Annotated in this window: 59 protein-coding genes and 2 pseudogenes (2 of these 61 only partly in view); 32 read left to right on the top strand and 29 right to left on the bottom strand. The window is 68.5% G+C overall.

Annotated elements, in window-relative coordinates:
• From BKA15_RS01430 to BKA15_RS01420, 3 genes are all read right to left on the bottom strand, one after another.
• Positions 1 to 1018, bottom strand: the 5' portion of a protein-coding gene (locus BKA15_RS01430; RefSeq protein ID WP_102209900.1) for an ArdC-like ssDNA-binding domain-containing protein. Its footprint begins 80 nt before the window's first position; the window shows 1018 of its 1098 coding nt (coding positions 1-1018); the start codon lies at positions 1016 to 1018; the stop codon falls past the left edge of the window.
• A gap of 220 nt (positions 1019 to 1238) precedes the next feature.
• A complete protein-coding gene (locus tag BKA15_RS01425; protein ID WP_164498149.1) occupies positions 1239 to 2090 on the bottom strand; it encodes a helix-turn-helix domain-containing protein in 852 nt (283 codons plus the stop codon).
• Between the two features lie 208 nt (positions 2091 to 2298).
• Complete coding sequence (locus BKA15_RS01420; RefSeq protein WP_179747792.1) at positions 2299 to 2847, bottom strand: hypothetical protein; 549 nt, start codon at positions 2845 to 2847, stop codon at positions 2299 to 2301.
• Between the two features lie 299 nt (positions 2848 to 3146).
• Between BKA15_RS01420 and BKA15_RS36210 the strand changes: the two genes are divergently transcribed.
• The 5 genes from BKA15_RS36210 (at position 3147) to BKA15_RS01400 (ending at position 4738) form a co-directional block, all read left to right on the top strand.
• Positions 3147 to 3281, top strand: coding sequence for a hypothetical protein (locus tag BKA15_RS36210; RefSeq protein WP_257996725.1), 135 nt, complete (start codon positions 3147 to 3149; stop codon positions 3279 to 3281).
• Entirely contained in the window at positions 3274 to 3594 is a 321-nt protein-coding gene (locus tag BKA15_RS01415) for a hypothetical protein (protein WP_028850586.1), read from the top strand. Before BKA15_RS36210 ends, BKA15_RS01415 begins: the two co-directional genes overlap by 8 nt.
• A complete protein-coding gene (locus BKA15_RS01410) occupies positions 3581 to 3856 on the top strand; it encodes a metal-sensitive transcriptional regulator (protein ID WP_026529653.1) in 276 nt (91 codons plus the stop codon). The genes BKA15_RS01415 and BKA15_RS01410 overlap by 14 nt, the downstream gene beginning before the upstream one ends.
• Before the next feature lie 54 nt (positions 3857 to 3910).
• Positions 3911 to 4087, top strand: a complete 177-nt coding sequence (locus BKA15_RS01405) for a DUF8730 family Cys-rich protein (protein WP_164498150.1) — start codon at positions 3911 to 3913, stop codon at positions 4085 to 4087.
• Between the two features lie 117 nt (positions 4088 to 4204).
• On the top strand, positions 4205 to 4738 hold the full coding sequence (locus BKA15_RS01400; protein WP_202976240.1) for a class I SAM-dependent methyltransferase: 534 nt from the start codon (positions 4205 to 4207) through the stop codon (positions 4736 to 4738).
• A gap of 39 nt (positions 4739 to 4777) precedes the next feature.
• On the opposite strand, the gene BKA15_RS36205 is transcribed toward BKA15_RS01400, so the two are convergent.
• From BKA15_RS36205 to BKA15_RS01375, 6 genes are read right to left on the bottom strand one after another with little or no spacing between them, the layout of a single operon-like run.
• Positions 4778 to 5128 (bottom strand): aspartate/glutamate racemase family protein, encoded by a 351-nt coding sequence (locus BKA15_RS36205; protein WP_202976241.1) that lies wholly within the window; start codon positions 5126 to 5128, stop codon positions 4778 to 4780.
• Positions 5125 to 5481, bottom strand: a complete 357-nt coding sequence (locus BKA15_RS36200; protein ID WP_218871007.1) for an aspartate/glutamate racemase family protein — start codon at positions 5479 to 5481, stop codon at positions 5125 to 5127. The genes BKA15_RS36205 and BKA15_RS36200 overlap by 4 nt, the downstream gene beginning before the upstream one ends.
• A gap of 30 nt (positions 5482 to 5511) precedes the next feature.
• Positions 5512 to 5838 (bottom strand): hypothetical protein, encoded by a 327-nt coding sequence (locus tag BKA15_RS01390; RefSeq protein ID WP_179747791.1) that lies wholly within the window; start codon positions 5836 to 5838, stop codon positions 5512 to 5514.
• Between the two features lie 32 nt (positions 5839 to 5870).
• Positions 5871 to 6854 carry a M56 family metallopeptidase gene (locus BKA15_RS01385; protein WP_102209897.1) on the bottom strand — a complete coding sequence of 328 codons (984 nt, stop codon included), beginning with the start codon at positions 6852 to 6854 and terminating at the stop codon, positions 5871 to 5873.
• Positions 6851 to 7240, bottom strand: coding sequence for a BlaI/MecI/CopY family transcriptional regulator (locus BKA15_RS01380; RefSeq protein ID WP_036542093.1), 390 nt, complete (start codon positions 7238 to 7240; stop codon positions 6851 to 6853). The genes BKA15_RS01385 and BKA15_RS01380 overlap by 4 nt, the downstream gene beginning before the upstream one ends.
• Positions 7237 to 7827: a hypothetical protein gene (locus BKA15_RS01375; protein WP_051016936.1), complete on the bottom strand. Its 591-nt coding sequence runs from the start codon at positions 7825 to 7827 to the stop codon at positions 7237 to 7239. The genes BKA15_RS01380 and BKA15_RS01375 overlap by 4 nt, the downstream gene beginning before the upstream one ends.
• A gap of 92 nt (positions 7828 to 7919) precedes the next feature.
• Here BKA15_RS01375 and BKA15_RS01370 point away from each other — a divergent pair, with 92 nt between their 5' ends.
• From BKA15_RS01370 to lnt, 9 genes and pseudogenes are all read left to right on the top strand, one after another.
• A complete protein-coding gene (locus tag BKA15_RS01370; RefSeq protein WP_102209896.1) occupies positions 7920 to 8672 on the top strand; it encodes a DsbA family protein in 753 nt (250 codons plus the stop codon).
• Positions 8673 to 8678: 6 nt separating this feature from the next.
• Positions 8679 to 9548, top strand: a complete 870-nt coding sequence (locus BKA15_RS01365; RefSeq protein ID WP_102209895.1) for a cytochrome c biogenesis CcdA family protein — start codon at positions 8679 to 8681, stop codon at positions 9546 to 9548.
• 38 nt (positions 9549 to 9586) lie between these two features.
• Positions 9587 to 10789 carry a hypothetical protein gene (locus BKA15_RS01360; protein WP_179747790.1) on the top strand — a complete coding sequence of 401 codons (1203 nt, stop codon included), beginning with the start codon at positions 9587 to 9589 and terminating at the stop codon, positions 10787 to 10789.
• 71 nt (positions 10790 to 10860) lie between these two features.
• Complete coding sequence (locus tag BKA15_RS01355) at positions 10861 to 12270, top strand: MBL fold metallo-hydrolase (RefSeq protein WP_179747789.1); 1410 nt, start codon at positions 10861 to 10863, stop codon at positions 12268 to 12270.
• Positions 12271 to 12370: 100 nt separating this feature from the next.
• Positions 12371 to 12673, top strand: a pseudogene (locus BKA15_RS37180) (rhodanese-like domain-containing protein); the annotation flags it as partial.
• A gap of 64 nt (positions 12674 to 12737) precedes the next feature.
• Complete coding sequence (locus tag BKA15_RS34685; RefSeq protein ID WP_218871006.1) at positions 12738 to 12971, top strand: YgaP-like transmembrane domain; 234 nt, start codon at positions 12738 to 12740, stop codon at positions 12969 to 12971.
• Positions 12972 to 13092: 121 nt separating this feature from the next.
• Positions 13093 to 13986: a sulfite exporter TauE/SafE family protein gene (locus BKA15_RS01345; protein ID WP_036542721.1), complete on the top strand. Its 894-nt coding sequence runs from the start codon at positions 13093 to 13095 to the stop codon at positions 13984 to 13986.
• Between the two features lie 54 nt (positions 13987 to 14040).
• On the top strand, positions 14041 to 14406 hold the full coding sequence (gene trxA, locus BKA15_RS01340) for a thioredoxin (RefSeq protein ID WP_036542724.1): 366 nt from the start codon (positions 14041 to 14043) through the stop codon (positions 14404 to 14406).
• A 111-nt stretch (positions 14407 to 14517) separates the two neighbouring features.
• A complete protein-coding gene (gene lnt / locus BKA15_RS01335; RefSeq protein ID WP_218871005.1) occupies positions 14518 to 16131 on the top strand; it encodes an apolipoprotein N-acyltransferase in 1614 nt (537 codons plus the stop codon).
• Positions 16132 to 16295: 164 nt separating this feature from the next.
• On the opposite strand, the gene BKA15_RS01330 is transcribed toward lnt, so the two are convergent.
• The gene (locus tag BKA15_RS01330; RefSeq protein ID WP_174235354.1) at positions 16296 to 16763 is read right to left on the bottom strand and encodes a hypothetical protein; all 468 of its coding nucleotides are present in this window, start codon (positions 16761 to 16763) and stop codon (positions 16296 to 16298) included.
• Positions 16764 to 16857: 94 nt separating this feature from the next.
• Positions 16858 to 16992: pseudogene (locus tag BKA15_RS37175) on the bottom strand (DNA cytosine methyltransferase); the annotation flags it as partial.
• Between the two features lie 311 nt (positions 16993 to 17303).
• Here BKA15_RS37175 and mobF point away from each other — a divergent pair.
• Positions 17304 to 21065 carry a MobF family relaxase gene (mobF, locus tag BKA15_RS35175; protein WP_312878784.1) on the top strand — a complete coding sequence of 1254 codons (3762 nt, stop codon included), beginning with the start codon at positions 17304 to 17306 and terminating at the stop codon, positions 21063 to 21065.
• Between the two features lie 22 nt (positions 21066 to 21087).
• Here mobF and BKA15_RS01315 read toward each other — a convergent pair whose 3' ends face one another.
• Complete coding sequence (locus BKA15_RS01315) at positions 21088 to 21705, bottom strand: DNA-processing protein DprA (protein ID WP_338035369.1); 618 nt, start codon at positions 21703 to 21705, stop codon at positions 21088 to 21090.
• 171 nt (positions 21706 to 21876) lie between these two features.
• Here BKA15_RS01315 and BKA15_RS01310 point away from each other — a divergent pair, with 171 nt between their 5' ends.
• Genes BKA15_RS01310 through BKA15_RS01300 form a run of 3 tightly spaced genes read left to right on the top strand, consistent with a single transcriptional unit; the run spans position 21877 to position 25926 of the window.
• Entirely contained in the window at positions 21877 to 23001 is a 1125-nt protein-coding gene (locus tag BKA15_RS01310; protein WP_067023713.1) for a tyrosine-type recombinase/integrase, read from the top strand.
• Positions 22998 to 23354, top strand: a complete 357-nt coding sequence (locus BKA15_RS01305) for a helix-turn-helix domain-containing protein (RefSeq protein WP_067023716.1) — start codon at positions 22998 to 23000, stop codon at positions 23352 to 23354. The genes BKA15_RS01310 and BKA15_RS01305 overlap by 4 nt, the downstream gene beginning before the upstream one ends.
• On the top strand, positions 23347 to 25926 hold the full coding sequence (locus BKA15_RS01300; protein ID WP_067023718.1) for a site-specific integrase: 2580 nt from the start codon (positions 23347 to 23349) through the stop codon (positions 25924 to 25926). Before BKA15_RS01305 ends, BKA15_RS01300 begins: the two co-directional genes overlap by 8 nt.
• 36 nt (positions 25927 to 25962) lie before the next feature.
• Here BKA15_RS01300 and BKA15_RS01295 read toward each other — a convergent pair whose 3' ends face one another.
• Genes BKA15_RS01295 through cmtR form a run of 3 tightly spaced genes read right to left on the bottom strand, consistent with a single transcriptional unit; the run spans position 25963 to position 27334 of the window.
• Complete coding sequence (locus BKA15_RS01295; RefSeq protein ID WP_067023721.1) at positions 25963 to 26310, bottom strand: hypothetical protein; 348 nt, start codon at positions 26308 to 26310, stop codon at positions 25963 to 25965.
• Positions 26307 to 26978 (bottom strand): cation diffusion facilitator family transporter, encoded by a 672-nt coding sequence (locus BKA15_RS01290; protein WP_067023724.1) that lies wholly within the window; start codon positions 26976 to 26978, stop codon positions 26307 to 26309. The genes BKA15_RS01295 and BKA15_RS01290 overlap by 4 nt, the downstream gene beginning before the upstream one ends.
• Positions 26975 to 27334, bottom strand: coding sequence for a Cd(II)/Pb(II)-sensing metalloregulatory transcriptional regulator CmtR (gene cmtR / locus BKA15_RS01285; RefSeq protein ID WP_067023727.1), 360 nt, complete (start codon positions 27332 to 27334; stop codon positions 26975 to 26977). Before cmtR ends, BKA15_RS01290 begins: the two co-directional genes overlap by 4 nt.
• A 53-nt stretch (positions 27335 to 27387) precedes the next feature.
• Between cmtR and BKA15_RS01280 the strand changes: the two genes are divergently transcribed.
• Positions 27388 to 28344, top strand: a complete 957-nt coding sequence (locus BKA15_RS01280) for a bile acid:sodium symporter (protein ID WP_067023729.1) — start codon at positions 27388 to 27390, stop codon at positions 28342 to 28344.
• Between the two features lie 75 nt (positions 28345 to 28419).
• Here the strand turns inward: BKA15_RS01280 and BKA15_RS01275 are convergent, their stop codons facing one another.
• From BKA15_RS01275 to BKA15_RS01265, 3 genes are all read right to left on the bottom strand, one after another.
• Positions 28420 to 29445 carry a cation diffusion facilitator family transporter gene (locus BKA15_RS01275; protein ID WP_067023732.1) on the bottom strand — a complete coding sequence of 342 codons (1026 nt, stop codon included), beginning with the start codon at positions 29443 to 29445 and terminating at the stop codon, positions 28420 to 28422.
• The gene (locus BKA15_RS01270; protein ID WP_083990809.1) at positions 29442 to 29786 is read right to left on the bottom strand and encodes an ArsR/SmtB family transcription factor; all 345 of its coding nucleotides are present in this window, start codon (positions 29784 to 29786) and stop codon (positions 29442 to 29444) included. Before BKA15_RS01270 ends, BKA15_RS01275 begins: the two co-directional genes overlap by 4 nt.
• Positions 29787 to 29911: 125 nt before the next feature.
• Complete coding sequence (locus tag BKA15_RS01265; protein ID WP_179747788.1) at positions 29912 to 30301, bottom strand: hypothetical protein; 390 nt, start codon at positions 30299 to 30301, stop codon at positions 29912 to 29914.
• A 210-nt stretch (positions 30302 to 30511) separates the two neighbouring features.
• Between BKA15_RS01265 and BKA15_RS01260 the strand changes: the two genes are divergently transcribed.
• Together BKA15_RS01260 and BKA15_RS01255 are read left to right on the top strand one after the other, a co-directional pair.
• Positions 30512 to 30841 (top strand): hypothetical protein, encoded by a 330-nt coding sequence (locus BKA15_RS01260; protein ID WP_026529636.1) that lies wholly within the window; start codon positions 30512 to 30514, stop codon positions 30839 to 30841.
• A gap of 331 nt (positions 30842 to 31172) precedes the next feature.
• The gene (locus BKA15_RS01255; protein ID WP_102209892.1) at positions 31173 to 32081 is read left to right on the top strand and encodes a DNA adenine methylase; all 909 of its coding nucleotides are present in this window, start codon (positions 31173 to 31175) and stop codon (positions 32079 to 32081) included.
• Here BKA15_RS01255 and BKA15_RS01250 read toward each other — a convergent pair.
• On the bottom strand, positions 32032 to 33549 hold the full coding sequence (locus BKA15_RS01250) for a hypothetical protein (protein ID WP_026529634.1): 1518 nt from the start codon (positions 33547 to 33549) through the stop codon (positions 32032 to 32034). The genes BKA15_RS01255 and BKA15_RS01250 overlap by 50 nt on opposite strands.
• Before the next feature lie 521 nt (positions 33550 to 34070).
• Here BKA15_RS01250 and BKA15_RS01245 point away from each other — a divergent pair.
• Entirely contained in the window at positions 34071 to 35792 is a 1722-nt protein-coding gene (locus BKA15_RS01245) for an OLD family protein (RefSeq protein WP_051619731.1), read from the top strand.
• Positions 35789 to 37411 carry a UvrD-helicase domain-containing protein gene (locus BKA15_RS01240; protein ID WP_036542739.1) on the top strand — a complete coding sequence of 541 codons (1623 nt, stop codon included), beginning with the start codon at positions 35789 to 35791 and terminating at the stop codon, positions 37409 to 37411. The genes BKA15_RS01245 and BKA15_RS01240 overlap by 4 nt, the downstream gene beginning before the upstream one ends.
• Before the next feature lie 246 nt (positions 37412 to 37657).
• Here BKA15_RS01240 and BKA15_RS01235 read toward each other — a convergent pair whose 3' ends face one another.
• Positions 37658 to 38152: an NUDIX domain-containing protein gene (locus BKA15_RS01235; RefSeq protein WP_246322239.1), complete on the bottom strand. Its 495-nt coding sequence runs from the start codon at positions 38150 to 38152 to the stop codon at positions 37658 to 37660.
• A gap of 131 nt (positions 38153 to 38283) precedes the next feature.
• Between BKA15_RS01235 and BKA15_RS01230 the strand changes: the two genes are divergently transcribed.
• The 4 genes from BKA15_RS01230 to BKA15_RS01215 are packed head-to-tail and all read left to right on the top strand — an operon-like array spanning position 38284 to position 40364.
• Entirely contained in the window at positions 38284 to 38715 is a 432-nt protein-coding gene (locus BKA15_RS01230) for a hypothetical protein (RefSeq protein WP_179747787.1), read from the top strand.
• Positions 38716 to 38746: 31 nt separating this feature from the next.
• Positions 38747 to 39157 (top strand): NUDIX domain-containing protein, encoded by a 411-nt coding sequence (locus BKA15_RS01225; RefSeq protein ID WP_312878783.1) that lies wholly within the window; start codon positions 38747 to 38749, stop codon positions 39155 to 39157.
• Complete coding sequence (locus BKA15_RS01220) at positions 39154 to 39489, top strand: formyltransferase family protein (protein WP_179747786.1); 336 nt, start codon at positions 39154 to 39156, stop codon at positions 39487 to 39489. Before BKA15_RS01225 ends, BKA15_RS01220 begins: the two co-directional genes overlap by 4 nt.
• 56 nt (positions 39490 to 39545) lie before the next feature.
• Entirely contained in the window at positions 39546 to 40364 is an 819-nt protein-coding gene (locus tag BKA15_RS01215; RefSeq protein ID WP_179747785.1) for an AraC family transcriptional regulator, read from the top strand.
• On the opposite strand, the gene BKA15_RS01210 is transcribed toward BKA15_RS01215, so the two are convergent.
• On the bottom strand, positions 40350 to 41534 hold the full coding sequence (locus BKA15_RS01210) for an MFS transporter (RefSeq protein WP_218871003.1): 1185 nt from the start codon (positions 41532 to 41534) through the stop codon (positions 40350 to 40352). The genes BKA15_RS01215 and BKA15_RS01210 overlap by 15 nt on opposite strands.
• A 207-nt stretch (positions 41535 to 41741) precedes the next feature.
• Here BKA15_RS01210 and BKA15_RS01205 point away from each other — a divergent pair, with 207 nt between their 5' ends.
• Together BKA15_RS01205 and BKA15_RS01200 are read left to right on the top strand one after the other, a co-directional pair.
• Positions 41742 to 43319 carry an alkaline phosphatase D family protein gene (locus BKA15_RS01205; protein ID WP_179747784.1) on the top strand — a complete coding sequence of 526 codons (1578 nt, stop codon included), beginning with the start codon at positions 41742 to 41744 and terminating at the stop codon, positions 43317 to 43319.
• Positions 43319 to 44173, top strand: a complete 855-nt coding sequence (locus BKA15_RS01200; protein ID WP_179747783.1) for a hypothetical protein — start codon at positions 43319 to 43321, stop codon at positions 44171 to 44173. The genes BKA15_RS01205 and BKA15_RS01200 overlap by 1 nt, the downstream gene beginning before the upstream one ends.
• Here the strand turns inward: BKA15_RS01200 and BKA15_RS01195 are convergent, their stop codons facing one another.
• The 3 genes from BKA15_RS01195 to BKA15_RS35170 all read right to left on the bottom strand — a co-directional run bounded on the left by BKA15_RS01195 (position 44174) and on the right by BKA15_RS35170 (position 47952).
• Complete coding sequence (locus BKA15_RS01195; RefSeq protein WP_179747782.1) at positions 44174 to 45820, bottom strand: S9 family peptidase; 1647 nt, start codon at positions 45818 to 45820, stop codon at positions 44174 to 44176.
• A gap of 84 nt (positions 45821 to 45904) precedes the next feature.
• Complete coding sequence (locus tag BKA15_RS01190) at positions 45905 to 47449, bottom strand: flotillin family protein (RefSeq protein ID WP_179747781.1); 1545 nt, start codon at positions 47447 to 47449, stop codon at positions 45905 to 45907.
• 2 nt (positions 47450 to 47451) lie between these two features.
• Positions 47452 to 47952, bottom strand: coding sequence for an NfeD family protein (locus BKA15_RS35170; protein WP_179747780.1), 501 nt, complete (start codon positions 47950 to 47952; stop codon positions 47452 to 47454).
• Positions 47953 to 48106: 154 nt separating this feature from the next.
• Here BKA15_RS35170 and BKA15_RS01180 point away from each other — a divergent pair, with 154 nt between their 5' ends.
• Positions 48107 to 48790 (top strand): FadR/GntR family transcriptional regulator, encoded by a 684-nt coding sequence (locus tag BKA15_RS01180; protein ID WP_179747779.1) that lies wholly within the window; start codon positions 48107 to 48109, stop codon positions 48788 to 48790.
• Positions 48787 to 49596, top strand: a complete 810-nt coding sequence (locus BKA15_RS01175; RefSeq protein ID WP_179747778.1) for an ABC transporter ATP-binding protein — start codon at positions 48787 to 48789, stop codon at positions 49594 to 49596. Before BKA15_RS01180 ends, BKA15_RS01175 begins: the two co-directional genes overlap by 4 nt.
• A gap of 25 nt (positions 49597 to 49621) precedes the next feature.
• Here the strand turns inward: BKA15_RS01175 and BKA15_RS01170 are convergent, their stop codons facing one another.
• Complete coding sequence (locus BKA15_RS01170) at positions 49622 to 50530, bottom strand: TIR domain-containing protein (RefSeq protein ID WP_179747777.1); 909 nt, start codon at positions 50528 to 50530, stop codon at positions 49622 to 49624.
• 53 nt (positions 50531 to 50583) lie between these two features.
• On the opposite strand from BKA15_RS01170, the gene BKA15_RS01165 reads away from it, so the two are divergent.
• The gene (locus BKA15_RS01165) at positions 50584 to 51516 is read left to right on the top strand and encodes a phosphodiesterase (protein WP_179747776.1); all 933 of its coding nucleotides are present in this window, start codon (positions 50584 to 50586) and stop codon (positions 51514 to 51516) included.
• Between the two features lie 3 nt (positions 51517 to 51519).
• Here the strand turns inward: BKA15_RS01165 and BKA15_RS01160 are convergent, their stop codons facing one another.
• The 4 genes in view from BKA15_RS01160 to BKA15_RS01145 are tightly spaced (at most 49 nt apart) and all read right to left on the bottom strand, a layout consistent with a single transcriptional unit that may run on beyond the window.
• Entirely contained in the window at positions 51520 to 52206 is a 687-nt protein-coding gene (locus BKA15_RS01160; protein ID WP_179747775.1) for a DUF624 domain-containing protein, read from the bottom strand.
• A complete protein-coding gene (locus BKA15_RS01155; protein ID WP_179747774.1) occupies positions 52203 to 54557 on the bottom strand; it encodes a beta-xylosidase/alpha-l-arabinosidase in 2355 nt (784 codons plus the stop codon). Before BKA15_RS01155 ends, BKA15_RS01160 begins: the two co-directional genes overlap by 4 nt.
• A 49-nt stretch (positions 54558 to 54606) precedes the next feature.
• Positions 54607 to 55512, bottom strand: coding sequence for a carbohydrate ABC transporter permease (locus BKA15_RS01150; RefSeq protein ID WP_218871002.1), 906 nt, complete (start codon positions 55510 to 55512; stop codon positions 54607 to 54609).
• Positions 55509 to 55634, bottom strand: partial view of an ABC transporter permease gene (locus BKA15_RS01145; protein WP_179747773.1) — the 3' portion only. It continues 894 nt past the right edge of the window; only the last 126 of its 1020 coding nucleotides appear in the window; its start codon lies off the right edge, out of view — the gene reads right to left on this strand; the stop codon is at positions 55509 to 55511. Before BKA15_RS01145 ends, BKA15_RS01150 begins: the two co-directional genes overlap by 4 nt.

Here is a 55634-nt window from a genome sequence, read left to right as displayed (position 1 = left end):
CTGGCGTCTCCTGGGCCTGCGGCGTGTGCTCCGGGCCATCGACACGCAGGGACAGCGGGTTGCCGTTCCCGAGCTGTGTGGTGTCGAGCTTGTCGAGAATGTCGAATGCGGTGCTGCGCACCTGCTCGCCCGTGGCGCGGACCACCGCCACGGGGTCTTTCCCGTCCACGTTGCTCGCCCATCCGGCGACATACGGGATCGTGTAGTCGCTGGTGTCCATGCCGTGTGCGGCGGCGATCATCAACGCGACCGACTCCGCGCGTACCTCGCTGATTCCTCGATGCTCGCGGGCGTCGTCCCGCTGATTCGGGCCGTCCAGCCGGACGTGCGCCAGCTCGTGCGCGAGGGTCTTGACCTGCGCGGCCGGGTCCATGTCCGCGCAGACCATCACTTGCCGGGTCTCGAAGTGGATGCAGCCGTTCGCGCCCCGTTCGATGCGGTCGCGCGGCATCCGCAGCACCTCGAACCCCAGCGACTCCGCCTGCTCGGTCAGGCCCTCCCACAGCCCGGCCGGGGCTTCGCCTTCCAGCAGCCTCGGACGGGGCAGCTCGGGAAGCGGTGCGCCGTGCGTCCTCGACACGTCCCACACATAGGCCGGGACGACGCTGACGATCCGCCTGCGCACGACTTCGCCCGGTCGGGGCTTCTCCCACTTCCCGAGCCGCCGCCACGACGCCGGATCGCGCGGGGTCGCCGATGCGAACCTCGCCTTGACCGGACCGCGAATCCGATAGCCGCCGTCCTTCTCCGGCCAGCGGCCCATCTTCTGCCAGTCGTTGTACCCGGCAACCCAGGTCGGCGTCGGTGTCGGCACCCGGCCCTGTTCGTAGGCTTCGAGATGCTGCGCCCAGATCAACAGCGTGTTGTTGAACGAGCGGGTCCGGAACCTCGCGGCGAACTCGATCGCACGCCGCCAGTCATCGCCCGACACCAGTTCCTCGACCGAACGCACGATGCGTTCTTCCAGCGCATCGAGCGTCACTTGCCGCGCCGCCTGCTTGTCCTCGTTCGCAGCCATCGCCTGACCTCCCTCCGCCAGGGCCACTCCGAGTGGGAGCAACCGTGCGACCGCGAGGTACGCCGGGCGGATCAGGAAGACAAGACGGACGACGGAACAAGACTGGCGACCGTCAGCTCCGCGACGAACCCGACGAGTCTCTACCGGCCTACCGGATCGGAACTGGCCCTGGGGCCTGCGGCCACCGATCCCGCGGCTATCACCCGGACAGATGCGTCCTTCACCCGGCCACTTGCGTGGACGTCACCCGATGCATCGTCCGGTAGTCGCTGGGAGTAAGGCCGACGCCGCGGCGGAACTGGCGAGCGGCGAAGTCAGGATCGCTCCAGCCCACCTCCTGAGCGATCGCCGCAACAGAGCGGGACGTCGTGCGTAGAAGATGCGCCATCCGCTCGGCTCGCTGCATGGTCAGGTAAGCGATCGGTGACTTCCCGTACGCCTCAACGAAGATGCGGTTGACCTGTGACTTCGACAGATGTACTTCATCTGCCAAGTCCGACACGGACCAACGCCGCGCCGGGTCCGTCCGTAAGAGTTCAGCGACCTTGCGCGCTTCTGTGCGCAATGGCGCAAACCGACGAACACGAGGTAGGGAGGGTATCGCGGTCGCGCGCTGCGTCGGGGATGTACGGATCGGTGAGGTCTTGACAAAGGGAGTCACGACATGAGCGATGCTGAACCACAATGCCTGCATTCGATTGAAGTTCTCCGCGAATCGGCCATCGATACTGAGAGCAACCAGCTCATCGAGACGCGGCATCAGCATACCCGCTCGATCTTCGCCGATATGAAGTACCTGCGCAGGCTCGGCATACATAGTCTCGGCAAAGCACTGCGCGTCGAGGCGGTCCCGTAATATGCCGACGTGTTGCCAGAAAATCTGGTCAATCAAGTAGTCGGTGTCGAGATAGACCGTCGTCACAGTTGCACGACCCTCGGGCTCACCCCCAAGCAGTGTGTTGGCCCCCAGGAGAATCACGTCCCCAAACTTGACCAGCTTCTGCTTGAACTCGCTAAACAGGATAGCGCTTCCATCGCGAACGACGATGACCTGAACGCAGTCGTAGGCCAACGGCCCGACCGGCTGGACGATGATGCGGTTCCGGGCGAGGATGGGTGCGAAACCGCGGAGACTGCAGGACTCGTGTTGGTTCGACGCCGCGACCGATTCGGGCTCATCAACCGCATTCCTGGGATGGGATTCCTGACCACCTCTTTCGCGGGCACCAGACGGACCGCGCTGAGGACTGCGCGACGGGCGGGTCTCGACAATCCCGCGACTAATCGACCGGTTCGAGCCCAACGAACTTCATCCGGTCCTCGCCGTAGAAGCATGTCTGCAAGGCGAATGAACCGTCGAGGCCAAGTAGGTCATCGGTGGTCGCCCAGGTCTTTGGCGTGTGGCGGATATCAACCACTTGATACACCTGATCGCTACCCTCGACCTGCACCAGTTGGCCTATCTCCCAGGGGAGCAGGACGTCGCCTTGACAATTGTTGTGAGCTGCCCATACCGGCGGAACGCCCTCCCGCTCGTAGGAACTCATCTCCGTGAACGTTCCGTCGCAGCCGTCTAGTTCGTGCACGCCACCCGTGGCGCCCAAGTCCACGGTGGGCAGGTCTCCGAACGCGTCCTCCCGCGCGGCATGGATGCTTCCCGTGACCGCCGTCTTCACCGTCCCGTACACATACTCGACCCGCTCCGGCGCGGCGAGAAGGCCTACCAGCAGCGCCCCGCCAGCGAGGACGAGGACCGTCCCCGCCGCCGCGCTGAGGAACCCATGCCAGCGCCGCGGCGGTGGCTTACTCCGTCCGACTGTCTCCCGCATGCTCCGAACCCCGTTCCGCACGTTGACCAACCTCATGTTCGACTATCCATGATAGTTACTATCTAGCATAGTCGTATGGTTCAGCCTGTCTTCGCCGGCCGCCGTGGGGTAGCCGTCTCCCGCCCGGTTCGTGACCTCTGCGGCCCACGCGGTCCGAGAGGAGTGGGCTGCGCGAGGAGCGATCGGCGGGCGCTGCACAACCGTCCGGAGAGTCCGCTTGCCTCTGTCGCGGAGACCTCGTTCGCGACGCTGCGATGACAAGGTTGAGATCGCGATACCCCCGGGGGTATAGTGGAGTCATGGGCGCGACCGAGATCAGGCGAGAGAACCCGACCCGGGTGGTCGAGGAGAGCTCGGTGCCGATCCTGGGCTTTTGGGCCGACCACCCACTCGACGACGTTCCTGACAGTCAGAGGAGTTTCGCCTATGTCTGACCGACAGCTCACCTGCGCCCCGGCATGCCGCGCCGGCGTATGGGGGCGGCTGAGCCGTGGAGCCGTCGCCCTGATCGTCGGCGCGTTCGGTGCATCCATGCTGTCGACGGACCCGGCGATCGCGGTAGCCGCCGGCGTGATGGCCACCGTCATCGCGGTCATGGCGGTCACAGGAACATGCCCGACGAGCTGGCTCACCACTCGTCGGCAGCCTCAGACGCCGCAGCACACACTCGACATCCCCGATGCCCGGCAGCACGTCGACCTGACGAGCGCCCCCGTCCCGAACAGGAGTTCTCATGTCCACGAGTGACCCCGACGCCCAGCGCCGCATCCTCAACCGGCTCCGCCGCGCCCGCGGCCAGCTCAACGCCGTCATTGACGCGGTCGAAGGCGGCGGGTCGTGCCGGGAGGTGGTGACCCAGCTCGCGGCGGTCTCCTCGGCGCTTGACCGTGCCGGGTTCGCGATCATCTCCACCGCGATGAAGGACTGCATCGCCGACCCCGACGGCACCAACCGTGCCGACGACATCACCACCGAGGAGCTGGAGAAGCTGTTCCTCACGCTCGCCTGAACGAGCGATCCTCACGACCAACCGACAGACAGCCCTCGAAGGAAGAAGCAATCCATGTGCCGAGCTGTGACCTGTAAGACCTGCGGCAAGACCACCTGGGCCGGCTGCGGCCAGCACATCGCCGAGGTCAAGCGCACCGTGCCGGCGGGCCAGTGGTGCCCCGGACACGACAAGGAGAAGGAGAAGGCAGCCGCGACGAGCGGGTTCTTCGCCCGCCTGTTCGGACGATGACAGGCGCCACGCGCCACGACTCGCCCTCTCAGAATCCTCAGGAGTTCTGGGAGGGCCGCTACCGGGACGCCGAGCGCGTGTGGTCGGGCCGCCCCGAACCCTAGCCTGGTCAACGCTGTGCAGCACTTGGCTCCGGGGAAAGCGCTGGATCTGGGGTGCGGGGAGGGCGCCGATGCGATCTGGCTCGCCACCCAGGGCTGGCTCGTCACCGGCGTGGACATCTCCGCCACCGCTATCGCCCGCGCACGCCGCGAGGCTCAGCGTCAACAGGCCAGCGCGGCCACCCGGTTCGTCACTGCCGACCTGGCACGGTGGGAGCCGGACGACGGCCCCTACGATCTGATGACCGCCAGCTTCCTGCACTCGCCTGTCCCGCTCCCGCGCATCGCGATCCTGCAACGCGCAGCCACCACGGTGCGCGCCGGCGGTCACCTCGTGGTCCTCTCCCACGCCGCACTCCCACCCTGGGTCGACGCCGCGGATCATCCCGCGCACAGCTTTCCCAGCCCGGCACGACAGTTCGTGGAGCTGAACCTCAACGAGCACGACTGGCTCGTCCTGAGCATCCAGACGCACACCCGACACGCCACCGCCCCTTCCGGCGAGGCCGCCGAGCTGACCGACGGGGTACTTCTCCTCCAGCGCCGGTGACCGGCTCGTCCCGGCGCGGCGGACCCGCTGTGGGGCGGCTTAGCCGCGGGACATCGCGGTCTGGACGATGGCTTCGACGTGCAGCGTGGTCGAGTCAAGCAGCGGCAGTCCCGGCACGTCGTCGGGGCCGACCAAGAGGATGATCTCGGTGCATCCGAGCACGATCGCCTCGGCCCCGGCCGCGTGGAGGTCTGTCATGACCCGGATGTAGGTCTCCCGAGACTCAGGCCGGAACACGTGTCTGGTCAGCTCGTCGAAGATGATCTGATCGACCGTGGTCCGGTCGACGGGCTCCGGGGGCAGCACAGTGAAGCCCGCTCGCTCGAGTCTTCTCCGGTAGAAGTCCTGTTCCATCGTCGGCGCGGTGCCGAGCAGTCCCAGCCGGGTCACCCCGATGCGATGTCGGTCGCTGTGGTCGCGACCACATCGGCGATGTGCAGGAATGGGACGGTGATCGCCGCCTCGATGACGGGCGCGACTCGGTGCATCGTGTTGCTCCCGCAGGCGATGAAGTCCGCTCCCGCCCGCTGCAGGCCCCGGGCTTTGCCTGCCAGATACTGTCCGGCCTCATCCCAGGCTTCGGCGCGCACGCATCGTTCGATGACGCCGAAGTTCACGCAGGACAGCACCAGCTCGGCTCGCTCGTGCCCGCCACGCAGCTCGTTCACGCGGTCGTTGATCCGGCGGTAGTAGTCCACCATCGCGACGCTGCTCATCCCGTGCAGCAACCCGATGGTCCTCATCGGCGCTCCATCTGCCACCTTCTGGTCCGGTCAGATGCGGATGTAGGCGGCGTCGGCCAGTTGCGCATGGACGATCGCGGTGACCGCGGAGGGGACCGTGCCGACCTCGGGTCGCAACTCGCCGGGGTCGATGCCGCGCCGTCCGAGCCCGACGCTGCACGCGGCCACCTCGGTGTGCTCGGGCACCTGGACGGCATCGGTGCCGGTCAGGCCGGCCAGAGCCGGGCCGTTGACGATCACCCGCACCCGCACTCCCAGGCCGGCGGCTTGGAGTCCGGCGGCGGCGTCCAGCGCCCGTTGCACGTCGGCGGGGTCGTCGGCCACGTGCAGGATCACCTCACGAGTGTTCTCATTCATTGTTTGGTGTTCTCTCTTGGTTTCCGGCAGGGTCAGATGGTGCAGCCGGTGAGGGCGGCCGAGACGTAGGGCAGATGGACGAGGGCAGCAAGGGCGGTCATGCCGACCAGGTATGCGGCGATCGCGACGGCGGGCAGGGCGCCTGCCAGCCCGGCGCTGGGGTGGACGAGGTGGCGGATGCGTTCGGGACCGGCGGCGTGCAAGGCGACAGGGCAGGAGTGCTGCGGCATGGCGGGGTGGGTGCGTTCGCCGAGCTTGACCAGGGCGCTGACCAGCGCCGGGGTTCCTGCGTGACGGCGGGCCTGGTCGTCCGCGGCGATCTCCAGGTAGTGCGGCAGCGCGTCGGCGACAGCGCGGATCAGCGGCACCCACCGTAGGTAGGCGGCGATGCTGTCCACTAGCGCGGTGATGAGGTGGTGGCGTTGGTGCAGGTGGGCGTGCTCGTGGGCCAGCACGGCGGCCAGCTCGCCCGGCCCCAGCGCGCGCACCGCGCCGGTGGAGAGCACGATCCCGCCGTGACGGTCGGGGAAGGTAAGCGCGAACAGGTGCTCGGCGTCGACCAGTGCCACCTCGTGCCCGTGAAGGAGCTGCCGCCGCGCGCCGTGCAGCAGCGTGCGGGCGGCGTCCCGGGAGCGAGAGCTGCGCCGAACCATCTGGCGGGCAAGACCTGCTCCCAGAGCAAGGGCCAGCGCCACCGGCAGGGCGAGCAGCAGCACCGCGGGGATCAGGGTTTCGGTGGTGTCGGCGGAGAACGGGTTCGCGGCGGTGAGGCACCGTTGGCAGACCTCGGCCGCGCGTTCGGGCAGCAGCGCGGGGCCGGCTCCGGCCCAGGCCAGCACCGGGCCGATCGCCAGCAGCGTGACCAGCCAGACCCCGATGCCGCCGGCGACGACCACGATCGCCAAGCGCGGGACGCGCACCAGGGCGGGGGCAGCGTGCCGCAGCAACCACGGCCCGAACACCGCCAATGCCACCAGTCCGGTGCACAGAGCCATCGTGAGGATGCCCGCGGTCATGGCATGTCTCCCCGGTCGCGGCGTTCCAGGTAGTCGCGCAGCAGGTCCAGGTCGTTCTCGGGCATCGAGTCCACGAACTGCAGGATCGAGGCGGCCCGGTCGCGGCTAGCCTCCAGCACCTGCTCCATCAGCCCCGCGGCGTGCTCGTGCCTGGTGATCTTGGCGCCGTACCGGGTGGACCGGTTCTGCCTCGTGATGGTCACCAGGCGCTTGCGATCCAGGTTGGTGAGCACGGTCGCGATGGTGGTGTAGGCGGGGTCGGAGGGCAGGTGCTCGATCACTTCGCGCACGGTAGCCGGGCCGTGGTCCCACAGCACGTCCATCACCTGCGCTTCCAACGCACCCAGGCGCAGCAGGTCGCCGGAGCGCCCATCGGCGGCCTTCATCGCACAGCCGCCACCGGCTCGGGGCGGACCGGGCAAGCGACCTGCCCGCGTAGTCGCCACACCAGTGCGACGCCGGTCAGGATCAGCGCGCCGAGCGCGAGGAACGGCTGCACGGGGGTGAACCAGGTGATCGCTCCCGAGTACCCCAGCGCCAGCAGCGCCAGCTTGTTGCACACCGGGCACCCCACCGCGAACCACGCCAGGATGCCGCCGGCCATTCCCATCCGGCTGCTGCGCCGAGCCTGCGCCTCATCGGCCGCGTCGGTGGCGGCGCCGTCCTCGCTGACCGCATTCGCCTGCTGCTCGTCCGCGGCGGCGCGGTACGGGCGGATATACGTAGCGACCAGCATGCCCGACAGCACCGAGGTGACCAGCCACACCGGATAGTTCCACCACACCGGCGGGATGTCTCGACCGAACAGCGGGTTGGGGATCAGCACCGTCGCCACCCCGATCACCACCGCGACAACCGCCGAGGCAGCGATCGCGGCCAGCACCTGCCTGCCCGTCCACCCTCGAAGCGCCTGGACCGCCAACCGGAAGCTTTCGCCGATGCCCTGGCGGGATCGAGTCGTGGGAGAGGTCATGGAACCCATTCTGACACGACTCGACTACCACGCATAGTCGACTATCTGAGATAGTAGAGGTCGGTGCCCGCGACAGTGACAGGAGAATCCCTATGCCCACCGAGACCACGAACCGCCCGAAACCGTCGAACCGTTCGAGGTCGTCATGGGTCGTGCCGGTCGCCGTGTTGACCCTGGCTGCTGTCCTGATCGCCGTGATCGTGGCGGTGAACTGGAGTGGCACGACGGCCGAGGAGGGGGGCTCGCCGTCGGATAGCGGCGCGCCGACGGAGGTGCAGAACCCCGAGCAACCGGACCTGTCTGCGGCCGAGACCAGGGACGAGGCGGACCTGCTCGCGGCCGGGCCCGTGGATGCGCCGGTGGTGCTGGTGGTGTTCTCGGACTATCAGTGCCCGTTCTGCGCGCGGTGGAGCGAGCAGACACTGCCGTCGATGATGGAGCACGTCGACGCCGGGGATCTGCGGATCGAGTGGCGCGACATCAACGTGTTCGGTCCCGCGTCCGAGCGCGCAGCGCGGGCCTCGTACGCCGCCGCCCTCCAGGGGGCGCTCTGGGAGTACCACGACGCCCTGTTCGAGGACGGGGAGCGCAGGTCCGAGAGCGAGCTGAGCGAGGAAGCCCTCGTCGCCTTGGCGGGCGAACTCGGTTTGGACACCGAGCAGTTCGCCGCCGACCTGGGCTCGGAGGAGACGGCGCAGGTGATCGCCGCCAACCAGCAGTTCGGGTTCGACCTCGGCGCCACCTCCACCCCGATCTTCATCCTGGGCGGACAGCCGATCGTCGGGGCGCAGCCCACCGAGGTGTTCCAGGAAGCGTTCCAGAGCGCGCTCGACGCGGCGGAGTGAGGCGGCGTGGACATCGGACTGCTCGCCGCGTTCGCCGGCGGCACGCTCGCGCTGCTGAGCCCGTGCGCGGCGCTGCTGATGCCGGCGTTCTTCGCCTCCACGATCGGCAGCGGGCCCCGGCTGCTGCTGCACGGAGCCGTGTTCTACGTCGGCCTGCTGACCGTCCTGGTCCCCGTGGGGGTCGGAGCCGGCGCCCTGGGGACGCTGTTCGTGACTCACCGGCAGGCGATCGTGCTCGTCGCCTCGCTGGTCCTGGTCGTCCTCGGCGCGGCGCAGGCGCTCGGGTTCGGGTTCGACCCTGCCCGGCTGCTACCGGCCGGGGCAGACCTGCACGCGCAAGCGGCGTCCAAGACCGGACTCGTCAAGACGGTGCTGCTGGGCGCTGCCAGCGGCATCGCGGGATTCTGCGCTGGCCCGATCCTGGGCGCCGTGCTCACCCTGGCCGCCGCCCGCGGCGACACCCTCGCCGCCGGCGTCATGCTCGCCGTGTACGGCGCGGGCATGGTGCTGCCGCTGCTGCTGATCGCCGCGCTCTGGCAGCGCCTGGGCGCCCGTGGACGCCGGTTCCTGCGCGGGCGATCGTTCACCGTGCTGGGCCGGGAGCTGCACACCACCTCGGTGGTCACCGGGCTGCTGATCGTGGGCGTCGGGGTGCTGTTCTGGACCACCAACGGCCTGGTCGGGGCTCCCGAACTGGTTCCGCTCGACGCCCAGGCCTGGCTCCAGGAGAACACCGCGATCCTGGCGAACCCGATCCTGGACATCCTCGCCGTCGTCCTCATCGCCGGGATCGTGCTCGTGCTCTGGGCCAGACGCCGCCGTACCCACGCTCGCGCTGACGCCCAGGCGGGCGAGCACCGCGCGGAACAGTCATGACGCCGCGCCGGCGACGCTCCAGCCTTGCCCTCGCCGCCGTGGCCGCGCTGCTGGTGACCGGCTGCGGGGCATCCGAGCCCGAGCCCGTAAGAGACCCCTACTCGGTCGATGGGTCGCTACCCGTGGTGGACACCTCGGGCATGCGGCTGCCGACGCCGTTCGAGGAGCTGGAAGTCGTGGACCCCGGGTGGGACATCACTCCGCAGTACGCGGACGGGGTGTATCTGGCCGCCGGTGAACGCGACGGTGTGCTGGAGTTCACCGCCGTGGACGTCCACGGGGACGTGCTGTGGGCCGCGCAACGTCCAGCGAGCTGCACCGGGTTCGTCGTGACCACCGACGCGCACGGCCGAGCCCTCGCGATCCTGGGCGACCTCCAGACCACGGCCGACGCCCTGGCCGCGACGACTGCCACCGCCTACGACCTGACGACCGGGGAACGGGTCTGGGGTCCGGTCGAGGTGCCCGGCCCCTACCAAGGCCCCGGGCTGGTCTTCGCCGCACCTCCCGAAGGCTTCATGGGCGAGACCGGCCCACGCGTCGCGCTCGACCCCACCACCGGAGACGTCGCGGCCGACGAGTCGAGCCCCGAAGGTATCCGCATCATCGGCGAGTACCACGGCATCGTGCTGCTCACCCACGAGGACGCTCTGATCGCGCGCGACACGGCCGACGATCAGGAGCTCTGGCGCGTCCCCCTCGCCGAGCACGGCTGGACGGCGGCGTCCATCAGCGCGTCCCTGCGCCCTGCACCGGGAGACGGGCTCGCGCTCGTCGCCACCTCCGAGACCACCGGCGCGCTCCTCGACCTGGATCAGGGCAGCATCGTGAGCAGCACCGCCCGCGACGCCGCCGTAGACCCCACCACGGGGACCCTCGTCACCCTGGACGACACCGGCCTGCACGGCTATGACGCCGACGACCGACCACTGTGGTCCCTGCCTGTTGCTGCCGAGACCACCATCGCGGCGATCGGCGGCGTCTTCCTCTATCTGCGAGAGGACGGGGCGATCCGGGTCCACAACGTCCTCACCGGTGATGTCGCCCAAGCCTACGAACCCGACGGCCAAGGACCGATCATCGTGCCCACCCACATCACCATCAACGGCGCTGCACTCCTCCTCCAGGAACGACGGCACCTGGTGGCGACGATCGCTGAGTCCCCTCTGAACGAGTCCTCTCCGACGGCCAGCCACGCGGGCATGTCGATCGTGGGCGCTCGGGTCGCACACTCGACTTGAAATACCCCAGGGGGTATGAGACGGTAACAATACCCCCCAGGGTATCGATGGCATCGACGGAAGGATGAACAGTGCTTCTCGAACGCATCTACGACGAGGACCTGGCGCAGGCCGGGTACTTCATCGGCTGCCAGGCCAAGGGCGAGGCGGTGGTGATCGACGCGCGCCGCGACATCGCGGACTACCTGGCGCTCGCGGCCAAGCACGGCATGCGGATCGTCGCAGTGACCGAGACCCACATCCACGCTGACTACCTGTCCGGGACCCGCGAGCTGGCTGCGGCGGTCGGCGCCGAGGTCTACGTCTCCGGCGAGGGCGGCGCGGACTGGCAGTACGGGTTCGACGCCCGGCGTCTGTACGACCGCGACACGATCACGATCGGCAACATCACGATCCAGGCCCGGCACACGCCTGGTCACACTCCTGAGCACCTGGTGTTCCTGGTCACCGACGGCGCCTTCGCCAGCGAGCCCGGCTACCTCATCTCCGGCGACTTCGTGTTCGCCGGGGACCTGGGCCGCCCCGACCTGCTGGACGAGGCCGCGGGCGGGGTCGACACCCGCTTCGAGGGCGCGCGGCAACTGTTCACCAGCTTGCGTGAGGCGTTCCTGACCTTGCCGGATCACGTCCAGGTCCACCCGGGGCACGGCTCCGGCAGTGCGTGCGGCAAGGCGCTCGGCGCGCTGCCCTCGACCACGGTCGGCTACGAACGCGCGAACGCCTGGTGGTCGCGCCACCTGGCTGCCGACGACGAGCAGGGGTTCATCGAGGAGCTGCTCGACGGGCAGCCCGACGCGCACGCCTACTTCGCGAGGATGAAGAAGCAGAACCGCGAGGGTCCCGCCGTGCTGGGCGAGCGCGGCCCGGTGCCCGAGCTGGCCGTAGCGGAGGTGGCGCGGCGGCTGGAGGCCGACGAGATCACCTTCGTCGACACCCGCCCGCCGGCGCAGGCCCATCAGGGCACCGTTGCCGGCTCGCTCAACATCCCCGACGGCTCCAAGACCGCCACCTATGCCGCCTGGGCCTACGATCCCGAGGCCGACTCGCGTCCGCTGGTGCTGCTGGCCGAGGACCAGACCGCCGCCCAGGCGATCGCGGATCGGCTGCTGCGGGTCGGCATCGACCAGACCGCCGGCTACGTCACCACCATCGACGGGCTTCCCCGGTTCGTCCCGCCCCTCATCGAGCCGGCAGAGCTGGCAGGTTTCGATGCCGCGCTGCTGCTGGACGTGCGCCAGCGCGGCGAGTACGCCGCCGGGCACATCCCCGGCGCCACACAGCTCAGCGCCGCACGCGTCCTCTGGCACCAAGACGAGCTGCCGCGCTCCGGCACGATCGTGACCTATTGCCAGTCCGGGATGCGGAACACCGTCGCCGCGAGTGCCCTACGACGCGCCGGGCACGCCGTCGTCGAGCTCGACGGCAGCTATAACGCCTGGCGCGCATGGCAGGAGACCACCAGCGAGACCGCGCTGGCCTGACGCACAGCAGAACGATCGCATCCTCCGACGGGCGGTCGGCCCCAGCCCCTTCCATTCGCATCTCCGCTGCCCGCGGCCAGACCTGACGAGGAACCACCCCATGACCGATCCCTCCGCCGAGCTCCGAACGCTCACCGCCGAGGAGCTCGCCCAGTGGCGTCAGCTCCACGACGACCTCACGATCATCGACGTGCGGTCCCCGGCCGAGTTCGAGACCCTCCACATTCACGGCTCGTACAACGTCCCGCTGCCGCTGCTGACCGAACACGCCTCGGATCTGGCAGAGCGGCTCGGGCACCGCGCGGTACTCGTGTGCCAGTCCGGCAACCGCGCCACCCAGGCCCAGCAGCATCTCGCTGCCGCCGGCGTGCGGACGGCCAACGTGCTCACCGGCGGCGTGCCCGCCTTCGAGGCCGCTGGCGGCCAGGTGGTCCGCAGCGCAGCTCGCTGGGACATCGAGCGCCAGGGTGCGGTTCACGGCCGGGCTGATCGTCCTGGTGAGCCTGCTCGTGGCCGAGTTCCTCTGGCCGGAGTCCCGGTTCATCGCGTTCGCGCTCAGCGCCGGGCTCGTCGTCGCGGCGCTCACCGGCTCCTGCCTGATGGGCCGCATCCTCTCCCGCATGCCCTGGAACAAGGTCACGGCCAGCCCCACCGCACGGAGCGCGATCGCATCCATCCCGGTCGCGACCCAGGAACTGTGATGCCCTGGCGTGCTCCGACGTTCCGACGGCGTTCAACTGCAACGACCCCGCATCTAGGACCGGCATCGGCACGGTCGGCGTCACGACCCGCAGCACCAACCACGATGCCCGGTGAGCACGAGTGAGCGGCACCCTGATCCTCACCCTCGTGCTCGCCGTGGGTGTCGGGCTCGCGCTAGGGACGCTCGGCGGTGGCGGGTCGATCCTGACCGTCCCGCTGCTCACCTACATCGCGGGCATGCCCCCGAAAGAGGCCATCGCGGCCTCGCTGCTGATCGTCGGCGTGACCTCGTTGTCCAGCCTCGTCGTGCACGCCCGGCACCGTCGAGTCCGATGGCGCACCGGGCTCATCTTCGGAGCCGCTGGCATGGTGGGCGCCTTCGCCGGAGGACTCATCGGAGGCCAGCTCCCCGGTGCCGTGCTGATGGTGGCCTTCGCGATCATGATGATCGCCACCGCGATCGCGATGGTCACCAGAAAGCCCAGGCGCGACACCGACCAACCCACGGCCGATGCCGGGACCGAGCGCGCCCACTCGCTGCCGATGCTGCGGACCATGCTCGAAGGCATCGTCGTCGGCCTCATCACCGGGATCGTCGGCGCCGGCGGCGGCTTCCTCGTCGTCCCCGCCCTCGTGCTGCTGGGCGGCCTCAGCATGCCGGTGGCCGTGGGCACCTCACTGCTGGTGATCGCGATGAAGTCCTTCGCCGGACTCGCCGGCTACCTGACCACGGTGACCCTCGACTGGCCCCTGGTGGCCGCGGTCACTGCGATGGCCGTGCTCGGAGCGCTCCTCGGTGCGCGCCTGTCAGGACGCATACCAGCCGACGCCCTCCAGAAGGTCTTCGGCGTCTTCGTCCTGCTCACCGGAACGCTCGTGCTCGTGATCGAGCTGCCGCCGGCCTGGGCGATCGCCGCCGGAGGCCTCGGACTCATCACGGTGGTCCTCGTCCTCGTCTGCCGGCTGACCGCTCTCAACTGTCCCTTCGGCCTAGCCCGGCCGACCCCGGGCTGAACCACTTCACCTCACAACACACCGTCGCCGACCAGACTCCGGAGCCCCACCCTCATGACAACCATCGACCTCACCGAAGACGCATTCTCAGCCGCCATCACCGACCATCCCATCGTGCTGGTCGACTTCTGGGCCGCCTGGTGCGGACCATGCCGCAGCTTCGCCCCCGTCTTCGAGGCCGCGTCCACCGAGCATCCCGACATCCTGTTCGCCAAGGTCGACACCGAGGCCCAGGCATCCCTGGCCGCCGCCGCACAGATCACCTCCATCCCCACGCTGATGGGCTTCAAAGACGGCGTCCTGGTCTACTCCCAGCCCGGAGCGCTCCCGGCCAAAGCGCTCCACGACCTGATCGGCAAAATCCGCGACCTCGACATGGACCACGTGCGCGCGCAAATGCAGGCGTCCGACCCTCGCTAGAACAGGGAGCGCATCATTTCCGGGCTCAGAGTCGAGACATCGGCCGACACGCGGACGCGGGCGTCCGAGACTGCGCCCTTGCCGCTATGGGCCGCGATGCCAGTCGCCGGCGTGGCCGGGCTCGCGATGGATGCGGCGTTCCCCGCACTCGGGTGGTGGCCGCTGGCGTTCGTCTCGGTGACGTTGTCCCTGGTCACTCTCATCGGGCGACGGTCCTGGGGGGCGCTGCTGGTCGGGACAGTCTTCGGCGCAGCGTTCTGGTTTCCTCACGTGTCCTGGTCGGCGCAGTTTCTCGGGGAGCATCCGCTGAGCTGGGTCCCGTGGGTGGCCCTGGCTGGCGCGCTGACGATCTACACGGCTGTGCTGACGGTGCCGATCGCCCTCGCCTACCGATGGCTGCCGCGCCGGCGCAACGCCTTCGCGATGCGGCTGCTGGCGCTGCCGCTGCTGGTAGCGGGAGCCTGGACGATCCGCGAACTCATCATGGGCTCCTGGCCCTACGGCGGATTCCCGTGGGGACGGGTGGCGATGAGCCAATCGGAAAGCCCGATCGCTCCGGTCGCGTCATGGGTCGGCGTCTCCGGCCTGGGCTTCCTGATGGTCGCCGTGTGCGCCGCCGCGATCGAAGCAGTCCGTTGGATCGTGCGCGCGCAACCGGCACGCGGTAACGCCACCGAGCACCCGAGAACACCTCTCGCCTCGTGGGCGGCGTCGATCCCCGTGCTCGGTCTCGCAGCGGTGATGGTCCTGGTGCCGCAGTTCCCGACCAGTCACGCGGGCACCATCCGGGTGGGCGCTGTGCAGGGCAACGGCCCCGCCGCGTACGTCGATGAGCACGAACCGGGCGCGGTCCTGGAATCTCAGCTCGCCGCTTCCGCCCCTCTCGAAGACGAACAGGTCGACATCGTGCTCTGGCCCGAGGGCGGCGTCGACAGTGATCCCCTCGCCGACGAGGCCACCGCTCACGCGCTCGACGATGCAGCCGCCCGATACGACGCCCCGATCCTGCTCAACGCCGCCGCGGCAGACGGCCACCTCGTCTACAACACTTCCTTCCTCTGGACCTCGAACGGGCCGACGGCCGCGCACGCCAAACGCCATCCCGTCCCCTTCGGCGAGTACGTGCCCGACCGGTGGTTCTACGGCGCGCTCGTGCCCAGCCTGGTAGACCTCCTAGAACGCGAGTACGCCGCCGGCGTCGACACACCCGCCATCGAGGTCGACGGCGTAGAGGTGGGACTGGCGATCTGCTTCGACGTGGCCTTCGATGACGTCATTCACGAAGGCGCGCACAGCGGTGCCCAGGTGCTCATGTTCCAGACGAACAACGCCGACTTTCGCGACACCGATGAAAACCTGCAACAGCTTGCGTTCGCGCGCATGCGCGCCATCGAGACCGGCCGCAGCGTCGTCAACCTCTCCACCACCGGCACCAGCCAGGTACTCGCCCCGAACGGCGCCACGCTGGCCGCACTAGCCGCGGACGAACCCGGACTCATGATCGCCGACCTTGAGCTCCGGGACGGGCTCACCGCCGCCGTCATGTTGGCGCAGTCGATCAACACGCTGATCGTCTCAGGCACTCTCGCCGGCTTTCTCGTCCTCGCCTTCCTCCTCCTGCGAGACCGTGCATCCTCGCGACACCATCGGGTGCTGGACTCCAGCCAACGAAGCAGCATCGGCCTGCACGAGTGCGCCGACGCGCATCGCCGAGAGCGCTTGTAGCGGAAGAACGCCGTTGCCGAGCGCAGCGATCTGCTGATTAGCCGTGAGTTGATGGATCGGATCAGTGATCCAACCACTGGGGAGACCCATCAACCACTCCACGAACTCGGGCGACGGCCGCGGTCCACTAGTCCTGTCTAGCAGCGCTGGCGCGATTCGTCCTGTCACATGCTCCCATCGGGCGATGGCGCGGGCGTAGCGTCCCCAGCGGCGAAGATGTCCTCGATCAGGAACCACAGCATCTCGGGTTCGCTGCTCTTGCTCTGCAAGCCAGCCGGCCCGTTTAGCGCGAGGTCGATGATCTGATGCGAGAGCGCGATCGTCCCCCGCCTCGCCCTCACCTGTTCCAGTGACTCGCCGCCACCAGTCGAGTCCGTGGCGAGCGGCGTCCTGAACAGTGCCCCGGCTGCGGGCGAGGACGAAGACGCGAAGCCTGGGATGAGGAGCGCCGACAAGGGACGCTGGTAGGCCGATCCATTGCGTGTCATACCGCAGGCCGGCCAGATCGCCGAGTACGGCGCCGACTGCCCGGAGAGGTCGAGCTGCGAGGTCTCCCAGACCCCACGGGTCGGGTTCCACTTCGCGAAGGGCTGCATCGCCGGGGGTTGCGTGGTCGGGATTGCTTTGCGCATCGTCGTCTTCTTCTAGGGGTGCGCGGACGGCGGGTGAGGACAGCACGCCGCGCACGTTCTCGATGACGACGAGCTGGGGTTGCAGCGCGTCGATCGCGGCGGCCATGTACGACCAGAGCCCGGAGCGGGTGCCGGGCGCGAGGCCGGCGCGCTTGCCCACGGTCGAGACATCCTGGCAGGGGAAGCCTCCACAGAGAACATCGACCGGCTCGACGGTGCGCCAGTCGATGGTGGTGATGTCGCCCAGGTTGGGGGCGTCGGGTCAGTGGTGGGCGAAGATGCGGGAGACGTGTTCGTTGTTCTCGGAGAACCAGATCGTCTCGCCATCCAAGGCGTGTTCGACGGCGAGGTCGAGACCGCCGTACCCGGAGAACAGTGATCCGACCCTGAGTGGGCGAGTCCGGTCGTGAGGGTCGTGCATGAGGGCTCCGGTTGACGGGTGATCCCGGTCGGACTTCACGCATGAGGTCACCACCGGGCTGGTCAGCGACCAGGTGCGCGACCACTCGAACCGCCACCGCTTGCCTCGTCGCCGATGCCGTGACCCGCGCGCGGCGCACCACCCCCGCGTACTTCGGAATCCGTGACTCAGGCGGCGCCGCCAGCTCTCGTTCGCCGGCCCACCGAGCCATCACACGTCTTTCAGACGAGGCCGTTTCGGGCTTTGTCGCATCTGATGCGACCGGTCTCGCGGGCTCACCTGCTCTCCGAGCGCGGCCGGAAGGAGCAGCCGAGGTGACGGTTTCGATGCGCGTGATGAGCGCGGGCGATGGATACAAGTACCTGTTGAAGTCCATCGCCGCGGGCGACGGCGACCGGAGCCTGAGCACGCCGCTGACCCGCTACTACGCGGAGGCGGGCACGCCGCCGGGCTTCTGGATGGGCTCGGGGCTGGGTCGTCTCGGGCACGGCGACCTGGTCGAGGGAGGGCAGGTCTCTGAAGCTCAGCTCGCGCTGTTGGTCGGGATGGGCCATGACCCGATCACGGGCGAGCCGCTGGGCCGCGCCTACCAGCAGTTCGCGTCGATCACCGAGCGGATCAAGCAGCGCGTCGACGCCCTCGACCCCGAGTTGGGGCCGGCGACTCGAGCGCAGGAAGTGGCCGCGATCGAGGCGGAGGAAGCCGAGCGCGGCACCCGCCGCGCAGTAGCCGGTTACGACTTCACATTCAGCGTGCCCAAGTCAGTCTCCACGATCTGGGCGGTCGCGGACGCCGGCACCCAAGCCCTGATCGCGGACGCCCATCATGCGGCGGTTGCAGAGCTGGTTGCGTTCCTCGAACGCGAGGTTGCCGCAACCCGCGTCGGTGCAACCGGGCCGGACGGCGCGGTTGCGCACGTCGACGTCGCCGGTGTCGTGGCCGCGGCATTCGATCACTACGACAGCCGTGCGGGCGACCCGCAGTTGCACACCCACGTCGTCGTCAGCAACAAGGTCCTGACCGTGCAGGACGGCCGCTGGCGGACCCTCGCCGGCCGGCCGATGCACTCCGTGGTCGTCGCAGTCTCCGAGCTCTACAACGCCGCGCTGGCCGACCAGCTCACCCGCGTCCTCGGCGTCGAATGGGAAGCACGCGAACGGGGCAGGGACCGGAACCCGGCATGGGAAATCGAGGGCGTGCCCGACGAGCTGGTGACCGAGTTCTCCACCCGGTCCCGACACATCGAGGCCGAGAAAGACCGCCTCATCGCCGGGTACGTCGCCAAGCACGGCAGGCAGCCCTCCGCGCGAACGGTGCTGAAACTTCGGGCGCAGGCGACGCTCGCCACGAGGCCGGAGAAGCAGGTCCGGTCGCTGGCCGACCTCACCGCCGAGTGGCGGCAGCGCGCCGGCCGGGTGCTGCGCCGGGACGCGAACGGCTGGGCGCGCACGTTCACCGCATCCACCGCAGACGCACCGCGGCGGGTGCTGCGCGCCGACGACGTGCCGCTGGATGTGGTGCGCGAGGTCGGGCAGACCGTGATGGAGACGGTGGGCGAGAAGCGTTCGACCTGGACCCGCTGGAACCTGCATGCCGAAGCATCCCGGCAGTTGATGGGGTGGCGGTTCGCCAGCATCCAGGACCGGGAGGCGATCACCGGGCTCGTGGTCGATGCCGCCGAGCACGCTTCGCTGCGGCTGACGCCGCCGGAGCTGGCGTCCAGCCCGTTGCAGTTCCGCCGCGTGGACGGCACCTCTCGGTTCCGGCCGCACGCCTCGACCCTGTTCTCATCCGAAGTCCTGCTGGCCGCCGAAGACCGACTCCTGGCGCGTGCCGCCACAACGGCCGGGCCGGTGGTGCCGTTGGAGACGGTTGAGAGGATCGCCCGCAAGCCCGACGCACGCGGCCGGGTGCTCGGCGAGGATCAGGCCGCGGCCCTTGCCGCGATCGCGGTCTCCGGTCGGGTCGTGGACGTGCTGGTCGGCCCGGCTGGGGCCGGGAAGACGACGGCGATGAACGGGCTCCGCAGGGCGTGGGAGAAGGAGCACGGCACAGGGTCGGTGATCGGGCTCGCCCCCTCGGCGGTCGCCGCGCAGGTCCTCGCCGATGACCTCGGCATCGCCACGGAGAACACGGCGAAGTGGTGGCAGAACCACCTCATGTACGGGACTACGTTCACGGCCGGGCAGCTCGTCATCATCGACGAGGCGAGCCTGGCCGGCACGATGTCGTTGGATCGGCTCACCCACGAAGCCGAGAAGGCCGGCGCGAAAGTCCTCCTGGTCGGCGACTGGGGCCAGCTCCAATCACCCGGCGCCGGCGGCAGTTTCGCCATGCTCGTGCACGCCCGCGATGACGCCCCCGAGCTGACCGATCTGCACCGCTTCACCAACGAATGGGAGAAGACCACCTCGCTCCAGCTACGCCACGGCCGTGCCGAGGCGATCGACGCCCTGATCGAGCACGGCCGGATCACCGGCGGCGACGAGGAAGCGATGATCGACGCCGCCTACACAGAATGGCGGGCCGATCTTGCCGCCGGGCGGGCGTCGATCCTGGTGACCGAGACCCACGCGACCGTCACCGAGCTGAACGCCAGAGCGCGGGCGGATCGGATCATCGACGGCACCGTAAACCCGACCCGCGAACTGCCGCTGCGCGACGGCACCGCGGTCTCCGAGGGCGATCTGGTCATCACCCGCGAGAACGACCGGCGGCTCCGCAACGGCCGAACCTGGGTCCGCAACGGCTCCCGCTGGACCGTCACCGGAGTTCGCGAGGACGGGTCGGTCAGCATCCGCCCGGCCGGGCGCAGGTTCGGCGGCGGGATCGTCCTGCCGGCCGACTATGTGGCCGAGCACCTGGACCTCGGCTACGCGATCACCGCGCACCGCGCCCAGGGCGTCACCACCGACACCGCGCACGCGGTCGTCACCGCCACCACGACGCGGGAGAACTTCTACGTCTCCATGACCCGCGGCGCCCACAGCAACCACGCCTATGTCACCGTCGACCGAGAGGACGCAGAACACGCGGTGCCGCATCCCGGAGACAACCCGAACGTCACCGCTCGCTCGATCCTCTACGGCGTGTTGCAGCACATCGGCGCCGAGCTGTCTGCGCACGAGACGGTCGCTGCCGAGCAGGACCGCTGGGGCTCGATCGCGCAGCTCGCGGCCGAGTACGACACGATCGCGCAAGCCGCCCAGCACGACCGCTGGGCGACCTTGCTCGCCGCGTCCGGGATCACCGCCGAGCAGATCGAAGACGTGCTCGGCTCCGACGCCTACGGCGCGCTGTCGGCCGAGCTGCGTCACGCCGAGGCCAACCACCACGACCTCGACGCGCTGCTCCCGCGGCTGGTCGCCGCGCGGAGTCTGGACGATGCCGATGACATCGCCTCCCTCCTGCACGCCCGCGTGGCACGCGCCACCGCCCGGCCCGCCGTATCAGGCCGCACCCGCAAGGCCCCGAGGCTGATCGTCGGACTGATCCCGCACGCCGGCGGGCAGATGGCAGACGACATGCGGCGAGCCCTGGACGAGCGCCGCGAGCTGATCGAAGGCCGCGCCGACGCCGTGCTCCGCGGCTACCTCACCGATGAGGAGCCGTGGACGGCCGACCTCGGCGCGGCTCCGAGGGGCCACAAGCAGAAGGCGGCGTGGTGGCGTGCCGCTCGCACCGTCGCCGCCTACCGCGACCGCTACGGCATCACCGACGACCGGACCCCGCTCGGCCCGACGCCGGAGAGCACCAGCCAGAAGATCGACGCCATCCGCGCCCGCGCCGCCCTCAACCGCGCCCAGGCGATCGCTCACGAAGGCACGACGGCTGATGCGGTGCGGCCAGCGACCACATCACGCCCCGCACCGAGCTTGTGAACCCGTCCAGCGAGGGCGGCCGTCAGAGAGAGCGCCCCGGCGTGCCCGGCGACGGGTGCCGGTGCCCGAACTCGCGTCCGACCTCGGGCCGCGTCACAGTCCGGTCCGGGGTTCTGTCGGCGTCGAGTAGGTCGATCACGTCGCTGGGCTGGGTGACGAGCGAGGCGAAGCCTTGCTTGATGAGTTCGTTCGGCCCCGCGCTCGCGACGCTGGTCACCGGGCCGGGCACCGCACCGACGCCCCGGCTGAGTTCGCGTGCGGCGATGACAGTGGTCATCGACCCGGACCGAGGACCGGCCTCGGGGATCACGGTCGCACCCGAGAGCGCCGCCAGCAGGCGGTTGCGGGCCAGGAACCTGTGTCTGGTCGGTGCGGCTCCCGGCGGCAGCTCGCTCACCAGCAAGCCGACATCCCCAATGCGATTCAGCAGCTCGCTGTGCCCGGCCGGGTAGGGGCGGTCCAACCCGCCGGCCAGAACGGCGATCGTCTGACCGCTCGCGGCAAGCACGCTCTTGTGCGCGGCCCCTTCGATCCCATAGGCGCCACCGGAGACGACGACCCGTTCCTCATCGGCAAGACCCGCCGCCAGCTCGCCCGCGACCTGCTCTCCATAGGCGGTCGCAGCGCGAGCGCCCGTGATCGTGGCCTCTCGGCGGTATTGCGGCAGATGCAGGATCCTTGGGAACGTCCTTGTCGGAAAAGGTACACCGCGCCGCGTTGCCGTCCTCGTGATGCCGCGGATCGGAGTTGCAGCACTGTTACGCTTCGCGTTAAATGCATGATTAGCGCGTTATGAGAGTGAGGATGGGTGATGGCGAAACGGGTGCCGCATGGGGCGTCGTCGTTGTACTTGGCGAGTGGTGTCTCGTTCCTGAACGCACCCGAGTCGGTGTTCGACGCGATGATCGAGGGCTGGCGGATGCAGCAGATCGGCGGGCGACGGCTCAAAGAGGACTCGGTGACGGCCGGAGTCGGGGTGGTGCGCCGGTTCGAGGCGTATGCGATGAAGAAGCCGTGGGAGTGGTCGGCGAGCGACTTCGACGAGTGGATGACGCTGCTCGTCTCGCAACGACAGGTAGCGGCATCCACGATCCGGTCCTATCAGGGCGCGATACGCCAGTTCTGCGACTACGTGTGTTCACCGCACTACGGGTGGGTCGACGAATGCATGCAGCGGTTCGGCTCACATCCGGTGCAGGTCTGCCATGAGTGGAACACGCTCCCCCACCTGCAGGACTACGAGGGCGGGCCGGGACGGCGGCCGCTGACGCGCACAGAGTTGCAGCGGCTGCTCGATCATGCCGACAACGAGGTTTCTCGGGTGCTGGACGAGCACCGCAAGGGCGCGCTGCCGGCGTTCCGCGACGCGACGCTACTGAAGGTCGTCTATGCGTGGGGTCTGCGCGCGAGCGAAGCGGTCGGGCTGGATGTGACGGACTTCTACCGCAACGCGAAGGCCCCGCAGTTCGGCGAGCTGGGCGTGCTGCAGGTGCGTCACGGCAAGTCGTCGCGGGGCGGGCCGCCGAAGCGGCGGGCAGTGGTATCGCTGTTCGATTGGGCGGTCGAGGCGCTGCAGGAGTACATCGACCACGTCCGGCCCTTGATGGTGCGTTCAGAAGCCACGACGGCGCTCTGGGTGTCCGAGCGCGGCACGCGCCTGCGCACTCGCGAGCTCGCTTCGAGGTTCGCGACCTACCGGGATGCGCTGGGCTTGGACGAGGTACTCACGCCGCACGCGTTGCGGCACTCCTATGTGACGCACCTGATCGAGTCGGGAGTCGACCCGGGCTTCGTGCAGCGACAGGTCGGGCATCTGCATCAGTCGACGACAGCGATCTACACCGGGGTGAGCACGGACTACATGAACACGATGATGAGTCAGGCGATCGAGCGGACACGGCACCGCCCGAGCGATGAGGAAGGAACAGGGTCATGAGATTGATCGGCTACGAATGGCGTCTTCGCGAGGTGATGGCGGCGGCGGGGATGTTCTCCACGACGAAGCTGGTGCCGCTCCTCGAGGAGAGAGGGGTGCATCTGTCGACGAGTCAGGTCTATCGTCTGGCGGCGGAGAAGCCCGAGCGGATGAACATGCAGGCGCTGGTCGCGCTCCTGGACATCTTCGACTGCACATTCGAGGAGCTCGCACCGCGGGTGCTGCTGGGCGGCGAGGCTGCGGCGACGGGAACGACCGACGCGGCCCCGGAGCGAGGAGACTCGGCGACGAACCGTCTTCGCGAGTCGGGATTGCGGCCTCGCCGGGCACGGATTCTTCCGCCGGATGCGTGATCCGGTCTTCGAAGAACTGTCGGCTCGGATCGCCGCCGTCGAGCGCGTCGTCGACCCCGCGCGAATCCAGGAAGTCGTTGAGGCCAGCTTCAAGCAGTTGCCCGTCGCGAAGCGCACACGGGACCTGGTGGATGCCTCACCGCACCTGCTGACCTCGATGGACCCGCACATGCCTCCCGCGTTGGCGGGACTGCTGCTGCGCCTGCGAGACGCGGGGGCGGGAACGGTGCGTCCTCCCGGATGCGTCCTTTGCGGGCAGCAGCGGGAGCTGCGTCAGGTGATCGATCAGGGGCGTATGTGCAACCCGTGCGCGCGTCGCCGCACGGGTCGGAGTGGGAACTGCGACCGCTGTCATGAGGAGCGGTGGTTGCAGTCTGGGCCGGCGGGAGCTGCTTACTGCCGGGGCTGCTGGAGGGAGATGGGGCGCGATGCGCGCGCCCGGATCGTCGACGAGGTCCGTCGCCATCGACGCGTCGCGTCGGAGGTGATCCGCACTGCCCTGGCGAGCATGCCGTCCGCGCGGGATCGAAGCACGAGGCTCATGCTCGAGCTCGCCGCTTACGGACAGGAGTGGTTCGCGGACCCCGCGACCGGGTCGGTGCTGTTCGGCACGTTCTACGATCTGATGCGCGCGGGCGGGGCCCGGCTTCCGGAGCGGCGCTGCGGAGGCTGCGGGACGACCCGCACCCTGACCGAGCGCGTCGAGGGGAAGGTGAGCTGCCGACGCTGCTACCGCGTCGCCCACCACCGTCCCTGCGACGGCTGCGGCGACGTCACCAACCTGGAGCGGGTGCTCTCCGATGGCCGGAGACTCTGCCAGCGCTGCACGAACAAGCTCCCCGACGAGAACGCCGTCTGCGTCAGCTGCGGCAACCATCGCCTTATCGCCTACCGCAGCCCGGACGGGCCGCTGTGCTCGACCTGTCGGAGCTCCTCCCAGCTGGACACCTGCACGGTCTGCGGGCAGATCGCCGCGTGCTTGTTCCACGGCAGTGAGAAGGCGGTCTGCAAGCCCTGCTCCGACAAGGCCAGTGTCGACATCTGCACGATCTGCGGGAACGAGCGGCAATGCCGCTGGCCGGGCACCGCACGCGCCGCTTGCGAACAGTGCTCCAACCCTCGGCAGCCTTGCGTGAGTTGCGGGGAGGTCCGGCTGCGCCATCGACGCGCCGAAGACGGCTCGGGCTACCTCTGCTGGGCCTGCGTCCCGCCGATCATCGAGACCTGCACCAGCTGCGGCGACGACCGGCTCGTGAACGGCCGGATCGAGGGCCGTCCCTTCTGCCCGCTCTGCTATCCCCGCCAACCGGAGTCGTTCCGCCCCTGCACCAGCTGCGGGACCGTGACACGGCTGATCGCGAAACTCTGCCCGCGCTGCCGCGCCGACCAGATGATCCGCGAGATGGTCCCCGACGAACTCGCCGCCACCGACGCCCGCATCGCGCAGCTGCGGGAAAGATGGTTCCAGGGTGCTCCATCGAAGATCGTCTACGCCTTCGAGCGCGGCACCGTCGCCTGCGCCCTGATCACGCAAGTGCTCGCCGACCCGGTCCTGCGCACGCACGCCTTCCTCGACCAGGCCGGCTCCGAGTATCAGACGCGCTCAGTGCGGTCCGTGCTCATCGACCACGGGTTGCTCCCGCCAAGGGACGAGCTGCTCGCCCGGTTCGAGCTCTGGCTCCAGGGCGCTCTCGCGGAGATCCCGGATCCGGGCGAGCGACGCACCGTCACCCAGTACGCGCGATGGCGGCACCTGCGCGCCCTGCGGCGGAACACGATGCCGTCCCGGTCAGGTCAGCTGTCCTGGCGACGGATCGAGATCACGGGAATCATCGAGCTGCTGGCATGGATCCGTGCCCGAGGCGGCTCCCTCGCCTCCCTCGCGCAGGCCGACGTCGATGAATGGCTCACCACCGGCACCCGCCCGTTCCTGCACCATTTCCTGACCTGGGCGGGGCGAAACGGCACCACCCGCCGCCTCACTGCGCCGCGCCCACCGTCCGGAACCTTGAACCCGCAAGCGATGAGCGACGCCGAACGCTGGCAGCTCTTCGCCGACGTCACCTCCGACGCGTCCATCGACCCGCACACGAAATTCGCCGCCGGTCTGATGCTGATGTTCGGCATCCGCGCTGCGAAGATCGTCCAGCTGCGCGCGGAAGACGTCACCGTCACCGATCAGGCCGTGATCGTCCGTCTCGGCAAGGCACCGCTCGTCCTTCCCGCCGAGCTCGCACCGGCCGCTGCCGGAGCGGCCGGCAACCGCACCGCGCCGCGCATGTTCGTGGAGAGCATCGAACAGGAGTGGGTCTATCCCGGAGCTCGCGCTGGTCACCACATGGCACCCGACACGCTCAACGCCCGGCTCCGCGCGGTCGGCATCCCACCACGACTGGCACGCACCAGCGCGCTGATCGCACTCGCGCAGGAGCTCCCGCCGGTCGTCCTCAGCCGATTGACCGGGCTGGAGATCTCCTCCGCGATCGCGTGGTCCAACGCAATTGGGGCGAACAGCACCTCCTACGCAGCCGCCGTCATTGAGCGCACTGGCATGCCCAGCCCACTTCTGTGACTACGCGGACTCCTGCCGCAGTTCACGCCGCGGCAATCACTCCAAACTAATTGCACGAGTTTGCCGACGTGCCCGGACTGGGACGTTGAGAGCCGCGAGCTGTTCCTCGGAGCCGCGTGCGATCAGACGCAGGTCGTTGTCGCTCTCGTCGATGTCCCACTGCACGAATGCGCAGCAGCGTTGCTCGACCTCGACGAGGTCTCGTAGCCGGCTGATCGAGTCATCGACCTTGGCGTAGTGGATGACGAGCTCGGAATCGGTGCGTTCCGAGGAGAGCGCGTAGTCGGCGTCGAACGCCTGCCACTTCTCCACCTGCGTCTTGGCCTCCGCGATGGTGGGGAGCGTGCACGCGATCGGGACGTCTCTGAATGGGCCCTGTGTCATCGGATCTTCTCCTCTGTGTCGTCATCGTCATCTGCCAGGTCTTCGAGGACCTCGAACGGGGACTCCACGTCGCCGCGCCACGCTTCGATGCCCTCGCGGATCGCGAGAACCGCGACGACGAGCGCTGCGACGGAGTCGGCCCACCACCAGCCGAACAGGCTGTTGAGCATGAGGCCGATGAACACCGCTCCGGAGAGGTAGACGCAGAGGATGAGCTGCTTGGCGTCGGCCATCACGCTCTTGGAGTCCAGCTCGCGTCCGGTGCGGACCTCGAACCAGGCCAGCAGCGGCATGATGAGCAGGCTCAGTGCGGTGATGCCGAGACCGAAGGGGCTGTGGTCGGGCCCTTCTGCTTGGATGAGGCTCAGGACGGCGTCGACGGTTACGTAGGCGGCGAGGGCGAAGAACGCGATGCCGATTGCCTTGACGGTGACCTTCTCCCACCGCTCGGGATCCTTGCGCGTGAACTGCCACGCAATCGCGGCAGCCGAGAGCACCTCAACGACGGAGTCGAGGCCGAACCCGATCAGTGCCGCGGAGGAGGCGAGGATGCCGGCCCAGACAGCGACGATGGCTTCGATGACGTTGTAGGTGATCGTGAATCCGACGATGAACCGGACGCGGCGGTGCAGCGTTGTGCGGCGCGCAGTTGTCAGCGTGGCGCTCATGCCTGCGCTTCCGTTTCGCAGCAGCCGGGCACCGTGCAGGCCGCGTCGAGACACGGTGCGTTCTCGTCGACGGCGAGCGTCACGTCGATCAGCGCCGTAAGCGCAGCAGTGAGGTGCGGATCGGCGATCTCGTAGCGGGTCTGCCGCCCTTCAGGTTCGGCGACGACGATGCCGCAATTCCGCAGGCACGTCAGATGGTTCGACACATTCGAGCGCGACAGTTCAAGCGAACGGGACAGTACGGCCGGATAGGACGGCCCTTCCAGCAGGGACATCAGAATCCGGGAGCGGGTCGGGTCGGCCATCGCGCGGCCGAGCCGGTTCATCACATCAAGACGGGAAGCAATAGTCAGCACACGATGACTATACAGCGAACGATGACTTATTGCGAGCCTGGGAGGATGGTCGCATGGCACAGGGCGTGAAGTGGATGGAGCGACACCAAGTCGCGCTCTACCTTGTGGCCTTGGCCGTGGGCGCTGTGGCCGGCCTCCTGTTCCCGGCCCTGGCGCATCCCGCGGAGACAGCGATCAACCCCGTGCTCGGGCTGCTGCTCTATGTCACCTTCCTCGGCGTGCCGTTCGCGCGGCTCCGGCTCGCTTTCCGTGACTGGCGGTTCTTGACGACGCTGCTCGTGGTGAACTTCGTGCTGGTGCCGGTCGTGGTGTGGGTGCTGTCTCGTATCGTCGCGCACGACCAGGTGCTGCTGATCGGTGTGCTCTTCGTTCTGCTGACGCCGTGCGTGGACTACGTCATCGTGTTCGCAGGACTGGCCGGCGGCTCCCGGGAACGGTTGCTCGCGGCCGCGCCGCTGCTGATGCTTGCCCAGATCCTGCTGCTTCCCGCATACCTGTGGCTCTTCGTCGGAGAGGAGTTCGTGCAAGCAGTTGACCTGCGACCGTTCGCGGAGGCGTTCCTGCTGCTCATCGTCCTACCGCTCGCGGCTGCTGCTCTCACGCAGCTCGCGGCGGCACGAACACGCTGGGGACGCGTGCTCGAACGGGTCGGGCTGGCAGCGATGGTGCCGCTCATGATGCTCACGCTCGCCGTGGTCGTGGCCTCCCAGATCGCAGGCGTCGGGCAGCAGATCACCGGCCTGCTCCTCGTGATCCCTGTCTACGTGTTCTTCGCCGCGGTCATGGTCCCCGTCGGCATGCTCGCCGGGGCTGCTGCAGGGCTGGACGTTCCAGCGAAGCGGACGGTCGTATTCAGCGGCGCGACGCGGAACTCGCTCGTCGTGCTCCCCCTGGTCCTGGCACTTCCTGTCGCCTTCGACCTCGCCCCACTCATCGTCGTCACTCAGACGCTCGTCGAACTCGTCGTCATGGTCGTCTTCGTCCGCCTCATCCCGCGGCTGGTCCCGTAGCGGGTACCGTCAGACGCCACCGCCTGAGAGCACTGACCCGCTCGGGCTAGCTCGCCGTTTGACGACGCACGTGCCCTATTTCGTGGCCGTCACGCGGACAGCCATCTCGTCGACGTTAGGCATGTGCTCTTTCACTGACGCCTCGGCCGCAACGGCCAGGCGGTCGGCTTCGGCCAAACTCATCGGTGCGACCGTGACGACCGCGTCGCCGCGGAGGCGGTGGCCGACCCACCGCAGTCGCACCTGTTCCACGGACTTGACCTGAGCCAGATGCGTCAGTGCGTGCTCGGCCCGGTCGACGAGCTCCGGCTCGATGCCGTCCATAAGTCGGCGACCGACCGAGCGCACCGTGCCGACCAGGAGCACCGCGATCATCGCCGAGATCAGCAGACCGACGATCGGGTCAGCCAGGGGGAAGCCCAGTAGCACGCCGACCCCGCCAGCGACCACCGCCAGAGACGTGAACCCGTCCGTGCGGGCATGCACGCCATCAGCGACCAGCGCGGCCGAGCCGATCTTCCTCCCCACACGAATGCGGTAGACGGCGACGGCTTCGTTGCCCAGGAACCCGACGATGCCCGCGGCGATCACCCAGCCGATGTTCTCGACTGGCCGAGGGTTCACGATGCGGTCGATCGCCTCATATGCGGCGACGATCGAGGACAGCGCGATCATCAGCACTATGAACAGGCCCGCCAGGTCCTCGGCCCGGTTGAACCCGTACGTGTACTTGCGCGTCGCGACCCGGCGGGACAGCACGAACGCGATCCACAGCGGGACCGCGGTGAGCGCGTCGGACAGGTTGTGGATCGTGTCGGCCAGCAGCGCGACCGACCCGGAGAACGCGACGATCACGGCCTGCACCACGGTCGTCGCGAGCATGACCACGAGGCTGATCTTCAGTGCCCGGATGCCCTGCGCGTGGGCCTCCATCGCGTCGTCGATCGAGTCCACAGCATCGTGGGAGTGCGGCACGAAGATTCCGTAGAGGAAGCCCTTGAACCCCGTCGGGTGCGAGTGCCCGTGCTCGCCGTGACCATGAGAATGATCGTGCCCGTGAGGTCCTGCGCCGTGATCGTGCACGTGGTCGTGCTGGGTCATGCTCGTTCTCGTTCCTCGTGGTGGTGCGCCGGGGTCGTGCCGTCGGCGATGGCGTGCTCGGCCTGGAAGATCGCGTCGGATACCAACTGGGAGGCGTGCTCGTTCGCCAGCCGGTAGAAGACCCGCTGGCCCTCCTGCCGGGTCGACACGATCCGCGCCATCCGCAGCTTCGCCAGGTGCTGCGAGACCGCCGCTGGCGACTTGTCCACGATGTCGGCGATGTGATTCACCGACAGCTCGTCGTTGGTGCGCAGGGCCAGGATGATCCGCACTCGGGTCGCGTCCGCGAGGAGGCCGAACACCTCGACCGCAAGTTCCACGTACTGGCTGTCCGGGTCCATTCCACATCTCTGCTTATCTGCATCCATACGCAGATTATTGCATCATTCGTCGCGCGAGGAGTGAACGCGACAAGCATTCCCCAGCCGCTGGATCCCCCCAATATCGCCAGAAGGAACAGCGCGCACTACCAATACCGATCGCTCAGCGCCGTCATCAAGAACGAGACCGCACCGCGAGTCCACAGCAGGTACGGCGCACGATCGCTCAGGTCGTTCAGGCCGGCGGGCCATTCCTTGTCGGCGGGGATGAGCGTGCCGAATCCATGCCGCTCCGCCTGAGCCATCTGATCCAGCAGGCCGGGTGTGACCCGCGCCGTCAGTCGTTCGCGCCACATCAGTGTGTCGGCGCGTGCCAGGCCGGGCACTTCGTCGTCGGACTCGATCAGCCGCAGCGCCTCGACCCCGCCGTGACGGGCCAGGACGTACCCCGTGATCGGGTCGTTCGGCTCGGCGATCATCGACAACGCGACCCGCGCCATCCGCTCACCCTGCACCTGCTCCGCCAACGTGGCCATGATCGGTGTCCTCTCGCTCCAAGGTCACCGACGAGGTACACGCCCGCCTGCCGATGGGGTTCCCTCTGCCATAGGACAGTCGTAAACTCGGTAGCGAGGCAGGTTCAGCAAACTATGCGGGTCCTTCGGGACGGCCCTTCGCGGGCACTCGGTTCATAGCCGCCTCCACGACGGAACACCGTCGCGCTATGACGAGGAAAGAGGCCTGCAATGCTCCGGACGTCCGTGGCGCTCAGCGCACGAGGCTATGGCGTACTCCGCTACGCACCCACGAACCTGCTGCTCAACGCGATCCGCACACGGCGCGGCCTGAAGTGGGGCGTCCCCGCGATGCTGCTCGCCGGGGTCTACTTCTACGCCGCGGCGATCTGCACCACGATCATCAACGACGGGGGTCCCGGTTGGCTCTACCTGCTGGTCCTGGTGTTCGTCTGGAACGCCTTCAAGTTCCTTTGGATCGGCCCCGTCAGTCTGATCCAGCTCATAAGTGTCCGTGCGGGGGAGCGTCGCGAACGGCAACCGGTGCCGTCCTCGCGGTGACGCGCAGGCGAGCCCACCGCGCCATAGGGCACTGACCACGACACAGTCGCATTCGGTTGGCGCGTCCCTTCACGGTGTACCGCATCGATTCGGCGTGTCGATGGCTCTGTGATGTCCTTACGAGTAGTATCCGTTACATGCAGGACTTCACGAGCCTGAGCGACGCGGGCCTCACTGACGTTGATCGAGCGCTGCGTCATGAGCGGCTACGTCGCCGTAAGGCGTGGCGTAACTGCGAGCGCTGCGATCAGGCGTTCCTCGGGCGAGGTGATGCGCGCTTCTGCTCGGCTCGCTGTCGAGTCGCCGCGCATCGAGCGGGGAAGGAGTCCTGATGAGTGACACGCTGCGGGTTGTCGCGTCACGTCGGTACGGAACGCTCTCGCCGCTCCGCTATCCGGGAGGAAAGGCGGCGCTCGCTGGCTTCTTTGGCGACATCATCGATGCTCTCAGGGTCGAGCGTGCACGTTATATCGAGCCATATGCCGGTGGCGTGGGAGCTGGGATTGCGTTGCTCCGTGAGGGCATTGTCGAAGAACTGGTTGTCAACGACATTGACCCTGCGGTGTACGCCTTCTGGAAATCTGCGGTCGGAGACAATGCCAGCTTCGTTGAAATGGTTGCGTCCGTCCCACTTACGATCGCTGAATGGCAGAAGCAGCGAGAGATATACAGATCGCGCGATGAGCGAGATTCACTCCGCCTCGGGTTCGCCTTCTTCTTTCTGAACAGGACCAATCGTTCAGGGATTCTGAATGCCGGAGTTATCGGCGGTCAGCGGCAGGAAGGGAGATACAAGATTGACGCCCGCTTCAATCGCGAAACGCTCATCGAACGATTGACTGCGATCGGAGGCTTGGCCGATCAGATCACGGTCTCAGACCTTGACGGCAGGACAGTGATCCAGCGTTACGCTCAGGACGATCGAGCATTTATGTACATCGATCCGCCCTATGTTCAGGCGGGGTCTCAGCTCTACCTCAACGCGTTCGACGGGCGCGATCACGCAGCCCTCGCGGCGATCGTCAATACGGTGGAGAAGGCGCACTGGCTCATGACGTATGACACGGCTCCACTGATTGAGAAGCTGTATCGCGAGCACTTCCAATGCCGCTTGGAACTGACCTACTCCGCGCGGTATCCGGGGCAGGCCGAAGAACTACTCGTTGCATCGCCCGCGGTCGCCGGTGTGGTCAAGGCGTTGCAGGGGCAGACTGTAATGGCGGACGCAACAAGCGCCTGAGCAGCGGATTGACCACCTTCCACGCCTGCCGAACGTCCTCTGCGGTCACTGACGCATCTGCGCTGTGCGCGATGAGATTGAACCACTGGATAGAGCCATGTTTGTGGGCGTTTCCCGACTGTATGGCGCCGATGGTCGATTTGAGAGTCTTCTCCGAGCCATAGGTTTGCGCGACCACTTTGAAAACCGCACTCAACTCGCCTGTCGCGGGCGTTGCAGAGCCCTCGAAATGGACCTTGATGGTGGCTTCGAGAACAGAGCGCAATAGGATCGCGGACGCGATAGGCAAGTTTCCCAGGTTGATCCGTCGTAGCTCGAAGTAGCGCAGTTTGAGGTTCAGTGGTGCGTTCTCGTAGTCGAGGCCAGACAGATCGAGCGTGTCCTTTGTGTCTGGATGGTTCGGTCCACGGCTTCCTGCTCCGCTCGGAGGCTCAGGCTGGGGTGGCGTTGCCCCGCCGGTCGCGCTACCGGGACCGCTTGGAGGCATTCCGTGGCTGACACCTTGCGACGGTCCAGGCGGAGTCGGTGGTGCGGGCGCGGCGGGTGATGGTGTCGGCGTTGCTGTAGTGGGTACACCGTTGAGACGGTCCACGAACGGCTGGTAGGCGTCATCACGCTTCTTGAGCTCCGGAGAGCGGGTGTTGAGCCTTCCAGCGCGAAACTCCCCGACTAGATACTCCAATGCACCGAGCTTCTTCTTTGGAAGTTTCGACGCGATCTTTTCGGGAGTTGAGGACCGAGGAAGCAACATGCCGTCTCTATCGAACTCCACCCCGATCGCAGCCGCGATGTCCTTACTTCGGTACGCGTACTCAAAGGCCGACATCGCCAAGTCGTCGCTGGCGGCGTACTGCCGGAGGGTGTGATCGGAGAATGGCGCAGCGGCAAGGAAGCGTCGCATCACAGCCATCTTCATGAACCTTGCGACCTCGACATCGGGGTACTGCGCCTTGACGTCCTCCACAGTCGTCTGGTCGTCCACGAGTGAGTAGTAGAAGGTTGCTTGTTGGTCGCGGCTCCACCGCTTCTTGGAGATGCCAGTGTGCAGTCGGGCAACGTGCGGGGCGGCGGTCGCGCGATCAGGCGCCACGATCACGCGGATTCGCTCGGGGAGGTTTTCTGCCTCGACTGCGTACCGCTTGAGCAGTGAGCGAACCTCGGCTTCGTGACCAGGCACGATCGTCGGGTCGTAGAGAGCCTTGAGTGCGCTGACGCGCCGGTTGCCTTCCAGGACGATGTACGAAGGCGGCTCGTCCCGTGACTCCGCCGCGATCACGATCGGCACCTCGTTGTCGAAGTAGCCGTCGCGAAGGATCAGCCGCGCCGCGCCGAGGACGTCCTCGGAAGCGAACAGATACTTCAAGGCTCCGGCTTCATCGTCGCGACGAGTCGGGATGCGGTAGTTCTCCAGGTCGAGCAGGAGCCGGCTCAGCTCGACCTCCACGATGGGTAGCTGCTCGTAAGCCATGTCCAGCCTCGTCTCGATGATCCGTCCGGCGATCTACGCCCTCGGTGCCGAACGGACGAGAGCTGTCGTTCAGTCCCAACTGTAGCCGCGCTGTTTCGCGATCGGGCTGAGACACGTCGAGGCGCATCAACCGAAGCTCCTCTGACGCGCGAACGCACGAACTGGTTGCCATAGGCGCCCGTGACGCCGTGACAGTTCTCGACGCGGGCAGGCGCCCAGGCACGGGACCACGGTCATGCAAACCATGCAGCCTGCCGGCGACGCCGCGTGGTCGCGTGAACTGCGGAACCAGACGGAAACGAGGCCGAGCTGCCACTTCGGACGCTTGTACGGAACCTGTCGTCGCGTGTCTTCACGGGACGGCCATGGTGCGTCGCCGCCTGGTACTGACCACAGTCCGTGGGACGATAGGCATGGGAGCCGCCGGTTCCGAGCGGGAGAAGGTCCGTTGATTCACGCTCATCGTCCCGTTGCGAGCCGAGCGCTCAGCTTGCATTGGGGGGGCATGCAAGGAGTAGCCAATGAGGGTCGCGCGCATCCGTATCGGACGTTTCCGGGGTTATCGCCATGCAGCGCTCGTGGTGCCAGAGAACATGGTGCTTGCAGGTGAGCCGCAGGCGGGCCGCACTGACATCGTCGAGGCCCTGCGCCGGGTTCTCGACGCCCGCAGTACTCGGTCCCGCGTGAATCCTCTCGACGTCTACCGACCTGCTGACGGCGATGAAGAGTCCTTGACGGAGGTAGAGGTGACTCTCCTCGACCTCGGGGAGGACCTCGAAACTCTTCTCAGCGAGAATCTGGAAACGTTCGACCGGGCAACCGGGGAGATCGCCACGCCAAGCAACGCGGGCGACGCGGTTCTGGGCGTACGTCTGTGCTATCGCGCACGATATGACCTCGATACGGACACCGGCGAGCACTGGGTCGATTACCCGGCGCGAAGTGATCCCGCTGCCGGTGTGTTCAAGAAGGCGAGCCGGATCGAGCGTGAGTCTCTGCCTGTCCAGTTCGTTGACAGTGCGCCGGCTCTCCAGCTGCGGGCAGAGGGAGTCCTGAGAGCACTCCTTGCTGATGCCGATCCTGGTGGCCTGGACAGCGCCCTCACCGATCTGGATTCGGCCGTCCATGCTGCAACCGGGTCGTTCTCTGAGACGGAGGTGGTCACTAGCGTTCTGGATAAGGTCATTGATTCCGGACCGCAGACTCTCTTCGGTATCGATGACTCCGCCGACATCAGTTTTCTGGCGGATGACGGTTCTATGGCTGCCCTCCTCAGAGCGCTTCAACCAGCGATCTCGATGGGTGCGGCCGGGGCCCTTCCCGTCCGTTCCCAGGGGTCGACTCTCGAGAGTGTGCTCTCGGCCGCTGAAGCCATCGCAGCCGCGCGAGATGCACAATCAGGCGTCGTCATCATCGGCGATGACTTCGGAGATCGCCTTGACGCATCGTCATCTGAACACATGGCGCGGCTCATCCACGTAACGGCAGGGCAAGCGATCCTCACAACGCGCCGTCCTGAGGTAGTACGAGCATTCGATCCCGGTGAGCTGGTTCGGCTCACGGTCAGCCACGGCGAGAGACGACAGCACCAGCTCTCTGCAGTCACGGACAAGACGGGCCGAGTCAACCGGAGGCTCATCCTGGAGCAGCTTCTCGCAGCGCTGAGCGCGAGAACCGTTGTCCTCCTGGAGGGGCCGCTCGATGTCGAGGGGTACGGCGCGCTCGCGTCGCGGCTCTTCCGGAAGACGAACGAACCGCACCACAGCCTCCCCGCTAACGGCATCCGCCTGGTCGCCCCGCCAGGGTCAGACGGAGGAGTTACCCGGCTCCCAGCCATTGCCGAGATCGCCCTTGAACTCGGATTCCACGTCCGAGCGATCGTCGACAATGACAAGCCAGGACACGAAGATCCAGCAGTCGGAGTCCTTGCAGGAATGATCGAACAACTCGTCGTGCTTCCCACTCGCACCGCCGTGGAGGCCGCACTCATCCGCGGCGTACCCGGAGATCAGCTCCGAGAGACGGTCGAGACCCTGGAAGACTTCGGCATGCCCGCCCTGCCACCCGATCTCGGCGACGACGACATCGCGGACCACCTCATCGCGACGAAAGTGATCAAGAAACAGGGGCTAGGGGCAGCCTGGGCTCACGCACTGACACGACAGCCGCCGATCGCGCGGTCCGCGATCGAAGCAGTCTGCGGCGATACGCTCGGACGCATCGACATCCCTGATCTACCATGACATTCGCCCCGCAGAACCCGGAGCAGCAGCGAGTCGTAGCGACGCAGGCCGAACTCACTGTCGTGCTCGGCGGAGCGGGTGTCGGAAAGACGACCAGCGCGCTCGCCGCAGCTCACGCCCATCTTGAACGAGTAGCAGAAAGCGAACCCCACGATCGGGTCCTGTTCCTCTCGTTCTCTCGTTCCTCGGTGGCGCGCATAGCCTCCCGCGCAAATGAGATTCTCGGCCGCCGAGGCTCCCAGGTGGACATCATGACGTTCCACTCGCTCGCGTTCTCCGTGGTCCGGAGATTCGGGAATCTGGTCGGACACGGCGACGCCGTCCTCGTCAGCCCCGCTCGCGAGAAGCTCGGGCTGGCCCAGCACGAGATCGGATACAGCAGGCTCATCCCGCTCACACTCGAAATCGCTCAGGCCGCACCTGCTGTCGCAGAACACCTTCGCACCCGATGGGGCCTCGTTATCGTCGACGAATTTCAGGACACCGGCGATGCGCAGCAAGACCTCCTTCAGCTGATTGCCCGCGACAGCAGGCTGATACTGCTCGGCGACCCGAACCAGTGCATCTACACGTTCCTCGCCGAAGACGGCGTCAGAGTGGAGCGCATCGATGAAGCCTGCTCGGCCGCTGGGACAGAGAACACCATCCTGCTGCCAGAAACCTCCTTCCGAGACCCCTCCGGGATCATCCCGGCCGTCGCCAACGCCATCAGGGGACGCCTGTTCGACTCAGAGGCCATCGCGGCCGCCATCCAGGACGAAAGACTGGTCATCCAAGACGGAATACCACTCTCCGACGAGACCAGTCACGTCGCACGGGTCGTTAGCGAGTTAGCCGCGAAAGATATGGGCGTGGCAGTATTCACGCACCATAACGACATGCTCGCGGCTCTCTCGGATGCACTTGAAGCCGACGGGATCGAACATGAAGTTGCCGGTCTCAGTGACGCGCTCGCCGCCGCCCTCGACGCCCAGACTGCGATGGCGCGATTCCACACCGGCGATGGCACCTGGGGAATTGTTCTCGAAGCGATAGCCGTGTTCCTGACGAGCGCGCAACGTGGGCAGAAGGCGCCCCCCATCGCGTACCAGGTGATGAACGGTTCAGGCCCCACGACCCTGCAAGCTCGCCTGAGCGCTCTTCGAGAGCGTCTCTCCGAGGCGGGGTCCATTCGGGAGGTAATCGAGGTAGCGGCGACGGCACACGACGCGCTCGGACTACCGCAGAAGTCGGGCGCCTGGCAGCAAGCAGCAACCCTGCTCTCGGTGATGTACGCGCGAGCGGCACGCACGAGCAGCGCCCGCGATGACCGTCAGATGGTTGCAGCGATCTGTGCGGAAGCTCGTGAGGCGAGTTACGCGGCGCTCACGGACTCGGCGCTGAGCCCGCGAGAGGTTCAACTAATGAACCTCTACCAGACGAAGGGACGCGAGGCCGACGCAACCGTCGTGGTGTTGCGGGAGGGAGACTTCATGGGCTACGAATCAGAACCGTTCCCCACAACAAGTCGGCTCCTCTACGTGGTCTTCTCCAGAGCCAGACACAAGATCGTCGTGCTGCTCGTGGGCAACAGGTTCCACGCCGCCGTAGCGCCTCTCGCGGCTCTGGCCGCGAACTGAGCTTGCCTACGAGGGGGACCAGAAGGGGACCAGAATCATGCAATCCATGCATCCCGTGACGTGTTCTGCATGATCTGACGCCCGGAATCACGCGGAATCCGGGCAGGCCGAAGCCGTTTGGACGCCTGGGGGTCAAGGGGTCGCAGGTTCAAATCCTGTCAGCCCGACATCGCAAGATCGCCGTTCCACACCTGGTCAGACCCGCTTTCGGTGCACCAGCGGGATCACGTTGGTCGGGGCGTCGGGTCAACCTTCTGGCTGGAGACCAGCAGGGTCTTGCGCGAGTCGCATCAGGTTCAGGATGTCCGGAAGGCTGGCGGGGTCGGCCAGCTTGAGCTTCGCCAGTTCGTCGGGGGCGAACCATCCGAGTTGGTCGTGCTCGTCCGGCGCGGCGTTGACGGGCGTGCCGTCCCAACGGTCCACCAGGTAGGCGTGCAGTTCGATCGTGGGGTCGGAGAACGCCATCGGAACCGGTCGCGGGTCGCGGATCCGGATCCCGAGTTCTTCACGGCACTCGCGGATCACGGCTTGCGCGGCGGTCTCTCCGGCTTCGATGTGGCCACCGACCAGATCCCAGCAGTCGGGATACCAGCGACGGTCCGGGTGCCGATGGGCCAGCAGGATCAGACCATCACGCACCAGCGCCGCGGTGGCGATGGGGATCCGGGGCGGCATGCGAGCATCGTACTTCTTGATCATGGAAGCGCCCGCCGGCCTTAGGAGCGGTTCCAGCAGTTCCATGCCGCGTTGTCGGGAAGGTCGTTCGAGCCGGCGTTCGGCGACACCGAGGGGTGTCGTTCGGTTTGTGGACCGAGCATCCGGGGCCTGGCTGAACCCGCCCGCAACGCCCGGCGCGGTGGCAGACTCGTTCCATGAAGCGGGCAGGCACGATGGCCGTCCTCGCCGGAGCGGCCCTGGTCGTCTTCGGCGGCTGCGCCGTCGCCGAGGAGCCGCCGATTCAGGGAGGCGAGCCGGGGACCTGGGAACTGCTCGACGCTGGCTCGGTGACGGCACGTACGACGGTGCTCCGGCTCGGCGTGACCCGGGTCGACTGCTCCGGCGGTGTCACGGGCAAGGTTCTGGAACCCAAGGTGATCTACGAACAGACCCGGATCGTGATCGAGACCGAAGTGGAGGCCCTCAATCTCAAGGCCGCGAACTGTCCGGGCAATCCACAGGTCCCAACGCGGCTGGAGCTTTCCGAGCCGATCGGCCAGCGCGATCTCATCGACGGCTACTGCATCAAGGGCGAGGCCGTACCGACGAGTTTCTGTGTCACAGCGGTACGGCGACCCGGCCACTGATCGGCTGCTCCGCTCCTGAGACGCTGTACCCATGAGCGGAGTGCGAAATCCGGCCGGCGCGATGGTAGCCGTGATCAGCGACTCGCCCAACGGACCGCGCTATCTGCTGCTGCACAACGCGGAGACGACCGACGAGGGCGACTGGGCGTGGGGATCGCCGTCGGGTTGCCTGGAGCCGGGCGAGACGATCGCGGAGTGCGCGGCGCGGGAGTTGTTCGAGGAGACCGGGATCCGCGCCGAACCCCTTCCGGTGATCACCGACGATGTCGACTGGGCCGTCTTCCGACTCAGGATCCCCTGGGGCACCCCGGTCAGCCTGAACCCGTTGGAACACAAGGGTTTCGAGTGGGTGACCCTGGCGACGGCCCGGCAGCGGTGCCGCCCCGAACGCCAACGCCTCAGCTTCGAGTCCGCGGTCGCCGCGATCGAGGGATCGGGATGACGACCGGCGTTCCGTTGCCGGGCGGATCCGCAGCGAAGCGGCTGGCGATGATCGGCTCGGGCGCTGGTACGACGACCGAGGCCGTGCTCGCGGACGGAGTGCGACGGACCGGCGTCACGATCCACCGGGTCACCGAGAATTACGACGAGGGCCCGATCCTCGCTCAGCTCGAGGTGCCGGTCGCGTCGGGCGACGACGTGGCCGCCCTCCGGAACCGGGTCCAGGCCGCCGAGCGCGAGCTCCTGATCCGCTGGTTGGCGAACTGGGCAGCGGGCGACGGTGACACCGGGGAAGCTTCCGCCGCGACTTCGCGGCCGAATCCTCCCCATTGAAGCGCGATCGACCGGCGGACGGAATAGCACGTCGGAGGTTGGGCGCTGCAGGGAGCATGATCGATGTTGCCGTGGAGGCCGAGACCGTTGAGCCGGCTCCCGTCCTGCCGAACCAGCCGGCCTGGGAACTGGTCCGGCTCCGGCATCGGGCGCTGACTCCGGACGCTCCGGGCGAGGCCTCGGCCGGGCCGGTCTGGACGTTCGTGTTGGAGGGCGTCGTCGAGCTCGCGACCGTGACCGAGCGGTATGTCCTGGACGCCGGTGACGCGGTCCTGCTCGACGCCTTCACGCCGCACCGGCTGTCGACGGCGGCCGGTGCCCGGGTGGCGACGGCGGACCTGCGGCTGGTGGTGCCGCCGTTCCCGGTGCCGAGCCCGCTGCTGGTCCGGGACTTCGCCGGCCGCCACTACGGCGTCGCCGAACTGGTCCGCAGCTGCCCGCTCGGCGGCGAGTGCCGGCCGTCGGCGTTCGCGTCGAGTTACGGCGGGCTGATCGGGGCTTCGATGCTGGCGTCCTGGCAGGAGGACAAGCCATGGGACAACCGCCCCGGGGATCCGGCGGTCGTGACGGTGCTGGCAGCCCTCGTGGCCGAGCCCGGCGCGGAATGGACCGTGGAATGGATGGCGGGCCTCGTACACCTGTCCCGGTCCGCCCTGAACGACCGGTTCCGGAGGGCGTTGGGCCGCAGTCCGGTGCAGGCCCTTCGCGAGGTACGGATGCTGCACGCGCGGCGCCTGCTCGCCGATGTGGACCGGCCGATCGAGCAGATCGCGCACGCGGTCGGGTACGGGTCGACGGCCGCGTTCAGCCGAGCCTTCACCGCCGATCACGGCACCGCGCCGAAGTCCTGGCGGACCCTGTCAGACGCGGGCTGACCGCAGCAACAGGAATCCGATCCCGCTCGCGAGGGCGAGCCCGGCACCGACCAGCAGCACGACGCCGACCGAGGAGCGGTCGAGCACCGCGCCACCGACGGCCGAGCCGAGCGTGATCGCGACCTGGAACGCGGTCACCTGCAGCGACAGTGCGGACTCGGCGCGCTCCGGCTCCACCCGGGTCACCCAGAGTTGCGTCGCCACCGGCACCATGTTGAACCCGACGCCCCAGAGCACGACGCCCACGACCAGGACGACCGGGCCCGAGGCGATCATGGTCAGCACCAGGCCGAGACCGAGCAGCACCGGCGCCGCGACGACAGCGACCCGCAGCCGCCGGGTCAGGGCGCCTGCCGCGAGGTTGCCGACCAGCCCGCCGACGCCCCACACCAGCAGCAGCCACCAGCCGCCGCCCGGCACGATCCGCTCGATCGCCAACCGGATGTACGGATACGCGGCGAAGTTGCCGAACGCGACCAGCACGATGCAGCCGACCCCGGCGAGCAGTCGCCGGTTCGCCAGCGCCCGGCGGAGCATCGCCAGTCCGGCCGAGGGATGGGGCGTGACGGACGGCAGCGTCATGATCACGATCACCGTCGCGACCGCCGCGAACCCGGCCGCGACCAGGAACACCACGCGCCAGCCGGTCACGTCACCGGCCGCCGACGCCAGCGGTACGGCGACGATGGTGGCCACGCTGACGCCGACCGCGAGCGACGCCGAGACGACATGATCACGACCGGGCACCGCCGCGGTTCCGGCGCCGAAGGCGAACGACCAGTAGCCGGCGATCGCCGCGCCGAGGACCAGCCGGCCGATCAGCAGGACGACGAACGACGGCGCGACCGCGACCACGAGATTGGAGAGGGCGGCGGCCACCAGCAGCCCGATCAGGACGACCCGCCGATCGGTCCGCGGCAGCAGCAGGGCGATCGTCGGAGCGGTGAGCGCACCGGCCAGGGCCGTCGCCGCCACCGCCAGGCCGGCGACTCCCTCGCTGACGCCGAGGTCGGCGGCCATCGCCGGAAGCACGCTCGCCGGCAGGAACTCGCTCGCCACCAAAATCGCGATCCCCAGCGCGAGCGCGACGATCGGGGCCCAGGCTGCGACGGGTCGCTCGGACGTGGCGGTCTGCGGTCCGGCGGACGGCGGCTGGCACTGAGTGGTCACGGGCTCCATGATCGGGGCGCATCTGCCCGACCGGTTGATCGTGCGTAGCGTTTCGTTGATCACGACACCGGTCCGCGGATCCCGATCGGCGGCGAACCGCTGGACGAGGCCTGAGTGATCTTCTTACCATGCAGGTCCGTGTCGTGTTGATAACGTTCCGGCGCCACGCTCCTCGGGGATCCGGACATCGGACAGAGGGAGCTGCGCGTGCCACCGGACCTTGTTGATCATGCCCACCCGCGGGACCCGCGGCTGAGTCGCCGCCTGCTGCTGCAGGCCGGTGGCGTCACCGCCGCGACACTGGCCCTCGGGGTGAACGCGCCGGACGCGGAGGCCGAACCGCTGGCCGCCGACCCGTTCACGCTGGGCGTCGCCGCCGGCAGCCCCAGTGATCACGGCATGGTGCTGTGGACCCGGTTGGCGCCGGAGCCGCTGGCGGCCGACGGGCACGGTGGGATGCCACGGGAGGACGTCACGGTCCGCTGGGAGGTGGCCGCCGACGAGGACTTCCGCACCGTCGTCAAGCGCGGCTCGGCGCTCGCGCAGCCGGCGCTGGCCCACTCCGTGCATCCGCAGGTGACCGGGCTCGAGCCGGCGACGACGTACTGGTATCGCTTCCGGGTCGCCGACCGGACCAGCCCGGTCGGCCGCTTCCGTACCCTCCCGGCGGCCGGCACCGAGCCGGAAGAGTTCACCTTCGCGTCGGCCTCCTGTCAGGCCTGGTACCACGGGCATTTCACGGCCCACCGGCACCTCGCGGACGAGACCGACCTCGATCTGGTGATCTTCCTCGGCGACTACATCTACGAGTACGGGATCGTCGACGGCTACAACCTCTGGCGCCAGGGCGCCGCGGTCACCGAGCCGGAGGAGATCGAGACCGAGACGCTGGAGCAGTACCGGCTGCGCTACGCGAGGTTCAAGGCTGATCCGCACCTGCAGGCCGCGCACGCCCGGGCCGCCTGGGTGTTCACCTGGGATGATCATGAAGTCGAGAACGGTTACGCGGCGCAGCACAGCAACGACGGCATCCCGACCGACCTGTTCGTGCACCGGATCGCCGTCGCCTATCGCGCCTTCTACGAGAACCTGCCGGTGTCGATCGACCTGCTGCCCGAGGGGCCGCGCACGATGCTCTACGACAGCTACGATGTCGGCTCGCTGGCCCGGCTGATGTTGATCGACGGCCGCCAGTACCGTGATCGCCCGCCGACCGCCGGCGACCGCGACGACCCGAAGCGGACCATGCTGGGCGAGACCCAGGAACGCTGGCTGCACGAGAAACTGCAGGACTCCACGGCACGCTGGAACGTGATCGGCAACGCGGTCAGCTTCATTCCGGTCCGGCCGACTACCGGGCTCGAATCCTGGGACGGTTACCCGGCTGCCCGGAAGCGGTTGATCACGTCGCTCGACGGGGTGTCGAACCCGGTCGTGCTGACCGGTGACATCCACCGAGCCGTCGCCGCCGAGGTGCCGGCCGATCCCGCCGATCCGGACGGACCCAGGGTCGCGGTCGAGTTGATCTGCAGTTCGATCGCCTCCGACGGCGACGGCGCGGAGACCGACGGCTATGCCGACGACTGGCTGCGCCATCCGTACGTGCACTTCTACCACGCCCGGCGCGGCTACCTGCTGACCAAGATCACGCCGGAGCGGCTGACCGCGAGCTACGTCTGCGTGGACTGGATCGAGGAGGACGACACGGCACCGCGCCGGGTGGCCGCCAGGTTCGCCACGCCGGACGGCACCTCCCGGCTGGACCAGATCGAAGGAGCATCCTGATGGCACGCCCCGATCCCGTCACCGGTCTCAAGATCATCGGCAAGCTGCGCACGATCACGGTCGGCTGGCAGCCGCTGCCCTGGAGCACGGTCGTTGATCACTATCGGGTGTACGGCATCCAGGCCGAAGGGCGGGCCGCCGAGCGGAAGCTGCGCGGGCTGCCCGACGAGCTGCTGCTGGCGAAGTCGGTCTATCCGCGCTGGGAGCACCGCGGCAGATCGGCGGCGGGGGAGACCTGGACCTATCTCGTGGTGACGGTCGACGCCGCCGGCAGCCGCTCCCGCCCCTCCGCGGTCGCGACGGGCAGTTCGACGACGTCGATCAGCCACTCCGGCACCCCGCTCGCGGTCGTCGGCGAGTTCGACGGCCGGACCCTTGAGCTGAGGTACGCCCCGAGCAGCTACGCGTCGATCCCGCCCGCCTACCCGGACGCGGTGATCAACGTCGCGCACGGCCCCGACGCCGCCGAGCGCTGGCCGTACCTGCTGCCCGGGCCGGGCGACGCCTGGGCCGGCCGGAAGAGCTACACGCTGCACTGGACCGTTGACCTGGCCGCGGTCCCGACCAAGCCAGCGCTCGCGCTCTGGCTGGTCGACACCACCCGGCTCGCCGGCCGGCTCGACCTGAAGATCAACGATCAACCGGTGGAACAACTGGAGTTGATCATCGGCGGCACCCAGGGTTCCCGGCAGGGCGACGCGAACCTGCCCGGCAGCCCGCTGATCCCGTCCTACTACGAATTCGAGCTGCCGCCGACGGTCTTCCGGACTGGATCCAACAAGATCACGTTCACGCTGGCTCAGGGCGGCTGGGTGGCCTGGGACGCCGTCGGGCTGTATCAGCTGGACGCCTGATCAGGACCGGCCGAACCAGTCGACAGCCTGCCGGACGATCTCCGTCCGCTGCTCCGGTGACGGAGTGTGACCCTCGGCCGGGAAGGACCGGAACTCGGAGTGGGGGAGCGCGCTGCTCCACCGCGCGTGCGTCCGGCCGGGCAGCCGTCCGGGATCACCGGAACTCATGATCAACACGGGGATCGTGGTCCGGGAGGCCAACGGCTGAAGGGAGATCCGCTGCCACACCTGCGGCACTTCGGTCGGTGAGCCGCTGAATTGCCGGCGCATGATCGCGTTGTCCGTCGCGTACGGATCCACCCCGGCCGGATCCCAGAACGCGGCCGAACGGATCCGGTGATCACGGGCGATCACGTGGCCACCGACCAGCCCGCCCATGCTGAAGCCGAACAGGTGCACCCGGCCCGGAGCGGCGACACCGTCGGCGATCAGCTGATCAAGGCCGGCGATCACATCGTCGTGCGAGGACCGGGCGCCGGGCTCGAAGCGGCCGGCGGCGCGCTTGGCCGCGAACCCGAGGATCCCGCTGTCGCGGTAATCGGGCGCGAACACGGCGAAGCCCGCGCGCAGCCAGGAGTCCAGCGGCACCGCGTACGAGCTCAGCGAGGCCTGCAGCGTCATGTTGTCAGGCCCGCCGTGCAGGTCGATCACCAGCGGGTACGGTCCGGGGCCGGGCGGAGTGAGCAACAGCCCCTCGACCTCGTCCGGTCCGGACCGCCAGCGGATCAGCCGCGGCGGCCGCTCCGGCCACCAGTCGGGGCCGTCCTGCAGGGACGTCCAGGCGGCGCGGCCGGCCGGCGTGGTCAGGACGACTGCCGGCCGGGTGGCGAGGTCCCCCCAGACGCTCAGCAGTCCGCCACCCGGAGCGGGGGCGGGGCTCGCGTGGACACCTTCCGGCGGCGCGAGCCAGCGTGGAGCGGACCCGTCCGGACCGCAGCCGGCGATGCCTCCACGGATGCCCTGCAGGGCGGCGACGGCGACCACCGATCCGTCCGGCGACCAGGCCGGTGCCGCTCCCGTACTGCGTAGATCCTTGTCGGGCAAGGGAAAACCAGGGCTTCCCCGATCGAGGAGGCCCAACCGGAAGGTGTACGGCCCGGGCAGCACGGTGTGCTGGAACGCCAACCGCTCCGGATCGACCGGCGAGGGGACGACGGCATCCACCCAGCCGTCGACCGCGGGCATCCGGTCGACCGGGCGGCCGCCGGAACGGTCGATCAGCAGCGGCCGCCGGACGTCGGGCGCTTCCAAGATCACGCCGGGCAGCCGGGACGAGGAGCTGCGGACGAACCCGATCGAGCCGGCCAGGGAGACCGGGGAGCGAAGGGGGTCGGGGTCACGGTGCAGCAGCCGGGCCGGCCCGACGGCCGGCAACGACCACAGCTCCCGCCCCTCGACGATCGCGACGAACCCGTCCCTGTCCCAGGCCGCGTCGGACACCGGCCCCGGCGCGGGCACCGGAACACCGTCCATGATCAAGATCCCGGAGTCGATCACGGTCACCCGCCCGACCGGTCCGTCGATCACCTGCCCGGTGCCGTCGGCCAGCAGCCGGCCGTCCGGCCAGCTCAGCATCCGCCAGCCTGACGGCTCCTGAATGACGACCCGGTCCGTACCCCGGAACCGCACCGTCGCTCGACTCCGCATCACGCCAGCCTAACCATGATCAAGAACGCAGCGACCGGGCCGGCCTCCCTTGCGGAAGGCCGGCCCGACTCGTGGTTTGCAGTGCTACGCCTGGCGCGGCGCGGCACCGTCGATCGACGGCTCCACCACCGACTCGGGCGTCTCGGGCCCGGACTCGGAGTTGGTGTAGCGGCGGACCAGCGTTTCAAGATCAACACCGGTGGTGTTCTTCAACATCTCCAGGGTCTGTACGACACCGTTGGTGACCTGCTTCGGCATCGCGCCGGCACCGTCGGTGGAGATCACGGTGAGCTTGTCGATCGTGCCCATCGGGGCGGCGACCTCGCGGGCGACCTGCGGCAGGACCTCGATCAGCATCTGCAGCACGGCGGCGTCGTTGTACGCGGCGAAGGCGGCGGCGCGCTTGTCCATCGCGTCCGCCTCGGCCTGGCCCTTGGCCTGGATCGCGGCGGCTTCGGCCTCACCCTCGGCCCGTACCGCGTCGGCCTCGGCGATTCGCCGGGCCTTCTCGGCCTCACCGCGCTTGGCGCCCTCGATCGCCTCGGCCTCGGCCAGCGCGGCCCGGCGGGACTTGTCGCCCTCACCGGTGACCCGTGCCTTTTCGGCCTGAGCCTCGGCGTCCGCGATGGCGGCCGCCTTGCGGGCCTCGGCCTCGAGGATCTCCGCGTTGCGGCGACCCTGGGCCTCGGTCTCGACTCGGTAGCGCTCGGCGTCGGCCGGCTTGCGGACCTCGGTGTCGAGCTGGCGTTCCTTCAGCGCGGCCTGCCGCACGGCGACCTTCTCCTGCTCGGTCAGGATCGCCTGGTCCCGGTCGGCCTGGGCGAGCGGGCCCGACGCCGCGGCCTGCGCCTGGGCGGCGTCGGTCTCGGACTTGATCTCCGCCTGCTTCAGCGCCAGCTGGCGGTTGGAGATCGCGATCTGCTCCTCGGCCCGCAACTGGGCCTGCTCGGCCTCCTGCCGGGCCGCGGCCTCGGCGATCGCTGCCACCTGACCGATCCGGGCTGCTTCCGGCCGACCAAGATCGGAAAGGTAGCTGCCCTCGTCGGTGATGTCCTGGATCTGGAAGGTGTCCAGGACCAGGCCCTGGCCGGTCAGTGAGGACTCCGACTCGTCGGCGACACGCTGCGCGAACGCGGCCCGGTCCCGGATGATCTGTTCCACCGACAGGGAACCGACGATCGAGCGCAGCGAACCGGCGAGCGTCTCCTGGGTGAACGTCTCGATCTCGTCCTGCTGGCTGAGGAACCGCTGGGCGGCGGCCCGGATCGAGTCCTCGTTGCCGCCGACCTTGACGATCGCGACGCCGTCGAGGTTGAGCTTGATGCCCTGGCCGGACACGGCGCCACGGATCTGCACCATGATCCGGCGGCTGGACAGGTCGAGCACGTGCAGCTTCTGGACGAACGGGACGACGAAGATGCCGCCGCCCATGACGACCTTCTGGCCGGACAGGTCGGTCGAGATCTCCCCGGTCTCGACATTCTTGACCGGCTTACCCTTGCGGCCGGTGACGATGTAGGCCTCGTTCGGTCCCGCGACCTTGTAGCGGGACGCGACGAGGATGGCGAGCAACACCAGGACGGCCACCAGGCCGATGATGGAGATCACCGCGGACGGTATTACGAACATGATCAACTTCTCCCATGGTTCAGCCGTGCCACCGACACCGCGGTGGCGGAGAGCACGGCTGTGATGTACACAGACGCACCCGCTTCGATGGGTTCCACCGAGCGGGCGTTGAGCTTCGTGATCTGACCGGCGGCGACGATCCGCACCTCGCCGTACCCGTCGGTCGGGATCGGGTTGATCACCACGGCCTGCCGGCCCACCAGAGCGGGGGTACGGACCGTCGAGTGATCACCGCCGCGGCGCAGCCGGAGCGACAACCAGCCGGCGCCGAGCCCGACCAGGACTCCCGCGACGATGCCGCCGCCGATGGCCCAGCCGAGACTGTCGGACAATCCCAAGATCAACGCGCCGACGAAGCCGAACGCGCCGAGCAGGCCCGCGAGCCCGGCCCCGGACAGCAGATCGCCGGCGAAGTCGAACAGTCCGTCGAGCAGGTCGCCGACGACCAGGAACAGCAACAACAGGGCAACGCCGACACCGCCGATGATCAGGAAGACGATCACGGCTGACCTACGCGCCAGTGCGGCGGGGCGGGACCATGCCGGAATCCTAGGGGCATTCAGGTCAGCCCGGGGGACCGGATCGACGGATCGGGGCGAACCGTTATGCTCTCAACTCCTCAGACAAGTTGTCGTGGACTTCCGAAAGGCGGCGATCATGGCGCGACCCGAGCGTGAGCCACTGGCACGGCGCGCCGCCGCGCAGTTGCTGGACCGGGTCCGGGCGGGCGAATGGGAGCTCGGTCGGAAGCTGCCGGGGGAGACCACGCTGGCCGCCGAGCTCGGCGTCGGCCGCTCGACGGTACGGGAAGCGATCCGCGACCTGGCCGGCCGCGGCGTGCTCCAGCCGCGCCAGGGTGCCGGCGTGTTCGTGACCGCCGTCGACGTACCCGAGGACTGGGACGCGGTGCTCCGCCGGGCCGGGATCCGGCAGGTGATCGAGGCCCGGATCGCGATCGAGGCCGAGTCGGCGGCGCTGGCGGCTGAGCGGCGCACCCCGGCGGACGTACGGAGACTCAGGCGAGCCCTGGCCGAGCGGGAGGAGGCCGACCGGGCGACCGGCAACGACGGAGTCGCCGGTCTCGTCGATGCGGACCTGGCCCTGCACCGGGCCGTCGTCGCCGCGGCGCACAACGTGATCATGGTCGAGTTGTACGACGGCTTCGTGCCGCGGCTGCGGCAGGCCATGATCGAGCTGCTCCGGCTGCACCCGCGCCGGCGCGCCGTTGATGATCATCCCGAGCACGCGGCCCTGGTCGCCGCCGTGATCGACCGGGATCCCGACGCTGCGGCGCGGCTGAGCCGAGCCCACCTGGACACTTTGAAGGAGACCCTCGCGTGACCGAAACGATCTTGGCCCTGCGCGACGTGACGTTCCGGCGCGGCACGACCCAGATCCTGGACGGGATCGACCTGACCGTACGGCCGGGGGAGCACTGGGCCCTGCTCGGCCCGAACGGCGCCGGCAAGAGCACCGTGCTCGGGCTGTGCGGGGCGCTGACCCACCCGACCACCGGCACCGTCGAGGTGCTGGGCCATCGGCTCGGCCGGGTGGAGCTCCAGCGGCTGCGCCGTTCGATCGGTCACGTCGATCCGCGGCACCCGCTGCGGTCGCCGCTCGCCGTCGCGGACGTCGTGATCACCGGTCTGACCGGAACGGTCGAACAGCCGTTGCGCTGGAGCCCGACGCCGGAGCAGCGGCGGCGCGCTGCGGAGTTGATCAACCTGGTCGGGCTCTCCGACCGTTCCGAGGCCCGCTGGACCACGCTCTCCCAGGGTGAGCGCGGCCGGGTGCTGATCGCGCGGGCCCTGATGGCCGGGCCGCGGCTGTTGCTGCTCGACGAGCCGACCACCGGGCTGGATGTTGCCGCTCGGGAGCAGCTCCTGGAGACGATCGACGACCTGGCCCGGTCCGGCGGTGATCTTGCGTCGGTCCTGGTCACGCACCATCTCGAGGAACTGCCGGAGACGACGTCGCACGCGCTGGTGATCAGCCAGGGCCGGGTCGTGTCCGCCGGGCCGATCACCGAGGCCGTGACGACCGCGACGATCAGCGCCGCGTTCGGTCACCCGATCAAGGTCGACCGCGTCGACGGCCGCTGGACGGCGCGGGCGGTCCGGGCCCGGCCGAACCGCGACGCAGCCTGACCGCACGAGCAGTCGGGCCGGCCGGTCAGGAGTTGGAGATCGCCAGCCATTCGTCGAGCTTCGACGCGATCAGGCCGGCCCGGCGGCGCGGGTCGTTGCCGTCCATGATCTCCGCATCCGCAGGGTCGGCGCGCAGATAGACGCCCGAAGTCCGCGTGTTCAGGAGCGGATCCTTGTCGGAGCGGGTGATCCAGTAGCCGGTGGCCCGGTCGGCGGACTCGAGCCGGATCTCGGCGGTGCCCTCGAGCCGCGGCGCGTCGGGATGCCGGGGCCGCTCGCCGTTCCAGTAGTAGAAGATGCCCGAGGGGTCGCGCAGCTCTCGGGCGGCCACGCTGTGGTACCGCACCGAGAGGGTGCCGTCCTGCTGCCAGCCGGCCCCGTTCAGCTGCAGCCCGCGACGACGATCGCGGGAGATCCGCAGCAGGCTCACCGCGGACGGCTCCTGCTCCGTACGCAGCGTGAGCGAATGCTGCCACCAGAGCCCGTCGATCTGCGCCAGTCGTCCCTCGGCGCCCATCGCGGTGCGAAGCTTCCGGACGATCTCGTCGACCTCACCCGGCGTCGTACCGGAATAGCGCACACAGGTGAGGCCGAGCAGGTCGGTCGGAAGCTTGGCGCCCTCGGCGTGCAGGATGAAGGTCCGCCGCATCCCGATCACGCCACCGAACAGGCCCGCCTCGAACACGACGTTGTCGCGCGGAGCGGCCATCCCCGAGTTGTCGCCATGGCTGGTCCAGTCGTCCTGGGCGAAGATGAACGCCGCGAAATCGACCTCGCCGGTGAGTTCGACGAGTCGCTCGAGCGTCGACGTACCGGGGTTGAACACGATCGTCCACGGCTCCACGTCGGCGACGTCCTGGAGACCCGCGGTCAGGGATTCGAGCAGCTCCGCTTGTTGCCCGGACGATCCCAGGAAGATACGAGGCTTGGTCACAGCGGAATCCTATGGCGCGGTGCCCGATTGCAGGCCCAGTCGAACCGGATTCGATGATCAGTGAGTCCAGCGACGGCTGGGAGAATCGTACGGTGATCTCCTTCAGCCAGTATCCGGAGCCCGACTACACCCTGGTACACCTGAGTGACACCCACTTCCTTGCTGATCATGGTCGGCTGTTCGGCCAGGTCGACACCGACCGCGGGCTGCGGCGGGCGCTGGACCGGCTCCGGGACGAGCTCGGCCGGGCCGACCTGATCGTGATCACCGGCGACGTCGCCGACCGGGGCGAGCCTGACGCGTACGAACGGGTGGCGGCGGTCGTCGAACCGGCCGCCGCGGAGCTCGGGGCCGAGCTGCTCTGGGTGATGGGCAACCATGACGAGCGCCGCCCGTTCTCGTCGCGGCTCTGGGGTACGGAGACCGACGAGCCGCTGGACCGCACGCTCATGATCGGCGGGCTGAGGGTGATCGCGCTGGACTCGACCGTGCCCGGGTATCACCACGGCGAGCTGACCGATGATCAACTCGGCCGGCTCGCCGCCACCCTGGCCGAACCGGCACCGCACGGAACGATCCTGGCGCTGCACCACCCGCCGCTGCCGACCCGGGTGCGGCTGATGGGCCTGGTCGAGTTGCGGGCCGCGGACCGGCTGGCCGAGGTGATCACCGGCACCGACGTCCGCGCCATCCTGGCCGGCCACCTGCACTACTCCACCTTCGGCACGTTCGCCGGCATCCCGGTGTCGGTCGCCGCCGCGTCCTGCTACACGATCGATCCGTTGCCCGGCGAGCGGCGGTTCGACGGCGTCGACCGGAACCATGCCTTCTCCCTGGTGGACGTCTTCGCCGATCGGATCGTTCACTCGGTGGTGCCGATCGACTCCGCCGAGCCGGTCTCCGCCTACTCGGCCGACTACGTGGCCGAACTCGCGGCGATGACGCCCGCGGAACGCGACGAGGCCTTCTCCCGCAAGGCGCCCTGACGCTCAACCTCGCTGCACGAACCGCTCCGCGACGTCGGCCTCGACCGGGCGCAGGGTCAGCCGGAGCAGCCCGGCGAAGGCCCAGCCGGTCGCCAGCAGTACGGCCTCCGAGGTCAGCAGTACGGTCGCGACGGCGACCACCAGCAGCGCGGCCAGCCCGAGCGTCGGCCGCCACCGGGCCAGTTCCGCCGCCGCTACCCGCAAGGCGTCCCGGGTCCGGAACGAGAAGTACGCCGTCACGGCGAGCAGGTGGCCGGACCAGAGCGCGAGAGCGGCGAGCAGGACCAGGCAGACCGGCCGCAGGGTCTGGCCGCCGGGCACCGTGTCGGCGTACCCGAGGTTGACCGTCAGCACGGCGGCCACGGCCAGCACCGGCAGCCACCATTTCAGCGTGTCCACCAGGTTGATCCGTAGTCCGCGCCAGAGCGCCCGGCCGGGGTTCAGGTCGGGCGCCCGGGACCAGTCCCGCTGCGCGTACAGGGCCGCGGAGAGGGCCGGCGCGACCGGCGCCAACGCCGCGACGAACGGGATCGCGTTCGACACGCTCGGCTCGAGCAGTATCCACATGATCATGGTCGGCGCCCCGAGCAGGGCCAGGAACAGGCCGAGGACGAGATAGCGGTAGACGAACGCGGCGACCCGGGCGAGGGTGCCGCGGCCGATCTCGTCGGCCCGCTCGGTCATGATCACGACACCCCGTCGCCGGCGCCGTCGAGGGGATGCAGCGTCGCCCGCGCCACGAGTTCCCGGTCCACCCCGGCGGCGCGTTCGGCCCCGACCAGGGTCCGGCGCACCACGGCGTGGTGGTCGGCACTGGACCGCGCGATCCGCAACTCGACATCGCCCGGCTCGACGATCCGCTCGCCGTCGAGGCCGATGAAGGAGGTCAGGTCCGCGTGCAGCGCGAACTCGACCCGCACCCGGGCGCCGGGCTCGAGCGACACCCGCTGGTACGCGACGAGGCGCTGGTCCGGCCGGGTCACCTGCGCGACCGGATCGTGCAGGTAGACCTGGACCACGTCGTCGATCCGCCGGTCGTGGGAATTCTCCAGCGTGACCGCGATCGATGTGGTCCCGTCGACCGGCCAGTCGGCGCCGGCCTCGGCAACCGGGTGCCAGCGCAGCGAACCGTACGAGAGCCCGTGGCCGAACGGGTACAGCGGGGTCGGGTCGAGGCCGGAGACGCCGGACCGCAGGCCGAGCGGGGGAGTGAGATAGGTGCCGGGCTGTCCGCCCGGGTCGCGCGGGACGGCCAGCGGCAGGTGGCCGCTCGGGTTGACCTCACCGGTGAGGACCTCGGCCACCGCCTGCCCGCCGCGCTGCCCGGGGAAGAAGGCCTGGACGACCGCGGCGCACCGGTCGGCGAGCGCGCCCAGCGCGTACGGCCGGCCGGTCAGCAGCACCAGAACCACCGGAGTGCCGGTCGCCAGCACGGCCTCCGCCAGCGCCTCCTGCTCGCCGGGCAGCCGCAGGTCGGCGGCGTCGGATCCCTCGCCGGAGGTGCCGCGCCCGAACATCGCCGCCCGGTCGCCGAGGACGACGACCGCCACGTCGGCTTCGCGGGCCAGGTCGACGGCCGCCGCGAATCCCTCGCGGCCGCGGTCGCTCACCGTACAGCCGGCCACCGGACCGGTCACCTCGCGCCGTGCGGCGAGCTCGCCGTACACGGTGGGAATATCGATGCCGAGCCCCGAATCCGGATGCTTCACCCCGACATGGGACGGGAAGGAGTAGCACCCGAGCATCGCGTACGGATCGTCGGCGAGCGGCCCGATCACCGCGAGCCGGCAGCCCGGCGCCAGCGGCAGGGTCTCGTCGTTGGCGAGCAGGACGACCGACTCGCGGGCCAGCCGGAGCGCGAGCTCGCGGCCCCGGTCGCTGTCCAGGTCCACCTCGTCGGCCGGGGCGGGATCGTAGTCGGCGTCGATCAGGCCGAGCGCGATCTTCTGTTCGAGCACCCGCTGCACCGCGCGGTCGACCAGTGCCTCGTCCACCTCCCCGGACCGGACGGCCGAGACGAGCGGCTCGCCGTACGCCGAGACGGTGGGCAGTTCCACGTCGATCCCGGCCCACAGGGCGCGGCCGGCGGCGGCGCCGTCCGTACCGGCGACCCGGTGCAGGGTGCGCAGGAACGTCACCGCGAAGTAGTCGGCGACCACGACCCCGTCGAACCCCCAGGTCCCACGCAGCAGATCTGTCAGCAACCGCCGGTCGCCGGCGGCGGGCACTCCGTCGACCTCGGCGTAGGAGTTCATCACCGACCGCGCCCCACCGAGCCGCAGCGCCATCTCGAACGGGAGCAGGAAGACCTCGGCGAACTCCCGCGGCCCGGCCGCGACCGGTGCGTGGTTGCGGCCGGCCCGGGAACCGGAGTAGCCGGCGAAGTGCTTCAGCGTCGCCACCACGCCCGTGCTCTCGAGCCCGTCGACGTACGCGGCGCCCAGCGTGCCCACCAGATACGGGTCCTCCGCGATGGCCTCCTCGACCCGCCCCCAGCGGTAGTCCCGGACCACGTCGAGCACCGGCGCCAGCCCCTGGTGGACACCGACCGACCGCATCGTCGCGCCGATCTCCGCCGCCATCTCCCGGACCAGCTCCGGGTCGAAGCTGGCGCCCCAGGCCGGCGGCACCGGATAAGCGGTCGCACCCCAGGCCGCGAAGCCGGCCAGACACTCCTCGTGCACCTGCGCCGGGATGCCGAACCGGTTGGCCGCCATCACCTGCCGCTGGGCGCGGGCCAGCGACCGGGCGCCGAGCCGGGGATCGACCGGCTGCGTGCCGAACGGACGGGTCAGCTGCCCGAGACCGTCCTCGACCACCTCGGCGAACGGCGGCACGTTCTGGGTCAGATCACCCTGGTGCGGCGCGACATCGCCGCCGGCCGCGTCGGCGCCGACCCAGATCCCGACCAGCTGGCTGGTCTTCTCCGCCAGGGTCATCTCCGCGACGAGGGCGGCGGCACGTTCGGCGACGCTGAGGCCGCGGTCGTGCCAGGGGGCGCCGTTCGGGTCGGTCGCGGCATCCGGGCGGTCAACTGACATGGTGATCTTTCCGTTCCTGTGTGCGGGTCTGGTCGGGACTGCTGCTCCGTCAGCCCTTGATCGATCCGAGCATGACGCCCGAGACGAAGTAGCGCTGGACGAAGGGATAGATGCACAAGATCGGGATCACGGTGAGGATCATCGTCACGGCCTGGATGTTCGACGACACCATCGCGGTCGTCGTCCCGGCCGCCGCGGCACCCTCGGACGCCGTCGTCGAGGCGCCGGCGATCAGGTTCCGCAGGAACAGCGTCACCGGGAACAGCTCACTCTTGTCGAGATACAGGAACGCCGCGAACCAGTCGTTCCAGTAGGCCACCGAGTAGAACAGCACCATCGTCGCGATCACCGCCTTCGACAGCGGCAGTACGATCCGGACGAAGATCCCGAACCAGCCGAGCCCGTCGATCTGCGCCGCCTCCTCGAGATCCTTCGGCAGGCTCTCGAAGAACGCCTTCATCACCAGCAGGTTGAACACCGAGATGGCGCCCGGCAGCACGATGGCCCACATCGTGTTCTTCATCCCGAGCGCGGAGATCAGCACGTAGTTGGGCACCAGGCCGCCGTTGAAGAACATGGTGAACACGGCGATGCCGATCAGGACGCCCCGGCCCCGGAGGTGCTGCTTCGACAGGACGTACGCGTAGGTGGTGGTCAGCGTCATGGCGATGGCGGTCCCGACCACGGTGTAGATGACCGTGTTCGCGTAGTTGCGCCAGAACGTGCCGTTCGACATCACGGCGACGTAGGTGTCGACGTTGAAGCCGACCGGCCAGAAGCTCACCTGCCCGGCCTTGATCGCGCCGGCCGAACTGAACGACTGGGCGAGCACCGTGATGAACGGGTAGAGCATGATCACGCAGAGCAGGACGAGCAAGATCAGGTTCAGCGCGGTGAACGCACGATAGCCGCGACTGTCCTTGACCGCGGCGCTGCGGGTCTTCAGGTTGATCACCACAGGCTCGTCCCCACCACTCGGCGCGCGATGAGATTCGCGGACAGGACCATGACGAGACCGATCAGGGCCTGGAACAGCCCGATCGCGGCCGCGTAACTGAGGTTGTTCGACATCAGCCC

Origin of the sequence: Microlunatus parietis, from assembly GCF_013407955.1 — a bacterium.
Taxonomy (GTDB): Bacteria; Actinomycetota; Actinomycetes; order Propionibacteriales; family Propionibacteriaceae; genus Microlunatus; species Microlunatus parietis.
This window is presented reverse-complemented; position numbering and strand designations above follow the sequence as displayed.

Bases quoted from the DNA above. Each gene is read 5' to 3' on its own strand.
- BKA15_RS01420 (WP_179747792.1), bottom strand. From the start codon at position 2,847: ATGCGGGAGACAGTCGGACGGAGTAAGCCACCGCCGCGGCGCTGGCAT.
- BKA15_RS36210 (WP_257996725.1), top strand. From the start codon at position 3,147: ATGGGCGCGACCGAGATCAGGCGAGAGAACCCGACCCGGGTGGTCGAG.
- BKA15_RS01415 (WP_028850586.1), top strand. From the start codon at position 3,274: ATGTCTGACCGACAGCTCACCTGCGCCCCGGCATGCCGCGCCGGCGTA.
- BKA15_RS01410 (WP_026529653.1), top strand. From the start codon at position 3,581: ATGTCCACGAGTGACCCCGACGCCCAGCGCCGCATCCTCAACCGGCTC.
- BKA15_RS01405 (WP_164498150.1), top strand. From the start codon at position 3,911: ATGTGCCGAGCTGTGACCTGTAAGACCTGCGGCAAGACCACCTGGGCC.
- BKA15_RS36200 (WP_218871007.1), bottom strand. From the start codon at position 5,481: ATGAGGACCATCGGGTTGCTGCACGGGATGAGCAGCGTCGCGATGGTG.
- BKA15_RS01390 (WP_179747791.1), bottom strand. From the start codon at position 5,838: ATGAATGAGAACACTCGTGAGGTGATCCTGCACGTGGCCGACGACCCC.
- BKA15_RS01385 (WP_102209897.1), bottom strand. From the start codon at position 6,854: ATGACCGCGGGCATCCTCACGATGGCTCTGTGCACCGGACTGGTGGCA.
- BKA15_RS01380 (WP_036542093.1), bottom strand. From the start codon at position 7,240: ATGAAGGCCGCCGATGGGCGCTCCGGCGACCTGCTGCGCCTGGGTGCG.
- BKA15_RS01375 (WP_051016936.1), bottom strand. From the start codon at position 7,827: ATGACCTCTCCCACGACTCGATCCCGCCAGGGCATCGGCGAAAGCTTC.
- BKA15_RS01370 (WP_102209896.1), top strand. From the start codon at position 7,920: ATGCCCACCGAGACCACGAACCGCCCGAAACCGTCGAACCGTTCGAGG.
- trxA (WP_036542724.1), top strand. From the start codon at position 14,041: ATGACAACCATCGACCTCACCGAAGACGCATTCTCAGCCGCCATCACC.
- BKA15_RS01330 (WP_174235354.1), bottom strand. From the start codon at position 16,763: ATGCGCAAAGCAATCCCGACCACGCAACCCCCGGCGATGCAGCCCTTC.
- BKA15_RS01310 (WP_067023713.1), top strand. From the start codon at position 21,877: ATGGCGAAACGGGTGCCGCATGGGGCGTCGTCGTTGTACTTGGCGAGT.
- BKA15_RS01305 (WP_067023716.1), top strand. From the start codon at position 22,998: ATGAGATTGATCGGCTACGAATGGCGTCTTCGCGAGGTGATGGCGGCG.
- BKA15_RS01300 (WP_067023718.1), top strand. From the start codon at position 23,347: ATGCGTGATCCGGTCTTCGAAGAACTGTCGGCTCGGATCGCCGCCGTC.
- BKA15_RS01295 (WP_067023721.1), bottom strand. From the start codon at position 26,310: ATGACACAGGGCCCATTCAGAGACGTCCCGATCGCGTGCACGCTCCCC.
- BKA15_RS01290 (WP_067023724.1), bottom strand. From the start codon at position 26,978: ATGAGCGCCACGCTGACAACTGCGCGCCGCACAACGCTGCACCGCCGC.
- BKA15_RS01280 (WP_067023729.1), top strand. From the start codon at position 27,388: ATGGCACAGGGCGTGAAGTGGATGGAGCGACACCAAGTCGCGCTCTAC.
- BKA15_RS01275 (WP_067023732.1), bottom strand. From the start codon at position 29,445: ATGACCCAGCACGACCACGTGCACGATCACGGCGCAGGACCTCACGGG.
- BKA15_RS01270 (WP_083990809.1), bottom strand. From the start codon at position 29,786: ATGGACCCGGACAGCCAGTACGTGGAACTTGCGGTCGAGGTGTTCGGC.
- BKA15_RS01265 (WP_179747788.1), bottom strand. From the start codon at position 30,301: ATGGCCACGTTGGCGGAGCAGGTGCAGGGTGAGCGGATGGCGCGGGTC.
- BKA15_RS01260 (WP_026529636.1), top strand. From the start codon at position 30,512: ATGCTCCGGACGTCCGTGGCGCTCAGCGCACGAGGCTATGGCGTACTC.
- BKA15_RS01255 (WP_102209892.1), top strand. From the start codon at position 31,173: ATGAGTGACACGCTGCGGGTTGTCGCGTCACGTCGGTACGGAACGCTC.
- BKA15_RS01250 (WP_026529634.1), bottom strand. From the start codon at position 33,549: ATGGCTTACGAGCAGCTACCCATCGTGGAGGTCGAGCTGAGCCGGCTC.
- BKA15_RS01245 (WP_051619731.1), top strand. From the start codon at position 34,071: ATGAGGGTCGCGCGCATCCGTATCGGACGTTTCCGGGGTTATCGCCAT.
- BKA15_RS01240 (WP_036542739.1), top strand. From the start codon at position 35,789: ATGACATTCGCCCCGCAGAACCCGGAGCAGCAGCGAGTCGTAGCGACG.
- BKA15_RS01235 (WP_246322239.1), bottom strand. From the start codon at position 38,152: ATGGAACTGCTGGAACCGCTCCTAAGGCCGGCGGGCGCTTCCATGATC.
- BKA15_RS01230 (WP_179747787.1), top strand. From the start codon at position 38,284: ATGAAGCGGGCAGGCACGATGGCCGTCCTCGCCGGAGCGGCCCTGGTC.
- BKA15_RS01225 (WP_312878783.1), top strand. From the start codon at position 38,747: ATGAGCGGAGTGCGAAATCCGGCCGGCGCGATGGTAGCCGTGATCAGC.
- BKA15_RS01220 (WP_179747786.1), top strand. From the start codon at position 39,154: ATGACGACCGGCGTTCCGTTGCCGGGCGGATCCGCAGCGAAGCGGCTG.
- BKA15_RS01215 (WP_179747785.1), top strand. From the start codon at position 39,546: ATGATCGATGTTGCCGTGGAGGCCGAGACCGTTGAGCCGGCTCCCGTC.
- BKA15_RS01200 (WP_179747783.1), top strand. From the start codon at position 43,319: ATGGCACGCCCCGATCCCGTCACCGGTCTCAAGATCATCGGCAAGCTG.
- BKA15_RS01195 (WP_179747782.1), bottom strand. From the start codon at position 45,820: ATGCGGAGTCGAGCGACGGTGCGGTTCCGGGGTACGGACCGGGTCGTC.
- BKA15_RS01190 (WP_179747781.1), bottom strand. From the start codon at position 47,449: ATGTTCGTAATACCGTCCGCGGTGATCTCCATCATCGGCCTGGTGGCC.
- BKA15_RS01180 (WP_179747779.1), top strand. From the start codon at position 48,107: ATGGCGCGACCCGAGCGTGAGCCACTGGCACGGCGCGCCGCCGCGCAG.
- BKA15_RS01165 (WP_179747776.1), top strand. From the start codon at position 50,584: ATGATCAGTGAGTCCAGCGACGGCTGGGAGAATCGTACGGTGATCTCC.
- BKA15_RS01155 (WP_179747774.1), bottom strand. From the start codon at position 54,557: ATGTCAGTTGACCGCCCGGATGCCGCGACCGACCCGAACGGCGCCCCC.